The 50476-nt window shown below is 70.4% G+C and carries 19 protein-coding genes (1 of these 19 only partly in view); 11 read left to right on the forward strand and 8 right to left on the reverse strand.

The window, feature by feature from the left end; genetic code table 11:
- The 9 genes from ACZ4SF_RS31700 to ACZ4SF_RS31740 form a co-directional block, all read left to right on the forward strand.
- Positions 1–534 carry the 3' portion of an NAD(P)/FAD-dependent oxidoreductase gene (locus ACZ4SF_RS31700; RefSeq protein ID WP_468391259.1) on the forward strand. Its footprint begins 654 nt before the window's first position, so the window shows 534 of its 1188 coding nt (coding positions 655–1188); the start codon falls outside the window, past its left edge; its stop codon occupies positions 532–534.
- 43 nt (positions 535–577) lie between these two features.
- The gene (locus ACZ4SF_RS31705; RefSeq protein WP_468391262.1) at positions 578–8344 is read left to right on the forward strand and encodes an amino acid adenylation domain-containing protein; all 7767 of its coding nucleotides are present in this window, start codon (positions 578–580) and stop codon (positions 8342–8344) included.
- 11 nt (positions 8345–8355) lie between these two features.
- Positions 8356–16137 (forward strand): amino acid adenylation domain-containing protein, encoded by a 7782-nt coding sequence (locus ACZ4SF_RS31710; protein ID WP_468391265.1) that lies wholly within the window; start codon positions 8356–8358, stop codon positions 16135–16137.
- Positions 16138–16163: 26 nt separating this feature from the next.
- Complete coding sequence (locus ACZ4SF_RS31715; RefSeq protein WP_468391268.1) at positions 16164–21116, forward strand: non-ribosomal peptide synthetase; 4953 nt, start codon at positions 16164–16166, stop codon at positions 21114–21116.
- 118 nt (positions 21117–21234) lie between these two features.
- Positions 21235–21954 carry a thioesterase II family protein gene (locus tag ACZ4SF_RS31720; protein WP_468391271.1) on the forward strand — a complete coding sequence of 240 codons (720 nt, stop codon included), beginning with the start codon at positions 21235–21237 and terminating at the stop codon, positions 21952–21954.
- A gap of 79 nt (positions 21955–22033) precedes the next feature.
- A complete protein-coding gene (locus ACZ4SF_RS31725; protein ID WP_468391273.1) occupies positions 22034–23257 on the forward strand; it encodes a cytochrome P450 family protein in 1224 nt (407 codons plus the stop codon).
- 146 nt (positions 23258–23403) lie between these two features.
- Complete coding sequence (locus tag ACZ4SF_RS31730; protein ID WP_468391321.1) at positions 23404–24663, forward strand: aminotransferase-like domain-containing protein; 1260 nt, start codon at positions 23404–23406, stop codon at positions 24661–24663.
- A 30-nt stretch (positions 24664–24693) separates the two neighbouring features.
- Positions 24694–25767: a 4-hydroxyphenylpyruvate dioxygenase gene (hppD, locus tag ACZ4SF_RS31735; protein ID WP_468391276.1), complete on the forward strand. Its 1074-nt coding sequence runs from the start codon at positions 24694–24696 to the stop codon at positions 25765–25767.
- 68 nt (positions 25768–25835) lie between these two features.
- Positions 25836–26936 (forward strand): alpha-hydroxy acid oxidase, encoded by a 1101-nt coding sequence (locus tag ACZ4SF_RS31740; RefSeq protein WP_468391279.1) that lies wholly within the window; start codon positions 25836–25838, stop codon positions 26934–26936.
- Positions 26937–27078: 142 nt separating this feature from the next.
- Here ACZ4SF_RS31740 and ACZ4SF_RS31745 read toward each other — a convergent pair whose 3' ends face one another.
- Together ACZ4SF_RS31745 and ACZ4SF_RS31750 are read right to left on the reverse strand one after the other, a co-directional pair.
- Complete coding sequence (locus tag ACZ4SF_RS31745) at positions 27079–28161, reverse strand: prephenate dehydrogenase (RefSeq protein WP_468391282.1); 1083 nt, start codon at positions 28159–28161, stop codon at positions 27079–27081.
- Between the two features lie 123 nt (positions 28162–28284).
- Positions 28285–29316 (reverse strand): methyltransferase, encoded by a 1032-nt coding sequence (locus ACZ4SF_RS31750; protein ID WP_468391285.1) that lies wholly within the window; start codon positions 29314–29316, stop codon positions 28285–28287.
- A 641-nt stretch (positions 29317–29957) separates the two neighbouring features.
- On the opposite strand from ACZ4SF_RS31750, the gene ACZ4SF_RS31755 reads away from it, so the two are divergent.
- Positions 29958–30881, forward strand: a complete 924-nt coding sequence (locus tag ACZ4SF_RS31755; RefSeq protein WP_468391288.1) for a phytanoyl-CoA dioxygenase family protein — start codon at positions 29958–29960, stop codon at positions 30879–30881.
- A 322-nt stretch (positions 30882–31203) separates the two neighbouring features.
- Here ACZ4SF_RS31755 and ACZ4SF_RS31760 read toward each other — a convergent pair whose 3' ends face one another.
- The 6 genes from ACZ4SF_RS31760 to ACZ4SF_RS31785 all read right to left on the reverse strand — a co-directional run bounded on the left by ACZ4SF_RS31760 (position 31204) and on the right by ACZ4SF_RS31785 (position 48780).
- Positions 31204–34443: a non-ribosomal peptide synthetase gene (locus ACZ4SF_RS31760; RefSeq protein ID WP_468391291.1), complete on the reverse strand. Its 3240-nt coding sequence runs from the start codon at positions 34441–34443 to the stop codon at positions 31204–31206.
- Positions 34444–34539: 96 nt separating this feature from the next.
- A complete protein-coding gene (locus ACZ4SF_RS31765) occupies positions 34540–37659 on the reverse strand; it encodes a type I polyketide synthase (protein ID WP_468391294.1) in 3120 nt (1039 codons plus the stop codon).
- A 1-nt stretch (position 37660) separates the two neighbouring features.
- Positions 37661–46423: a type I polyketide synthase gene (locus ACZ4SF_RS31770; protein ID WP_468391297.1), complete on the reverse strand. Its 8763-nt coding sequence runs from the start codon at positions 46421–46423 to the stop codon at positions 37661–37663.
- Positions 46424–46577: 154 nt separating this feature from the next.
- Complete coding sequence (locus tag ACZ4SF_RS31775) at positions 46578–47315, reverse strand: thioesterase II family protein (protein WP_468391300.1); 738 nt, start codon at positions 47313–47315, stop codon at positions 46578–46580.
- Complete coding sequence (locus tag ACZ4SF_RS31780) at positions 47312–48562, reverse strand: cytochrome P450 (RefSeq protein ID WP_468391303.1); 1251 nt, start codon at positions 48560–48562, stop codon at positions 47312–47314. The genes ACZ4SF_RS31775 and ACZ4SF_RS31780 overlap by 4 nt, the downstream gene beginning before the upstream one ends.
- Positions 48559–48780 carry a phosphopantetheine-binding protein gene (locus ACZ4SF_RS31785; RefSeq protein WP_468391306.1) on the reverse strand — a complete coding sequence of 74 codons (222 nt, stop codon included), beginning with the start codon at positions 48778–48780 and terminating at the stop codon, positions 48559–48561. Before ACZ4SF_RS31785 ends, ACZ4SF_RS31780 begins: the two co-directional genes overlap by 4 nt.
- A gap of 581 nt (positions 48781–49361) precedes the next feature.
- Between ACZ4SF_RS31785 and ACZ4SF_RS31790 the strand changes: the two genes are divergently transcribed.
- Positions 49362–50192 carry a putative nonproteinogenic amino acid hydroxylase gene (locus ACZ4SF_RS31790; protein ID WP_468391309.1) on the forward strand — a complete coding sequence of 277 codons (831 nt, stop codon included), beginning with the start codon at positions 49362–49364 and terminating at the stop codon, positions 50190–50192.
- Positions 50193–50476: the final 284 nt, after the last annotated feature.

Consider the following 50476-nt stretch of genomic DNA (forward strand, 5'->3'; position numbering starts at 1 on the left):
TATTTCCCGCAGCGCGAGTTCTCGGAAGTACGCACTGCGGTGGAACGCAACTACCTCGAAGCCGTCCGCACGACCGCCCCCGAGCTGTACGAGCGGATGTCCGCGGGCAAACGCGTGGAGCAGATGTACGGCACGGGGGCTCAGGAGAACTACTTCCGCAAGGCCTTCGGCCCCGGGTGGGTACTGCTCGGCGACGCCGTGCACCACAAGGACTCCATCACCGCCCGCGGTATCACCGACGCCTTCCTCCAGGCCCAGGCGCTCACCGATTACGTCGGGGAGCAGCTGCACGACGACGCCGCGCTCACGGCGGCGCTGAAGCGCTACGAGCGCGACCTGGACAGCAGGTTCTACAGCTTCTACCAGGGCGCGCTCAACGTGGCCGAGCTCAAGCCCGAGCGGCACACGGAGATGGTGCGGAAGCTCGTCGGTAACCAGGACCTGATCGACCGTTATTTCTCGACGGTGTCGGGTGCGTATTCCTTCGACGACTTCTACAGCAACGAACTCTTGACAGTACTCGATCAGGCCTGACCGGCGGATTGCTCCCCGATAGACCTGCCGATTTGGAGACTCAATGATCCCGTTGTCGTTCGCGCAGCGCCGGCTGTGGTTCGTGGACCGGTTCGAAGGCCCGTCGCCGACCTACAACGGGGCCTTCGCCCTGCGGCTGACCGGTGAGCTGAGCGTGGGTGCGCTGGAGTCGGCGCTGCGCGATGTCATCGACAGGCACGAGATCCTCCGCACAGTGATTGTCGAGGACGGTGACGGCGTCCCGCACCAGCAGGTGCTGCCGTCCGGTCAGAAGGCCTTCGAACTGCCGGTGGTCGAGGCCGCGGGGGAGGAGGAGCGGGCGGCGGCGGTCGACGAGTTCGCCACCGGGACCTTCGACCTTGCCGCCGACATGCCGATCCGTGCCAGGCTGGTGCGGTGCGGACCGCGCGACCACACGCTGGTCCTGGTGATGCACCACATCGCCGTGGACGGGGAGTCCTTCAGCCCGCTGTTCCGTGATCTCCATGCGGCCTACACGGCCCGCACGGCGGGCCGGGCCCCTGCGTGGGAGCCGCTGCCCGTGCAGTACGCGGACTACACACTGTGGCAGCGGGATGTACTCGGTGACGAGTCCGATCCGGAGAGCCTCGCGGCCCGGCAGCTGGAGTACTGGCGGCAGACTCTGGCCGATCTGGCACAGCCGCTGGCCCTGCCCACGGATCGGCCGCGTCCGAAGGTGATGGGCCAGCACGGCGACATGGTCCGCTTCTCGATCGACCCCGACCTGCTGCGGTCGGTCGAGAAACTGGCCGCTCAGGCCGACACCACGGTGTCGATGGTCATGCACTCCGCGCTGGGCGTCCTCCTGCACCACCTCGGCTGCGGTGACGACGTGCCCATCGGGGCGCCGATCGCGGGCCGCACCGATGAGGAGCTGCGCGACCTCGTCGGGTTCTTCGTCAATACCTGGGTGCTGCGCGTCGACCTCTCCGGGAACCCGACCTTCTCGCAGCTGCTCCAGCGGGTGCGGGAGCGTGCGCTGGCCGCGTACGACAACCAGGAAATGCCCTTCGAGCGGTTGGTGGAGCTGCTCAACCCTGACCGGTCCACCGCCTACAACCCTCTTTTCCAGGTCATGCTCGCCTGGCAGCAGCCGGTGCCGCAGATGGAGTTCCCCGGCCTCGACGTCCAGGTGGAGAAGCTCGAGACCAGAACAGCCAAGTTCGACCTGTTCTTCGACCTGATCCCGAACGGCTCGGGCGGGGCGGGCTGCCGGCTGGAGTACCGCACCGACCTGTTCGACAGGAACACGGTCGAAGACTTCGCGAACCGGTTCCTCCGCGTCCTGGGTCAGCTCGTGGCCGACTCGGACCGCCCGATCGGCGGCATCGACGTGCTCGCCGCGGCCGAGCGGGACCGGCTGCTCACCCGGTTCAACGACACCGCTACGGCGGTGCCCGAGCTGACGGTCCCGGAGCTGTTCGAACGCCAGGTGGCCAGGACGCCGGACGCCCCGGCGATCGTGTGCGACGACCGCACCCTGACCTATCGGGAGCTCGAGGACCGGGCCAACAGTGTCGCGTGGGAACTGGTCCGGCGTGGCGCCGGGCCGGAGGACCTCGTGGTGCTCGCGCTGCCGCGCACCGAGGACCTGGCAGTCGGACTGCTCGGCATCCTCAAGTCCGGTGCCGGCTATGTGCCGATGGACCCGCAGTATCTGAGCGGCCGGGCGGAGAGCGTGCTGTCCGAATCGGCTCCGCGGTTCGCGGTCACCGACACCGAAACATGGCGGGACCTGCCGGAGAACGGCATCTCGACGGTCAACCTCGACCAGCGCGCGCACTGGGAGCCGTCCGAGGGGACGCTGGACAACGCGACCCGGATCGCGCCGCTGGGGCCGGACAACCTGGCGTACGTGATGTACACCTCCGGCTCCACGGGCAAGCCGAAGGGCGCGGCGATCACCCACCGCAGTGTCGTCAACGGCGTGCAGGAGCTGGTGCGCGTCCTGGACCCGCAGCCGGGATGGCGGATGCTGGCCGGCACCTCCGTGAACTTCGACGTCTCGGTCTTCGAACTGCTGTCCGCCCTGTCCACCGGCGGCACGGCCGAGGTGGTGCCCTCCGCGCTGGTGCTCGGCGAGCGGGATGGCTGGGACGGCCAGGTGATCAGCGCGGTCCCCTCGGTGCTCGGGGAACTCGTGGAGTACCTGGAGAAGACCACCGACGTGCGCACGGTCGTCTTCGCGGGCGACGTGCTCCCGGCCCGGCTGGTGCGGCAGGTGCGCGAGGCCCTGCCCGGCGTCCAGATCGTCAACTCCTACGGGCAGAGCGAGAGCTTCTACGCCACCACGTTCTCCCTCCCGGCGTCCGAGGAGTGGGCGGAGGGCGAGGTCGCGCCGATCGGCACCCCGCTGGGGAACATGCGTGCCTACGTGCTGGGTCCGGGGCTGGCCCCGGTGCCGCAGGGCGTGATCGGTGAGCTGTATGTGGTCGGGACCTGCCTGGGCCGCGGTTACCACGGCCGCCCGGGCATGACGGCCGAGCGCTATGTGGCGAACCCGTTCGGGCCGGCGGGTGAGCGGATGTACCGCACCGGCGACCTGGCCCGCTGGAACGCGCACGGCCAGCTGGAGTGCCTCGGCAGGAGCGACGGCCAGGTGAAGGTCCGCGGCTTCCGCATCGAACCGGCCGAGGTCGAAGCGGTGTGCGAGCTCTACCCCGGTATCCGCGAGGCGGTCGTGATCAGCCGGGAGGTGCCCTCGGGCGGGCGTCGGCTCGTCGCGTACGTGGTGCACGAAGGCGACGGAGCCGTCCCTGACAACGGCGCCGGCGGTGTCGGCGACGTGGATGTGCAGGCCGGTGCCTCGGCTGCCGAGCTGCGCAGGTTCGTGGCCGCACGGCTGCCCGACTACATGGTGCCGTCGGCCTTCGTGACCGTCGGCCGGATGCCGCTCGGGCCGACCGGCAAGCTCGACCGTTCGGCTCTGCCGGAGCCCGAGTTCCTGGGCGAGACCTACCGCAAGCCCCGCACCGAGGCCGAGGAGATCATCGTCGCGGCGTACGTGGACGTGCTCGGCGTGGAGCGGGTCGGCATCGACGACGACTTCTTCGCGGTGGGCGGCGACAGCCTGCGGTCGATCCAGGTGGTGGCCCGGGCACGCGCCCGGGGCCTGAAGCTGACCACGCGGGAGATCTTCGAGTGCCGTACGGCGGCCCGCCTCGCCGAGGTGGCCTCCGGCCGTCAGGACCAGGCGCCCGCGCTCGCGGAGGCGGCGGGCGGCGGCATCGGTCCCATGCCGTTGCAGCCCGTGGCGCGGCAGGTGTTCGAGCACGGCGGCGGAATGAACCGGTTCGCCATGGCGATGGCGCTGGAACTGCCCGAGGGCATCGACGAGAGCGGCCTTGCCGCGACGCTGGACGCGGTGCTCGACCGGCACGATCTGCTGCGTGCGCGCCTGGTGCGCGGCGACGAGCTCTCCCTGGACGTACGTCCGGTGGGCGCCGTGCGGGCGGCGGACCTGATCCGCCGGGTTCCCTGCGACGGCCGGTGGGACGAGCCGTCCTCGCTTCAGGCGGCGAAGGCCGAGCTGGACGAGGCGGCCGGGCGACTCGACCCGGAAGCCGGCGTGATGGCGGACTTCGTCTGGTTCGCCGCCGAGTCGGGTGCGGGCAGGCTGCTGGTGGTACTGCACCATCTGGTGGTGGACGGCGTCTCCTGGCGGATCCTCATGTCGGATCTCGCCGAGGCATGGCAGCAGGTCCGCTCCGGCAAGGCGCCCGAGCTGCCCGCGGTCGGCACCTCGGCCCGCCGCTGGGCACTGGCGCTCCAGGACGAGGCGCTCACCCCCGAGCGGGAAGCGGAACTGTCGTACTGGCAGGAGCTGCTGGAGGCGCCCAACCAGCCGCTGGGCACACGGGCGTTCGACCCGGTGGTGGACGTGATGTCCACGGTCGACACGGTGCGGGTGCAGCTGCCCGCCGAGGTCACCGAAGCGGTGCTGACCAAGCTGCCCGCGGCGTTCAAGGGCACCGGCACCGACGTGCTGCTCGCCGCGCTCGCCCTCGCGGTGAACCGGTGGAGCGGCGCGGACCGCTCGCTCCTGGTCCGCCTGGAAGGCCACGGGCGCGAGGAGGACATCGTCCCCGGCGCCGACCTCTCCCGGACCGTCGGCTGGTTCACCAGCATGCACCCGGCCCGCGTCGACGTGCGCGGGGCGGACCTGACCGACGTACTGGCCGGCGGCCCCGCGGCCGGTACGGCGATCAAGCAGGTCAAGGAGCAGCTGCGCCAGATCCCGGACAAGGGCGTGGGCTACGCACTGCTGCGCCACCTCAACCCGGAGACCGCAGCTCAGCTCGCCGAGTACCCGGCGCCGCAGATCGGCTTCAACTACCTCGGCCGGATCGCCGACACGGATGTGCCCGAGCACCTGCGCGCGCAGGGCTGGGGACCCGCGTCCTGGTCCGCCGAGCTGATCCCGGCACTCGACGAGGACCTGCCCGCGCTGTCCGCGCTCGAGGTCAACTCGGTCGCCACGGACACCGCCGACGGCACCCGGCTGCAGACCGCCTTCATGTTCCCCACCGGGGTGCTCTCCCACGAGCAGGTCCGTGAGCTGGCAGACCTGTGGGTCGAGGTGCTGCACGGTATGGCCGCGTACGCCGCACACCCGCAGGCCGGCGGGCTCACGCCTTCCGACGCCCCGCTGGTCGCGGTGAAGCAGGACGAGATCGAGGCATGGGAGGCACGCTACGGCCGGCTGGCCGAGGTGTGGCCACAGGCCCCCGGGCAGTCCGGCATCCAGTTCCAGGCCGCGCTGGCCGAGGACTCCTACGACGTCTACCACATGCAGCTGGTGCTGCACCTGTCCGGGCAGGTGGACCCGGCACGCATGCGAGCGGCCGGGCAGGCACTGCTCGACCGCTATCCCAACCTGCGCGCCGCCTTCGGCACCACGGCCGACGGCGACCCGGTGCAGGTCCTGCCGGAACACGTGGCCCTGCCGTGGCGGCACATCGCCCTGACCGGTCAGAGCGAGGCCGAGCAGGACGCGGCGCTCGACCGGTTCCTCGCCGAGGACCGGGCCGAACGCCTCGACCCCGCCCGGCCGCCACTGTTCCGCCTGGGGCTGATCACCTGCGGACCGAAGCACGCCAAGCTGGTCATCACGGCACACCACACCGTCTTCGACGGCTGGTCCTCGCCACTGGTGATCAGGGACCTGATCCGGCTGTACGCCGGGGCCGACGAGCTTCCCCCGGTACGCAGCTACGGCGACTACCTGACCTGGCTGTCCACGCACGACCGCGAGGCCTCAGCCGCCCGGTGGAAGGCCGAGCTGGCCGGCTTCGACCAGCCGACGCTCGTGGCCCCGGACGCTTCCGTCCAGGAGGGCGCCTCCGCCATCGGCAAGGTCGAGGTACCGCTGTCGATCGACAAGGGACGGGAACTCGCCCGGCGCGCCGCGGAACTCGGCGTCACGCTCAACACCCTCCTGCAAGGCGCGTGGGCGGTCCTGCTGTCGAAACTGACCGGACAGCAGGACGTGGTGTTCGGCGCCGCCGTCAACGGCCGCCCGGCGGACCTGATCGGGTCCGAGGAAATGGTCGGCCTGTTCATCAACACGCTGCCCATCAGGGTGTTCTGGCAGCTGGACCACAGCGTGGCCGACATAGTCACTGAGCTGCAGAACCGGCAGATGGCGCTGCTCGACCACCACTACTACGGCCTGGCCGACATCCAGCGCGACAGCGGGCTCCCGGCTCTGTTCGACACGTTCATCGGGTTCGAGAACTATCCGATGGACCGCGAGGGCATGGTCGACGCGAACACCTCGGCGGGGCTCACGATCGACGCCATCCGGCCGATCGCGGGCGCGCACTACGCGCTCGCCCTCGCCGCCGCCGACCCCTACCTGCGGCTCTCCCTCGACTACCAGAAGGACCTCTACGACCTCGAAGAGGCCGAGGCCATCGGCGCCCGGCTGGTCCGGGTGCTGAAGCAGGTGCTCGCTGACCCGCACGTGCCGGTCAGCGCGATCGAGGTGCTGTCGCAGGAGGAGCGGGACCGGCTGCTACGGGAGGTCAACGACACCGCGCATCCGGTGGCCGAGGACACCCTGCCGGGCGCGTTCGAGGCGCAGGCGGAGCGCACCCCGGACCGTGTCGCGGTGATCGGCGAGCAGGAGACGCTGACGTACCGGGAGTTCAACCGGCGTGCCAACCAGCTGGCCCACTGGCTGGTCGAACAGGGCGCCGGCCCCGAGCAGCCGGTCGCCGTGCGCATTGCGCGTTCGGTCGACCTGATGGTGGCGGCCTTCGCGGTGGTCAAGTCCGGTGCGGCGTACGTGCCGGTGGACCCCGAGCTGCCCGAGGACCGGGTGCGGCACATGCTCGACAGCGCGAAGCCGCTGCTGGTGCTCGAAGAAGCGCTTCCGGACGTCTCCGGGTACCCGGAGACGAACCCGGAGCGTGCGCTGCTGCCGGACAACGTCGCGTACGTCATCTTCACCTCCGGTTCCACCGGTGGCCCCAAGGGCGTCCAGGTGTCGCACCGGTCGATCATGAACCGGATCGAGTGGGGTCTGGAGCACTTCGACGTCACGGCCGAGGACCGGGTGCTGTTCAGCACGGCGCCGAGCTTCGACGCGTCGGTGCCGGAGATGTTCGGGCCCGTGCAGGTGGGGGCCGCTGTGGTGATCGCGCACCCGGACGGGCGCCGCGATCCGGCCTACCTGGCCGAGCTGATCCAGCGGGAGCGGGTGACCGGCGCGGTCTTCGTCTCCTCCCTGCTGGCGGCGTTCGTGGACGAGCCCACGGCACGCGCCTGCACCAGCCTGCGCTGGGTCGAGGTCGGGGCCGAGCCGTTCCCGGCCGCGCTGGCCAACCGGTTCACCGAGCTGCTGCCCGGCTGCGTCGCGCACAACCTCTACGGCCCCACCGAGGCATCGGTGGAGGTGACGACGTGGCAGCACGAGCCGGGCGCGGACCGGCTGCCGATCGGCGCGCCGATCTGGAACACCCAGGTGTACGTGCTGGACCCTGCACTGCGCCCGGTCGCGCCGGGGATCGCTGGCGAGCTGTACATCGCCGGCACCGCGCTGGCGAGAGGCTACCTCGGACAGCCCGTGCTGACCGCGCACCGGTTCGTCGCCTGCCCCTACGGTGAGCCCGGCGCGCGGATGTACCGCACCGGCGATGTGGTGCGGTGGACCAAGGACGGCCAGCTCGAGTACGTCGACCGGAGCGACTTCCAGGTGAAGATCCGCGGCCGTCGCATCGAGCTGGGCGAGATCGAGTCGGCGCTGACCGCCCACCCGGACGTCAGCAACGCGTTGGCCGTCGTACGGGAGGAAAGCGCCGGAGACCAGCGGCTGCTCGCGTACGTGGTGCCGGGCGGCAAGACCGACCCGGCCGAGCTGGACGTGGCGGCCCTGACGTCCCTGCTCCAGGAGCAACTGCCGGAGTACATGGTCCCCACGGCGATCGTGCCGCTGGCCGAGTTCCCCAAGACCCTGAGCGGAAAGCTCGACCGCGCCGCGCTCCCCGCACCCGACTACGCCGAAGCCGCGGCCGGACGGGGACCGCGCAACCACAAAGAGGAAGTCCTCTGCCGGCTGTTCGCCGAGTTGCTGGGTGTGGAGGAGGTCGGCATCGACGCCGGCTTCTTCGACCTCGGTGGGCATTCGCTGCTGGCCACACGGCTGATCGGCCGCATACGCAACGAACTCAACATCGACGTGAAAGTCACGATGGTCTTCGCCAATCCGACTGTCGCCCAGTTGGCAGATCGGCTCGATGAACTGGCCACGTCGAACCGGCCCCAGCTGCGTCAGATGACCGTTTAGGAGAAGCGTCGATGATCCCGTTGTCCTTTGCCCAGAGCCGGATGTGGTTCCTCCACCATCTGGAAGGCCCGTCCGCCACGTACAACGGCCCGTTCGTGCTGCGCCTGGAGGGCCCCCTGGACACCGCGGCCCTGACCGCGGCGGTGAGGGATGTCGTCACCCGGCACGAGAGTCTGCGCACCCTGGTCGTGGAGAACGCGGACGGCACGCCGGAGCAGCGGATCCTGCCGCCGGAGGAGGCTGCGGTCCCGGTGCGGCTGGTCGACGTGGCCGCGGACGCGGTGGACGCCGCGATGTACCAGGTCGCGTGCGAGACGTTCGACCTGGGCACGGCGCTCCCCCTGCGGGCAACCCTCCTCCGGGTCGCTCCGCAGGAGCACGTGCTGGTGTTCGTGTTCCACCACATCGCCGCGGACGGAGCGTCGATGGCGCCGTTCCTGCGCGATCTGGTGTCGGCGTACGCGGCCCGCCGCCAGGGGAGCGCGCCGGAGTGGACGCCGCTCCCGGTGCAGTACAAGGACTACACGCTGTGGCAGCGGCAGCTGCTGGGTGACGAAACGGACCCGGACAGCATCACCGCGGCGCAACTGGAGTACTGGCGCAAGGAACTGGCCGGGGTGCCACAGCCGGTGCAGTTGCCGCTGGACCGGCCGCGGCCGACGGTGCCCGACCACAGCGGCGGCTATGTCGACTTCGAGCTGGACCCGGAACTGTTCGCCGCGATCGGGAAGCTGGCCGCGGACCGCGGGGCCACGGCGCCGATGGTCGCTCAGGCCGTGCTCGCGGTGCTCCTGCACCACTTCGGCGCCGGCAACGACCTGACGATGGGCAGCCCGATCGAGGGGCGCGCCGATGAGCAACTCGACGACCTGGTCGGGTTCTTCGTCAACACCTGGGTGCTGCGCGTCGACCTGTCGGGGAACCCGTCGTTCGGCGATCTGCTGGAGCAGGTGCGGGTCAGGGCCCTTGCCGCGTACGACAACCAGGACCTGCCGTTCGAGCGCCTGGTGGAACTGCTGGCACCGGAGCGCGCCACCTCCTACCAACCGCTGTTCCAGGTGATGCTGGCCTGGCAGTTCCCCTGGTCGGAGATCCAGATGCCGGATCTGCGGGTAACCCCCCTTCCGGTGGGCACCGGCACCGCGAAGTTCGACCTGTTCTTCAACTTCATCCCGGACCCGACCGGGGGCGCGTACGGGCGACTCGAGTACGCGTCGGAGCTGTTCGACCACGCCACGGCCGAACGACTCATCGACCGCTACATCCGCGTGCTTCGGCAGGTGGTTGCCGATCCGGAGACCCGGCTCGGTGAGGCGGACGTGCTCACGGACGCAGAGCAGCGCCGGCTGACGCAGCTGAACGAGACGGCCGCACCGGTGCCGGGGGTGACCGTACCGGAGCTGGTCGCCGCTCAGGCGGCGCGGACACCGGATGTGACGGCCGTGGTGTCCGGGCAGACCTCGTTGTCGTACGCTGAACTGGACGCCCGCGCCGACCGCCTGGCCGCGGTCCTGCGTGAGCAGGGGGTCGGGCCGGATGTCCTGGTGGCCGTGGCACTGCCGCGGTCGGCGAACCTGGCGGTCGCACTTCTGGGCGTACTCAAGGCCGGCGGCGCCTACCTGCCGATCGACCCCGACTACCCGGCCGCGCGTGTCGATCTCCTGCTCGCCACCGCCGATCCGCTGCTGGTCCTGACCGATCACGAGACGGCGCAGACGGTGGCCAGGAGTCGGCCGCCGGTGCTTCACCTGGACGATCTGGACCTCGACGGCCCCGGTCACGAAGCCCCGGACGCCCGTATCCGGCCGGACAATCTGGCCTATGTGATGTTCACGTCCGGATCCACCGGGACTCCCAAGGGCGTCGCCATCAGTCACGCCAGCGTGGTCAACGGTGTGCGGGACCTGCGCCAGGTGGCGCAGGTCGAGGCGGGGTCCCGGATGCTCGCCGCGACCTCGGTGAACTTCGACGTCTCCGTGTTCGAGATATTCACCGCCCTCACCGCCGGAGCGACCGTCGAGATCGTCCGTGACGTACTCGAACTCGCGGAACGCGGCAGCTGGTCGGGCACCACCATCAGCGCCGTGCCGGCCGTGTTCTCCACCCTGCTCGACCAGATCGTCACCGAAGGCCCCGGCAGCCTCGACCTCGACGTGGAAACCGTCATCTTCGCCGGTGAGGCGCTCTCGGCCGATCTGGTCCGCAAGGTCCACAGCGCCCTGCCCGGGGTCCGTGTCGTCAACGCCTACGGACAGACCGAAAGCTTCTACGCCTCCACCTTCACGCTTCCGCAGCAGTGGACCGAGGCCAGTGCGGTACCGGTCGGGCAGCCCCTCGCCAACATGCGCGCCTACGTCCTGGGGCCCGAACTGGCCCCGGTTCCGCCCGGTGTGATCGGCGAACTGTACGTCGCGGGCCTGGTCGCCCGTGGCTACCACCAGAACGGCGGAGCAACCGCGGAGCGGTTCGTGGCCTGCCCCTTCGGTCCCGCCGGCACGCGGATGTACCGCACCGGTGACCTGGCCCAGTGGGACGACAACGGCCAACTGAGGTACGCCGGCCGAGCCGACGCCCAGGTCAAGGTGAACGGCATCCGTGTCGAGCCGACCGAGATCGAGACGGTTCTCGCCCAGCATCCCGCGGTCGCCCAGGCAGCGGTCACGGTGTGTGAGGACCGCACCGGCACCAAGCGGCTCGTCGGCTATGTGGCACCGGTGGGCGCCACCGACGGCGACGTGGACCTGGACGCCACCGTGTCGGTGGCGGAGCTGCGGCGGTTCGTGGCCAAGCGGCTGCCGGACTACATGGTGCCCGCCCAGCTGGTGGTGCTCGACCGGCTGCCGCTGACCGCGAGCGGAAAGCTGGACCGGGCCGCACTGCCCGAGCCGGAGTTCGCGGGTGCCACGTACCGGGCGCCGCGCAGTGCGGCGGAGCGGGTGCTGGCCGAGGTGTTCGCCGACGTGCTCAGCACCGAACACGTCGGTGTCGACGACGACTTCTTCACCAGTGGCGGGGACAGCATTCGTTCCATCCAGGTGGTCGCGCGGGCCAAGACGCGTGGCGTTGTGGTCAGTACGCGGGAGATCTTCGAGCACCGTACGGTCGCCCGGCTCGCGGAGCTGGTCGAGGGCCGGGCCGCAGAGGAGCGCGTGACGCTGGCCGAGCTGCCGGGTGGCGGTGTCGGCCGGGCTCCGCTGCCGCCGACGGCGGCGCACATGCTCGCCCTCGGCGGCGGCATCGACCGGCTCTCCATGTCCGCGATGCTGACCCTGCCCAAGGACATCGACCGTGCCGGACTGGTCGCCACGTTGCAGGCGGTGCTGGACCGGCACGACGTGCTGCGCTCCCGCCTCGACCGGGCCAACCCGGGCCTGCTGATGGAGCCGGTCGGCAGCGTGGACGCCGGTGCGCTGGTGCGGGAGGTCCCCTACGGTGACGCCGATGTGAAGGCCGAGCTGGACGCGGCGGCGGACCGGCTCGACCCAGCTGCGGGCGTGATGGCGCAGTTCGTGTGGTTCACCCCCGACACGCCCGCGGACGCGGGCCGGCTGCTGATCGTGCTGCACCACCTGGTCGTCGACGGAGTGTCGTGGCGCGTCCTGTTCCCGGACCTGGCGTCGGCCTGGCAGCGGGTCCGCGACGGCCACGCCCCGCAACCGGCGGAGACCGGTACCTCGCTGCGGCGGTGGATGCATGCCCTGGCCGACGAGTCGGCCACCGCAGGACGGGTGGCGGAACTGCCCGTGTGGCAGGAGATCCTTTCCGGGGACGACCCGGTGCTCGGTGGGCGGGAGCTGGACCCGGCGCGCGATGTCGCGGCCACCGTGGACACGGTCCGCGTCCAGGTGCCCGCGGATGTCACGGAAACCCTGCTGAACACGCTGCCGTCGGTCTTCCACGGCGGCGTCGACGACGGGCTGCTGACCGGCCTCGCGCTGGCGCTGGCCCGCTGGCGGCAGACGCGGGGCGTCTCGGGGAGCTCGGCACTCGTCCGGCTCGAAGGACACGGCCGCGAAGAGCACCTGGTGCCCGGCGCCGACCTGTCGGGCACGGTCGGATGGTTCACCGCAATGTACCCGGTACGCCTGGATGTGACCGGCATCGACGTGGCGGACGCGTTCGCCGGCGGCAACGCCGCCGGACGGGCGGTCAAGGCCGTCAAGGAGCAGCTGCGGGCGGTGCCGGACAACGGCATGGGCTACGGCCTGCTGCGCCACCTGAACACCGAGACCGCTGCCGTGCTGGCGACGGCACGGCAGCCGCAGATCGGGTTCAACTACCTCGGCAAGTCCTCCAGCGCGGACATCCCCGCAGAGCTGCGCGGGCTGGGCTGGGGCCTGGACACCACCCACGAGGACCTGATCGCCGCACCGGACGCCGACATGCCGGTGCTGTCGGCCCTGGAGATCAGTGCGGTGGCCGCCGACACGTCGGACGGCACGCAGCTGACCGCCTACTTCGGCTTCCCCACCGGTGTGCTCTCCCGCGACGAGGTGACTGAGCTGGCCGGACTGTGGGTCCAGGCGCTGACCGCCCTGGCCCGGCACACCACCGCTCCCGGCGCCGGCGGGCTGACCCCGAGCGACGCGCCCCTGGTCGAGGTGCGCCAGGACGAGATCGAGGCCTGGGAGGCCCGCTTCGGCAAGCTGGACAAGGTGTGGCCGGCGACGACGGCACAGACCGGGATCCTCTTCCAGGCGAAGCTGGCCGGGGCGTCGTTCGACCCGTACCACATTCAGCTGGTGTTCCACCTGACCGGCGAGGTCGACCCGGAGCGGATGCGCAGGGCCGGGCAGGCGCTGCTGGACCGCCATCCCGTCCTCCGCGCGGCGTTCGTCAACCGGGCGGACGGCGACGTGGTGCAGGTCGTGCCGGAGGCAGTGACCCTGCCGTGGCAGCACATCGACCTCACCGCGGCCGACGAGGCGGAACGAACCGAGGCGTTCGAGCGGTTCCTCGAGCAGGACCGGAGCACGTACTTCGACGCGGACAACCCGCCGCTGATCCGGATGGCACTCGCCGTCCTCGAACCCGATCGCCCCGAGCTCGTGCTGACCGCCCACCATGTGCTCTACGACGGCTGGTCCACACCCCTGCTCCTGCAGGACCTGCTGCTGCTCTACGGGTCCGACGGCGACCCGTCCGGGCTGCCCGCGACCCGTGACTACGGCGACTTCCTCTCCTGGCTCTCCCGGCAGGACCAGGAGGAGTCCGCACGGGTGTGGGCCGCGGAACTCGAAGGGTTCGAGGAGCCGACCCTGCTCGCTCCCGGCTTCGCGGGCGCGGACGACGAGGGCCGCGGTCAGGTCGACATCACGATCCCGCGCGACGTGGCGCAGGAACTCGACCGACTGACCACTGAGCTGGGCATCACCATGAACACGCTGGTCCAGGGAGCCTGGGCACTGGTGCTCGGCGAACTCACCGGCCGCCAGGACGTGGTGTTCGGCACCACCGTCTCCGGGCGCCCGCCCGCGGTGACGGGCGTCGAGTCGATGGTCGGGATGCTCATCAACACCGTTCCCGTGCGCGTCACCTACGCGCCCGGCGACACGCTCGCCGAGTTCCTCACCCGGCTGCAGAGCCGGCAGGGCGGCCTCGTGGAGCACCACTACTACGGGCTCTCGGAGATCCAGCGGTCCACCGGCCTGCAGTCCCTCTTCGACACACTGGTCGTCTTCGAGTCGTTCCCCGTCGACGGGGACGGCCTGAGCGCCGCTTCCGACGCCGCGGACGGGATCAGCTACGACGGCTTCCGCCCGTCCGCGGGCAACCACTATCCGCTGTGCCTGATGGCGGCGGCCGACCCGCACCTCGAGTGCATCATCCAGTACGCGCTGGGCGTCTTCGACCAGGCCACGGTGGAGGAGTACGCGGCCCGCCTCGTCCGCTTCCTGCGGCAGCTGGCCACCAACCCCGAGCTGAGGATCGCGCAGGTGGACTCCCTGGAGTCGGCCGAACGCGACCGGATGCTGGCCGTACTGAACGACACGTCCGGCCCGGCCCGGGAGGTCACCCTCACCGAGCTGTTCGAGGCGCAGGTGACGCGGACCCCGGACGCGGTCGCCGTGGTCGCCGAGGGCGAGTCGCTCACGTACGCCGAGCTGGACGCCCGCGCCGAGCGGCTCGCGTTCGCGCTCGCGGATCGCGGAGTGGGCCCGGAGACCGTGGTGAGCGTGGTCCTGCCGCGCACGGCGAACATGGTCGTGGCTCTCCTGGGTGTGCTCAAGGCGGGCGGAGCCTATCTGCCCGTCGACCCCGCCTACGCCGCCGCACGGCTCCCGCACATTCTCCCCGGCGCCCGGCCCCACCTGCTCCTCACCGACGCCGGCACCCGGGCAGTCGTCCCGCCCACGGACATCCCCGTCGTCCTTTTCGAGGACATCGACCTCCGGGCGACCACTTCGGACGCCGGGAAGGCGCCGGCACGGCGCAAGGCCCGCCCGGGCAACCTCGTCTACGTCGTCTACACCTCCGGTTCCACCGGCGTGCCCAAAGGCGTCGGTGTCGCCCACACCACCATCGTCAACGCGGTGGACACCATGGCCGCGCAGGCCGGCATGGAGTCCGGCCGGCGGGTGCTGCTCGCCGCCTCGTTCGGCTTCGACGTCGCCACCTTCGAGCTATTCTCCGCGCTCACCAGGGGCGGCAGCGTCGAGATCGTCCGGGACGTGCTGGCGCTGACCGAACGCGACACCTGGGACGTCGACGTCATCTGCTCGGTGCCGTCGGCCTTCGCGGAACTCGTCGACCAGCTCGGCGACCGCATCAAGCCCACGGCGCTGAACATCTCCGGGGAGGTGCTGACCCCGGCCCTGGCGGAGCGGGTGCGCGGACTCTGGCCGCAGGCGCGTGTCATCAACAGCTACGGTCCGAGCGAGACCTTCTACGCCACCGCCCACCTGCTGGAGTCCGACCGGACGTACGCCGACGGCGTGCCCATCGGCCGGCCCTTCCCCGGCGTGCGCGCCTACATCCTCAGCCCGCGCCTGACCCTGCTGCCCCAGGGCACACCGGGTGAGCTGTATCTGGCCGGGGCCGGACGCGGCTACCACAACCAGTCCGCCATGACTGCCGACCGCTTCGTCCCCGACCCCTACGGTCCTCCCGGCGCCCGGATGTACCGCACCGGCGACATAGCCCGCCTCACCCCGGACGGAGAGCTGCAGCACCTGGGCCGCGTCGACACCCAGGTCAAGATCCGTGGCTACCGCGTCGAACCCGGCGAGGTCGAGGCCGCCCTGACGGCCCACCCCCACATCGCCCACGCCGCCGTCGCGGTCCAGCAGAACGGGGACAGCACCCCCAACCTGGTCGCCTACCTCGTCCCTGATCACGGCAGGACCGCCCCGCCCCTGGACGAACTGCGCGAGTACTTGTCCGAGCGGCTGCCCGAGTACATGGTCCCCGCCGCCTACGTCGCGCTCGACCGGCTGCCCCTGTCCCCCAACGGCAAGCTCGACCTCAAGGCCCTGCCCGCCGCCGAACTCACCCCGACGACGTCCTTCCGGGCCCCCCGCACCACCCGCGAGGAGGTGCTGGCCAAGCTCTTCGGCGAGGTGCTCGGCCTGGAGAGGGTCGGTGTCGACGACGGCTTCTTCGAGCTCGGTGGGCATTCCCTCCTCGCCACCCGTCTGATCAACCGGGCCCGCGCCGAACTGGGGCTCGAGATACCCATTCGCAAGATCTTCGACCTGCCGACGGTATCCGCGCTCGCGGCGTGGACGGAGGAATCGGCTGTTCCCCTTCGCCCCAATCTCCGCAGGATGATCACAGAGGAGCAAAACCAGTGATTCCGCTTTCGTTTGCACAGCGCCGCATGTGGCTGACGCACCAGATGGAGGGCGGGGCAGAGACCTACAACATTTCCCCGGCGTTCCGACTGACGGGGGCACTGGACCAGGCTGCCCTCGTCGCGGCGATCCGCGACCTGGTCGAGCGCCACGAGCCCCTGCGCACCACGTTCGTCACGGACGACAAGGGTGAGCCCTACCAGCGGATCCTGTCGTCGGCGGAGGCGTCGGTGCAGGTCCCGGTGATCGAGGTGGCACCCGACGACCTGTCCGGCGCGGTCCAGGAGTTCATCACCCACCGGTTCGACCTGGCGGCCGAGATCCCCTTCCGGGCGACGCTGTACCGCTGCGCCCCCGAGGACCACCTCCTGGTGCTGCTCGTCCACCACATCGCCTCGGACGGCGTCTCGGGCGGGCTGATGGCCCGGGACATCGGCGTCGCCTACACCGCCCGCCTGGAGGGCCGGGAGCCGGCGTGGCAGCCGCTGCCCGTGCAGTACAAGGACTACGCGCTGTGGCAGCGCGAGCTGCTCGGCGACGTGTCGGACCCGGACAGTCTCGCCGCGGCGCAAGCCGAGTACTGGCGCGAGGAACTGGCCGGGGTGCCGCAGCCGCTGAACCTGCCGCTCGACCGCCCGCGGTCCGCGGAGAGGAACCCGCAGGGCGACAAGGTCAGCTTCGTGGGCGAACCGGAGGTCGGGACCGGGCTGCAGAAGCTGGCCGACGAGCGCGGGATGACCATGTCGATGGTCATGCAGGCCGCGCTGGGAGTGCTGCTGGGCAAGCTGGGCGGCGGGGACGACGTGACCATCGGCGGTCCGATGGCCGGCCGCACCGACGAAGCGCTGGCCGACCTGGTCGGGTTCTTCGTCAACACCCAGGTGCTGCGGGTGAACCTCTCCGGTGATCCGTCGTTCGACGACCTGCTCACGCAGGTGCGGGAGAAGACCCTGGCGGCCTACGAGCGGCAGGATGTGCCGTTCGAGACGCTGGTCGAGTTGATCAACCCTGACCGCTCCACGGCGTACCAGCCGCTGTTCCAGGTGATGCTCGCCTGGCAGAACTTCGAGAAGCAGGACTTCGAACTCCCTGGACTCACGGTGGAGTTCGAGCAGCACGTCACGCAGACCTCCCTGGTCGACCTCACCATGTTCTTCGACGTGAACGACTCGGGGGAGCTGCGGGGCGAGCTGCAGTACGCGACCGCGCTGTTCGACCGGGACACGGCCGAGGCCATCGCCGCTCGGTATCTGCTCGTTCTGGAGCAGCTGGTTGCCGACCCGAAGGCGCCGATCAGCCAGATCGAGATGCTGCTCGACCAAGAGCGGGACCGGCTGCTGCGGGAGGTCAACGACACCGCGCATCCGGTGGCCGAGGACACCCTGCCGGGCGCGTTCGAGGCGCAGGCGGAGCGCACCCCGGACCGTGTCGCGGTGATCGGCGAGCAGGAGACGCTGACGTACCGGGAGTTCAACCGGCGTGCCAACCAGCTGGCCCACTGGCTGGTCGAACAGGGCGCCGGCCCCGACCAGCTTGTTGCCGTGCGCATCCCCCACTCGGTCGATCTGATGACGGCGATCTACGCGGTGGTCAAGTCCGGTGCGGCGTACGTGCCGGTGGACCCCGAGCTGCCCGAGGACCGGGTGCGGCACATGCTCGACAGCGCGAAGCCGCTGCTGGTGCTCGACGATGCGTTTCCGGACGTCTCCGGGTACCCGGAGACGAACCCGGAGCGTGCGCTGCTGCCGGACAACGTCGCGTACGTCATCTTCACCTCCGGTTCCACCGGCAGTCCCAAGGGCGTGCCGGTGTCCCACCGGTCGATCATGAACCGGATGAAGTGGGGCCTGGAGCACTTCGACGTCACGGTCGAGGACCGGATGCTCTTCAGCACGCTGGCGAGCTTCGACGCGTCGGTGCAGGAGATGTTCGCCAACCTTCAGGCGGGCGGTGCCGTCGTCGTCGCGCGCCCGGACGGGCGCCGGGATCCGGCCTACCTCGCCGAGCTGATCCGCCGCGAGCGGGTGACCAGCGCGTTCTTCGTGCCCTCCCTGCTGGCGGCGTTCGTGGACGAGCCCGCTGCGCGCGAGTGCACCAGCCTGCGCTGGATCGAGTCCGGAGGGGAGGCGTTCCCGGCCGCGCTGGCCAACAAGCTCGTCGAGCTGCTGCCCGGCTGCGGAGCGCACAACCACTACGGCCCCACCGAGGCGGCGGTGGAGGCCACCGCGTGGCAGCACGAGCCGGGCGCGGACCGGCTGCCGATCGGCGTGCCGCTCTGGAACGTCCGGGTGTACGTGCTGGACACGGCGCTACGCCCGGTCGCGCCGGGCGTCGCCGGCGAGCTGTACATCGCCGGCGTCGGACTGGCCAGGGGCTACCTGGGGCAGAGCGCGCTGACCGCGCACCGGTTCGTCGCTTGCCCCTTCGGCGAGCCGGGGACCCGGATGTACCGCACCGGGGACCTGGTGCGGTGGAACACGGGCGGCCAGATCGAATACATCGGCCGCAGCGACTTCCAGGTGAAGATCCGGGGCTACCGGATCGAACTGGGCGACATTGAGCACGCACTGGCCGGACATCCCGCTGTCGCGCAGGCGGCGGTCGTGGTGCGCGAGGACCAGCCGGGCGAGAAGCGCCTGGTGGGCTATGTGGTGCCCGACCCGGATGCCGCGGTGGCCGACGCCGATGCCCAGGTGGACGAGTGGCGCCGCATCCACGACGCGAGTTATGCCGATTCCGCCGATGAGCCATGGGGCGAGGACTTCCAGCTGTGGACGTCGGTGTACGACGGCGAGCCGGTTCCGGGCAAGCAGCTGGCCGAGTGGCGGGACGCGGCGGTGGCGCAGGTGCTGCGGTTCGCACCGCGGCGCGTGCTGGAGATCGGCGTGGGCTCCGGCCTGCTCCTCGCCAAGATCGTCGGCGAGGTCGAGGAGTACTGGGGAACCGACATCTCCGCCATGGTCGTGGACCGGGTCCGCGCGCAGGCCGAACAGGCCGGCTTCGGTGACCGGGTCCGGCTGAGCGTCCAGGCGGCCGACGACGTCTCCGGGCTGCCCCGCGGCGGGTTCGACACCGTGGTGCTCAACTCGGTGGTGCAGTACTTCCCGAGCGTCGCGTACCTGGACCAGGTGCTGAGCCAGGCCATGGAACTCCTCGCGCCGGGCGGCCGCCTGATCGTCGGAGACGTCCGCAACGCCGCGACACTTCGGCTCCTGCTGACCGCGGAGAAGCGTGCGGCGCAGCCGTACGCCTCTCATGACGAGGTGCGGGCGCTGGTGGAGCAGGCGCTTCTCGCCGAGCGGGAGCTGGTGGTCGCCCCGGAGTGGTTCGCCGAGTGGGCAGCGGACCGTTCCGTCGCGGCCGACATCCGGCTGAAGGCGGGACAGGCGCACAACGCGCTGACCCGGCACCGCTACGAGGTCGTCCTGCACAAGGAGCCGTCCGACGTGCTCGACCTGACCGCAGTGCCCGCGCTGCCGTGGGGCCGGGAGGTGTCCGACCTGGGCGCCCTGGGCGGCTGTGTGGAGCGGGCCGGCGGCCCGGTCCGCGTGTCCGGGATACCCAACGCACGCCTGGTGGCGGAGGCCGCCGAGGCGACCGCCACCGGTGTGGTGAGTGCGGACGCCCCCTCCGGCGCCTCACTCGACCCCGAGGACCTTGCCGCATGGGCGCGGCAGCAGGGCCTGGACGCGGTCATCACCTGGTCGGGCCAGGACGTCCACTCCTTCGACGCGGTCCTCCTGCCCGCACAGCGGACCGGGCGGCAGACCCTCTCCGGAGGGTTCCTTCCCGGTGCCGGTGCCGGGCGGAACCAGGCGAACACCCCCGCACTGGCCCCGTCGATCGACCCGCTGCTGGCAGAGCTGCCCGAGTACCTGCGTGGGCGCCTTCCGGACTACATGGTCCCGGCCGTGGTGGTGCCGCTCTGGGAGCTTCCGCTGAATCCGGCCGGCAAGCTCGACCGGCGAGCGCTGCCGTCAGAGCACGCGACCACCAGAAGCGGCGGTGGACCGCGCAACTCCCACGAAGAGAAGCTGTGCTCCTTCTTCAGCGAGCTGCTCGGCGTGGAGCGGGTCGGCATCCATGACGACTTCTTCGCGCTCGGCGGGCACTCGTTCCTGGCCACCCGGCTCAGCGCCAGCATCCGCAAGGAGTTCGGCCTCGACATGCCGCTGAGGACGATCATCCAGTTCCCCACGGTGGCCGAGTTGGGCGCATTGGTGCTCACCGGATGCATCCCCGGCGACCACGCCGACGCGTTCGATGTCGTGCTGCCGCTGAACAGGGATCCCGGGACGGGAAAGCCGCCGGTGTGGTTCCTCCATGGAGGCGGCGGCCTCGGCTGGGCGTACTTCACCTTCGCGCCGTACCTGGACCGGCCTGCCTACGCCCTGCAGTCCCGCGGCTCCAACGGCACGGAGCCGCTGGCGGCCTCGGTGGAGGAAATGATCGAGGACTACCTCGCCCAGATCCTCAAGGTCCAGCCGGAGGGGCCCTACCACCTGATCGGCTGGTCCTTCGGCGGCCCGATCGCACACGCCCTCGCGGAGGCGCTGGACCGCAATGGGCACGAGGTCGCTCTCCTGGCCATCCTGGACGCCCAGCCCGCGAGCGACGACGCGGGGAGCGGGTTCAAGGCCATCGCCGGCCGGACCGCGGAGCTGTACCGAGGTGACCTCGAGGAGGTCTTCGGCCAGTTCATGAACACCAGCAACATGGACACCCTGCTGGACAGCATGTCGAGGGTGGGCTCCAACAACCTGAACCGGATGGCCGAGTTCGAATCCCCGGTCTTCCGCGGTGACCTGCTGTTCTTCAACGCCACGAAGGACAAGGACCACTCGTACGCGCCCGACTGGCGGCCGTTCGTCCTCGGCTCGATCGAGGAGCACTCCGTGGACGCCACGCACAACGACCTGCACATGCCGCAACCCGCGGGCCAGGTCATGCGGATCATCGCCCAGAAGCTGGCGGAGTGACCGGGAGAGGTCCGGGCAGCACGCCCCGGACCCTCCGTCTCGTGACATCGAACCGCGGAACCGGCTCGCCGAGCCGTCGCATGGACGATTGGGGTTGGTCGGGGTGACAGAACCCGGCGTGAATGAGGAAGACCGGCAGCAGAGCGCGCTGTTGTGCGTGCCGTTCGCGGGAGCAGGACCTTCGTACTTCCACCCGTGGCGGGCGCTGTCCGCCGACCGGTGGCGCGTGACGTCTGTCGAGCTGCCCGGCAGGGAGCGGCGGATTCTGGAGACGCCGTACCGGAATGTCGTCGAAGCGGCCAAGGACTCGGTGAACGACATCGTCGCGGACCTCGGCGCCGGTGCGCGGACGGTGGTGTTCGGGCACAGCCTGGGCGCGGTGCTCGCGTACGAACTGGTGCACCTGCTGAGCGAGCGCGGTGTGCGCGTCGAGCGGCTGTTCGTCAGTGGTTCGCCGGGGCCGTGGACGCAGCGGGAGAGGCGGGCGACCGGGCTCCCCGACGAGGAGTTCCTCGCCCGGGTCGAAGAGTTCGCGGGGTTCAGGCACGAGGCTCTGGACCACCCGGAGATGCGTGAACTGATTCTCCCCGTTCTGCAGGCCGACTGCGAAATGCACGAGAATTACGTTCCGAGCACCGACGTACCGGTGTCGGTGCCGATCTGCTCGATTCGGGGCGACTCCGACGGCCTGGTCAGCGCCGAACAGGCGCAGGAGTGGCGGAACGCGACCACGGGCGAATTCAGCTATGCGGAGTTCCCGGGCGACCACATGTACCTGGTGGATCGCGCCCGGGAGGTGCTCGACCTGATCGAGTCAGAATCAACCCGCACTCGCTAATGTCCTGCGCCGGATCGCCCCGGCGCAGGACCCCCGTGTGGCACAACCGTTTGATGAGGACGTTGAGGAGACGACGATTATGGCTGAGCCGATCGTTAGCCTGCTGGACCCTGAATTCACCGATGACCCCATCGGCGCCTACGCGCGCCTGCGGGAGATGTCTCCGCTCGTTCGCATCGGATTCCCCGGTGGGCCGCCGGTCTGGCTGATCACGCGGAACGAGGACATCTCGCGGGCGCTGAGCGACCCGCGACTGGTGGTGGATTACCAGAATGTTCCGGGCCATCAAGGGCCCAGCCTGGCCGACCAGGCCATCGCCGCTCTCGATCTGCCGGACGAGTTCCGGGAGTATCTGGCGGCCAACCTGATGCTCGTGGACGGCAAGTACCACTCCCGGTTGCGCCGGCTGGTGACGCCCGCGTTCAGCGCCAAGCGCATGAAGGCACTGCGGCCGCGCATCGAGGAGATTTCCACCCAGCTCATCGACGCCCTGGCCCAGAAGGGAACCGGGGACCTCATCGACGAGTACTCCTCACCGCTGACCGGCACCGTCATCTGCGAACTCATCGGCGTCGACGAGGCCGACCAGCCGCAGGTACGGAAGTGGATGAACGACTACGCCAGCGCCGACGTCGACATCGCCACGAGCATCCGCAGCCTGGTCGAGTACGTCAAGGAACTCATCGCGCGGCGCCGTGCCGAGCCCGCGGACGACATGATCTCCTTCCTGGTGCGCAAGAGCGAAGAGGACGGTGACCGGCTCACCGAAGCCGAGATCGTCTCGCTGGTGCTCGTCGTGGTGAACAACGGTCACCACTCCACGGCCCACTTCATTCCGAACGCGATCCTCACGCTCTTCGACAATCCGGACCAGCTGGCGCTGCTGCGCGCCAAGCCGGAAGCCCTGCCGCACGCCATGTACGAGCTGATGCGGGTCGCGAACCCCGTTCCGCTCGCCGGCCCCCGGTACGCGACCGAGGACATGGAGTTCGCCGGGATCCCGATCTGCAAGGGCGATGCCCTGACGGGCTCCCTTCAGTCCGCCAACTACGACCCGAGCGTCTTCGCCGCTCCCGAACGGTGCGATGTGCAGCGTGAGCTGAAGCGCAAGGAAAGCCACGTCGCCTTCGGCGCGGGCCCGCACTACTGCCTCGGCGCGATGCTTGCCTACATCGAAGGCGAGGTAGCCCTCGATCACCTGCTGATCAAGCGTGACGGCCTGAAAATCGACGGTCGCCTGAGTTACCACGAGCCCGTCGCCGGCGGCGCCCGGCCGCTCTCCGCATTCCCCGTGCGCCTGTGAGGGCGTCGGAAAAGGTGATCGTCATGAGCGAGACATATCGCGGGACGGAAGACATCGGCGGCGATCCCGTCCGGGCGGCGCCCCGGACGGGTGGCGGAGCGGTGCTGGGCGTGAAGGACCTTCACCCCGGCGTCGCGGACCCGGTGATGGACACGATGAACTTCCTCAACGAAGTCACCCTGAAGTACCCCGAGGCCATCTCCTTCGCCCCGGGAAGGCCGTACGAGGAGTTCTTCGACACCGAGCAGATCTTCACCCATCTGCGCCGTTATCTGGACCACCTGGCCGCCCAGGGGCGCTCACCGGCCGAGGTGCGCAGCGCGATGTTCCAGTACGGGCCGTCCGCCGGGCTGATCCGCGAGCTCATCGCCGACTCGCTGCGCGTGGACGAAGGCATCGACGTTCCGGCTGAGTCGGTCGTGGTCACGGTGGGCTGCCAGGAGGCGATGTTCCTGGTGCTGCGCGCGCTCATGTCCGGTCCCGACGACGTGCTGCTGGTCTCCAGCCCCTGCTATGTGGGGATCAACGGGGCGGCGCGGCTCCTCGACGCCGACGTGGTCGCCGTCGAGGAACGGCAGCACGGCTTGTCGTGCGCCGACCTGGAGGCCGCGGTCCTGGCCGAACGCATGCGGGGACGCAGGCCCCGAGCGCTGTACGTGGTCCCCGACCATTCCAACCCGTCCGGCGTCACCATGCCGCTGAAGACCAGGCACGAACTGCTCGCACTGGCCGATCGGCTCGACCTGCTCATCCTCGAGGACAGCCCCTACCGGCTGGTCAGCCCCGGCGCACAGGTGCCGACGCTGAAGTCGCTCGACCGGAGCCGGCGAGTGATCCACCTGGGCTCGTACGCCAAGTCCCTCTTCCCCGGCGCGCGCGTGGGCTATGCCGTCGCCGACCAGACGGTGCTGAGGGCGGACGGGACCAGCGGGCTGCTGGCCGACGAGCTGGCCAAGATCAAAAGTATGATCACCGTGAATACCTCCGCACTGAGCCAGGCGGTCGTCGCGGGTGCCCTGCTGGCGTCCGGCGGCCATGTCTCCGAGCTGAACGCGGAGGCTGCCGCCTACTACGGGGAGACCATGCAGGTCGCCCTGCGGGCTCTGGAACGGGAGTTCCCCGCCGAGCGCCGGTCCCGGCTCGGAGTGAGCTGGAACGCGCCCAGCGGGGGTTTCTTCCTCACTCTGCAGGTGTCCTTCCGCGCCGACGACGAAGCGCTGGGCCGGTCCGCGCAGGACTTCGGGGTCATCTGGACGCCGATGTCCTACTTCCACCCGGAGGGCGGGGGTGATCACACCATCCGGCTGTCGACCAGCTACCTGACCCACGCGGACGTGGACGAGGGGCTCCGACGGCTGGCCGATTTCATCGAGTCCGAGGTTGCCGCGGCACACCCCCGTGGCTGAGTCCGCTCAAGTGCACCCTGGAGGTGGCGCGTGGAGATCCAGTCGATTGATCACATCGAGCTTTTCGTTGAAGACGCCGAGGAAGCGGCCCTCGGGCTGTGCGACCAGTTCGGCTTCACCGTCGCCGGTCGCGGTGGAGCCCGTACCGGTCTGCGCGGAGGCGAGTCGGTGCTGTTGCGGCAGCACGACATCACCCTGCTGGTGACCTCGGCCACCAGCCCCGATCACCGTGCCGCCGAATACGTCGAGCGGCACGGCCAGGGCGTCGGCGTGATCGGCCTGCGCGTCGACGACGCACGGGCCGCGTTCGCCGAGGCGGTCGAGCGGGGAGCCTCCCCCGTCGCCCCGCCCGAGACCGTCGGCGCCGGAGACGCCCAGGTCGTCTTCGCCTCGGTGAGCGGGTTCGGCGACGTGGAGCACCGCTTCGTCTCCCGCGGCCGGCCCGACGGCCCGTTCGCGCCGCTGATCGAGGAGACCGGCTACGACCGCTCCCGCGAGGGCCTGTTCACGGAGATCGACCACCTCGCGGTGTGCGTGCCCGCCGGCACGCTGGCGGAGACGGTGCACCGCTACGAGGAGATATTCGGGCTCCGCCAGACATTCGAGGAGCAGATCATCGTCGGCTCCCAGGCCATGGACTCGAAGGTCGTCCAGAGCGAGTCCGGACGGCTGACCCTCACCATCATCGAGCCGGACGTCACCCGTTCCCCGGGCCAGATCGACAGGTTCATCGCGGCCCACGACGGCGCCGGCGTCCAGCACATCGCGTTCCTGACCGACGACATCCTGACCGCCGTGCCCAAGAGCGTCGAGCGAGGCGTCCGTTTCCTCACCACCCCGCAGAACTACTACGAGAAGCTGACGCCCCGACTCGGCCCGATCGGCGTCCCGGTCGAGGTGCTGCGCGAGCTCAACGTCCTCGCCGACCGCGACCACACAGGCGTCATGCTGCAGATCTTCACCGAGTCACAGCACGACAGGGGCACCCTCTTCTACGAACTGATCGACCGCCGGGGTGCCCACACTTTCGGCAGCAACAACATCAAGGCCCTCTATGAAGCCGTGGACCGCCAGCAGACGAGCAACCCGACCGGACAGGCCTGAGATGTGCCCGGCAGCGGCAGCAGTCCGGCGCGACCCTCGTTTGCGATGAGCGCCGTGGAGGACAGGCGATGAGACTTACACTCGGCGACTTCGCGAGGTCGGCCAGGTCCCGACTCGACCCGGCGGTCTGGGACTTCTTCGAGGGCGGCGCAGGCGAGGAGCGGACGCTCGCGGCCAATGCCGAGGCGTTCGACCGGCTGTGGCTGCGGCCGCAGGTCCTGCGCGGCGCCGCCCCTCCCGAAACCGCGACCACGATTCTCGGCCGCTCCTGGGACGCACCGGTGGCGGTCGCCCCACTGGGCTACCATACGCTGGCCCACCCGCTGGGCGAGCTCGCCACCGTACGCGGGACGGCGGCGGCCGCCCGCGTGCCGGTCGTGATCAGCACCTTCGCCGGACGCGACATCGATGAACTCGCCGCCGCCGGCGGCGGCCCGCTCTGGCTCCAGGTCTACTGCCTGCGTGACCGTTCGATGACGCGGCGCCTCATCGAGCGTGCACAGGCCGCGGGCTTCGAGGCGCTCGTCCTCACCGTCGACACACCCCACATGGGCCGGAGGCTGCGGGACCTGCGCAACGGCTTCCGTCTCCCCCCGGGGATCGTCCCGGCCAACCTCGACGGGCAGGACTTCACGGTGCCGGCCGCACACGCCAAGGCCGAGTTCGCCCCTCTCGACTGGTCAGTGGTGGACTGGCTCCGCTCGGTCAGCCCGTTGCCGGTCCTGCTCAAGGGAATCCTCACCGACGCCGACGCGGCGCGTGCCGTCGAGGCCGGGGCGGACGGCATCATCGTGTCCAACCACGGCGGGCGGCAGCTCGACGGTGTTCCCGCGACCCTCGACGTCCTGCCGGAGATCGTGACGGCGGTGGCCGGGCGCGTGCCCGTCCTGCTCGACGGGGGAGTGCGCCGTGGCCGGGACGTGCTCGCCGCGCTTGCGCTCGGCGCCGACGCGGTGCTCGTCGGCCGTCCGATCCTGCACGGCCTCGCCGTCGACGGCAGCCAGGGGGTGACGGACGTGCTGAACATCCTGCTCGGTGAACTGACCGACGCCATGGGCCTCGCCGGCCTCCGGACGCGCGCCGACATCGGCCCCGAACTCCTCCGGCCCGCTGCCGGCGCCGAGGGACGGGGCCGGCACCACCGAGCCCTCGCCGCTCTCCCGCGATGAACATGCACGCCTGAAGTGACGAATGCGGGCGCCGGCCTCGATGTGCAGGTCCGGCGCCCGAAGCCTCAGGGCACACCGGAGCCGAACGAGCGCCGCCGCAAAGGCGGCGCTCCGCGCGTGGGGCCCAGTCCTTTGGACGTGGTCAGCGGTGCCGCCAGCCGCGGTCCTGCAGGGCCGTCACCAGCACCTCGCGCAGCTCCCGGGTGACGCTGAGCTGGACCAGACCGGTCGGCTGGCCCGCCGAGTGCTCCAGGTGTACATCCTCGACGTTGACGCCGGCGCGGCAGGCGTCGGTGAAGAGCCGGGCCAGTTCGCCCGGCTGGTCACCGATCATGACCGTCACCGTCTCGTACCGTTCCGGCACGGTGCCGTGCTTGGCGGAGATCCGGGCCTGCCCGGCCTGTCCGCGGCGCAGCAGGTCCGCGACGACGCGCGCGCCGTTGCTGCGCTTGTCCTCGTCGGTGGCCCCCATGGCCCGCAGGCCCATGACGGCGTCGTCCAGGCCCTCCGACAGATCTTCGAGCAGGTCGGCCACCACCACTGCGTTGGCACCGAGTATGTCCACCCACAGGTCCGGATCGCCGGCGGCGATGCGGGTGAGGTCGCGGATGCCCGAGCCCGCGAGGCTCACCATGCGCTCCTCGGCCGGTTCCAGCAGGGCGGCGACCAGACTCGCCACGAGGTGCGGGGCGTGCGAGACGAGGCCGACCGCACGGTCGTGGGTCGCCGCCTCCATCACCACGGGCACGGCCCCGCACATCGCCACGAGCTCGAGCGTGGCGTTCAGCGTCTCGGTGTCGGTGTCGGCCGTCGGGGTGAGCACCCATTTGCACCCGTCGAAGAGGTCCGCCCGCGCGGCCAGCGGCCCGCTGCGCTCGCTGCCCGCCATCGGGTGGCCGCCGACGTAGTGAGCGTTGTCGCAGGCGAGGGCGATGGCGTCGTGCTGCGGCCGGGCCTTGACGCTGGCGACGTCGGTGTAGTGCCGCGCCACGTCCTCGGCCTGCAGGCGTACGAGGACGTCGGGCACCAGCGCCGGCGGGACGGCCACGACGGCCAGGTCCACGGTCTTGGGCGGTTCCTCCGCGGTGCCCGCGCCGAGCGAGGACGCGATCCTGGCCGCGGCGGGGTCCGAGTCCCGCAGGTAGACGTTCACACTGTGGGCTCTAAGGGCCAGCGCGACCGAGGTTCCTATCAAACCGGTGCCGACCACCAGGGCATCTTTCATCCAGACCACTGCAACTCCTGGGCCGGCAACGAGGGATACTGCGGACGCACCCGGGCGTTGCTGAATGTTTCCGATGGTGCGTACCAACGGATGGTGCTGACTGCTGCTGCCGTTCCGCGGAACCTACTCGGACGCAGTCGCCTCGATGAGGCTGAAGCTCGACTCCCCGATCGGCAGCACCCTGGACCGGGTCAGGCCCACAGCGGCGAACAGCTTGTCGAACTCCGACAACGTGCGCTCACGGCCGCCGAGAAGCACCAGCATGCCAAGGTCGCTCCAGCGTGCCGGATGGGGTTCGGCGGTCTCCGGAACGATGAGTTCGCACACCAGGATCCGGCCGCCGGGGGCAAGCGCCCTGACGCTGGCGCGCAGAATGTCGGCTGCCTTCTCGTCGTCCCAGTCGTGCAGCACGCTGCCCAGCAGGTGAACGTCCGCACCCTGGGGAAGCTCGTCGAAGAAACTGCCGGCCACGAGCGTGCATCGGTCCCGAACCGGGTCGAGCGGGGAATCGTGAGCCGCGAGCTCGATCACCGAACGGCGGTCGAACAGCACACCGCTCAGCTGAGGTTGAGCCTGCAGGATCATGGACACCACCGTGCCGGTGCCGCCGCCGATGTCCATGACCGTGTGCGCGTCGTTCCACACCGGCAGTTCGGCCAGGCCGCCGTACAGGCGTTTGGCCCGTTCCTTCATCCGGGTGTTGAAGGCGGCCTCGGTCGTGGGCTTCGTGTCCTGGTCCAGGAAGAAGGTCTCGCCGTAGGCCGCCGGAAGCGGCTGCCTTTCCGCGGCGGCGTCGGCTGCCTGCAGCCAGGCCCGGGAAGAGTCCAGGTTGGACAGCGTGGCCCGCATCGACACGGCCGAGTCGGCCTTGAGTACGGCGCCCAACGCCGTGGGGGCGAAACGCCCACGATGATCCCGGGTGAAGAAGCCCGCCCCGGTGAGGGCGTTCAACAGGCTCGCGAGCGGCTCCGTCGCGAAGCCCACGGCGGTCGCAAGTTCCTCAGGCGTCGACCCGTCCGGCGCACATGCGTCGGCCACGCCAAGACGCGCGGCTATGGCCAGCGAGTAGGGAAGCACCGCGACGATGCTATCGTCCGCCATCAGCAGGAATTCGCGCACAACCGGATCGGGCACGCCGCGCACCAGCTGCTCCAACTCAGTCAGCGTACTCGCCCCACTCTTAGTCGATGTCATCCGGGTTGCGGAACTGGATTCGCCGTTCGTTGGCAGGGATTTGCACTGCGGGTTCATGAACTCATTCCTGTCTTCATGCGCCACGAATATGAGTCTATCCAGTGGTCGCCTGCGCATCACAGAATCACATGGAGATCCGGGCGACGGCTTGTGGTTGAGGAACGGAACGACGCGGTGACCCTTGACTGGAATGGACGTACAGCCGGGGAACGCCCTAGGGTCGGCCGCGACGAGGGATCTGGAGAATAACCAGCAAACGCAGGCACCCGTACCGCTGTCCTGTCGACGGGACAGCGGAAATGCTCCAGAAGGGCAAGTTGCGCCTTCGAGTGTGCCGGTGTCACCCGTTCATCAGAATCATCGCGGTCGCCGAACGTCTCATGCTCGCTCTCGCGCTGGTCGGCGGCTTCGCCGCCATGGCCACGGCGGGCTTTTCGTGGGGTTCAGCAGCAGTGCGAGCTTGCGGCGGACGGCACGGGCTGAGCGGAGGGCGTGGTTCTGCTGCCCGAACGCCCCTCCGAGTCGCGGGCCGTATTGCTGCGGGCGACTCCACGAACCCGTAAGGCATGCAGTACCTGAAACACCTGAGAAGGAGCTGACGCATGAACACACTCGGCGATGGTGTTCTGGAGAAGGCTGCGGCGGAATACGCCGAGCAGGGCTTCTCCATCATCCGCAACGTCGTGCCAAAGGAACTCCTGGAAGAGGTGAGCACCCACGTCGACTGGCTCACCCGTAAGTACCCGGACCTTCGTCCCGAGCACTTCCACCACCCGCTGATCCGCAACGACGCCTTCTGGGCACGTCTGGTCTCGGACCCCCGCCTGGTGGACATCGCGGAATTCTTCCTCGGCCCGGATGTGGCATCCTTCACCGCCCATTACATCTGCAAGCCACCGTACGACGGACAGGCCGTGCTGTGGCACCAGGACGGCGCGTACTGGCCGCTGACGCCCATGGAGGCGCTCACGGTGTGGCTGGCCGTCGACGAGAGCACCAAGGAGAACGGCTGCCTGCAGATGATCCCCGGCAGCCACGTGCTGCCGCTGCACCAGCCGCAGTCCCGCACGGACACGGAGAACATGCTGTTCTCGTCCTCCGACGAGAACCTGGTGCGGGAGTGGATCGAGGAGCGCGGGATCGTACACATCGAGCTCCAGCCGGGCGATGTCTCGATCCACCACCCCAACCTGCTGCACTGCTCGGACCCGAACACCTCCGCCAAGCGGCGCTGCGGTCTCGACATGGGATACATCTCGACGAACACCCGGACGCACGGTGACGGGGTCTACCTCGACCCGCTGCTGGTACGCGGCACCGACACCAACGGCTTCAACAGCTACCGCCCGTTCCCCACGTACCAGGAGGGCGAGACGATTCCGTTCGCCGGCCAGGACGAGTGGGACGAGAAGGCTGCCAAGCTCAACGCGGCACTGCCGACGCGTTCCCAGGACCTTGCCGAGAGCCCGATCGAGACGACCCGGCACATGATCGACCGGCTGCGCGAGGGCACCACGAGGCGCTGAACACCGCACCATCGGCCGATGGCCCACCGCACGTAAGAGCGGTGGGCCATCGGCCTTGCCGTTTCCATGCCTTCGGTTGCCGGTGCCGTGCTCCTGCTGCCAGGCGGCGTCCAGCGCCGGCCGTACCGCCCGCGAGCGGGCGCTTTCCGGCCATGCCGAGGGGCGCGCACACGCACGGCTACAGACTGCGACCCGCGGCCGTCCGTGCCCGGACGGGCACGGGACCGTAAGCACAGGACGGCGCGGACTCCGCCTACGGGCCCGCGCCGAGCGAGGGTGCCCGCCCGCCCCTCACCGCAGCCGTCTGCGCGGCGGGCAACGCTCAGAGGACTTCGCCGTCCTTCGTCCTCCTGCGCAGAGCCGGTCGGCTGGACCGGGCGAGGTCCTTCCACATGTCGGACAGACCGGCGATGGTGCGCGCCGCGAACAGCGTGCGGATGGACACCTCTTGGTTCAGCTCGGCCCGGACCAGGCCGACCAGTCTGATCGCCCGCAGCGAGTTGCCACCGAGGTCGAAGAAGTCCTCGTCGATGCCCACCACCCGCCCCAGCTCCAGCACGTCGGCGAACGCCTCGGCCAGAACCCGCTCGGTGCGGTTGCGCGGTGCCCGGTACTGCCCGTCATCGAACGCCGGCTCCGGCAGCGACGCGTAGTCCACCCTGCCGCCGACCGCCGCCGGCAGGCGTTCCAGCACCACGAACGCCGCCGGCACCATGATCTCCGGCAATCGCCCCGCGGCGAACCGGCGCAGTTCCTCGACCGTGAGGCCGGCCCCGGGACCGCTGCCGCCCGCCGGGACCACGAAGGCCACCAGCCGCCCCTGCGCGGAGCCGTCCTTCCTCGCGACCACCACCGCCTGCGCCAGCCCGGGGTGCTCGGACAGCACCTCCTCGACCTCGGCCGGCTCGACCCGGACACCCCGTATCTCCACCTGGGCGTCGGCCCGGCCCACGTACTCCAGGCGACCGTCGGCAACCCACCGGACCCGGTCCCCGGTCCGGTACATGAGCCCGCCGGCCGGACCGAACGGACAGGGCACGAACCGCTCCGCGGTCGGCCCGGGCCGACCGGGCCAGCCACGCGCCACGCCGGGACCGGCCACGTACAATTCTCCGGCCACGCCCACGGGGACCGGCGCCAGCCCCGGCCCCAGTACGTAGAGGGCCGTGCGGTCCATCGGGCGGCCGACCGCGCGGTGCACCGGTTCGTCCGCCGTGAGGCGGTGGGACGCGGCGAACACGGTCGTTTCCGTCGGACCGTGACCGCTCACGATCGTCAGCTCGGGGCAGGCCTCCCGCACCCGTCCCACCGCGGCCGCGGCCACGCGGTCACCACCGGTCCACACCTCGCACAACCCGGCGAGGGCCCCGGGGCGTTCTGCCGCGATCGCCGAGAACAGGTTCGCGGGCAGCCACACCCTGGAGATCTCGTGCTCCGCCCGCACCTCGGTCAGCGTGTCGGCGTCCAGCTCCCCCGACGGCGCGACGACCACCCGGCCGCCGTTCAGCAAAGGAACCCACACGTCGAGGGGAAGCGCGTCGGAGGTGGGCGGCGCATGCCACAGGACCGTGCCGTGGCCGCCTTCCTGCCAGCGGCGGTCCAGGACCAGCCGCTCCATGTTCCGGTGCGTCACGGCGACTCCCGTGGCCGAACCGCTCGGTCCGGAGCCGTACATCACGGCCAGCAGGCCGTCCGGACGCGACGGGACCGGAACCTCCGCCGCAGCGTTGCCGTCGTCGGCGGGCTCCGACCGGATGTCGCCGAACAGGATCGCCGGCACGTCCAGGGCACCGGAGAGCGCCTCGGCTGTCGCCGTATCGGTGAGCAGTGCACGCACCGAGGCGTCGCCGGCCACCGAGGCGATCAGCTCCGCCGGGACCGTCGGGTCGACCGGCAGGTACGCCCCGCCCGCCTTCAGTACTGCCAGCAGGGCGACGACCAGCTCGACCGATCGGGGCAGCGCCACCGCCACGACCGTCTCGGGTCCGACGTTCCGCCGTCGCAGCGCCCCGGCCAGGCGGCTGGAGCGCTCGTCCAGTTCCCGGTACGAGACCGCCGAGTCTTCGGACACCACCGCCACGGCGTCGGGCGCCCGCTCCACCTGGCGGGCGAACAGCTCCGGAACCGTCAGCCCCGGCACCGGCGCGTCCGTGCCGTCCGGCGCCGGGAGAACCCGGCCCCGCTCCACACCGCTCAGCACGTCCAGCGCGCCGACCGGCTGTTCGCCGGCAGCCACGGCTGCGCGGATATGGGCGATCAGATCCTCGCCGATGAAGCGCAGTTCCGCGCGGGAGTACAGGTTCGCGGGGGCGTCGAGCCGGACGTACAGGTCGCTGTCGGCGGTCCCGTCGGTGTAGACGCCGATCGCCAGCTCCTCGAACGTCCCGGTCGTCCCGGCGAGGAAGCGGGCCGGGCTGTCGGCGAAGTGGAGACGCTCCGGGAACTCGACGACGTTCACGACGGCACCGAAGCTGCCGCGGTCGCTCAGGACGGTCCCACTCGCGCGCTGGATCTCCGAGTAGTGGCAGGCCGCGTGATCGAAGATCTCGTACGTCTCGTCGCCGATCGCGTCGGCGATCTCGGTGAAGGACGCACCGAGCGGAACACTCACCCGCACCGGTACCACGTTTACGGCCAGACCGGGCGTCCTGCTCGCCACCCCGACCCTGTTGCCCACGGCCAGTGAGAGGAGGAACTCCGGCTGGTCACAGCGGTGCCGGAAGTACACCGCCGCGGCCGCGGTCAGCATCGACGACAACCACACACCCATGGACTTCGCGGCCTCGGTCCACGCGTCCGCATCGGCGCGCGGAACGGTCAGCGTCCGGCTCACCATGCCGATGGGTTCGGCCAGCTCCCCCCAGCGGTCGGCGCTGCCCAGCGGTTCGCGGAGCGCGGACCGCATCGCGTCGGACAGGGCCACGCGCGGAACCTGCGCGGGAGCCGGCGCATCCGCCAGATAGTCGCGCCAGAACTGCTTGTCCTCGGCGAACTGCTCGGAGGCGCGGTACTGCGCCGCCTCCGCCGCGAACGACTCGGCGTCCCACGGGTGCGGCAACTCCGGCACGTCCGAACCCCGCGACAGCGCCGTGTACACCTCGGCGAAGCGCCGCGACAGCAGGCCGGACGCGCCGTACCCGTCCGATATCAGGTGGTGGTAGACGATCACCAGCACGGAGCGGGCCGCCGCGAGTCTGACCACACCCAGCCGGAACAGAAGATCCCGCTCCAGGTCGAACGGCTGCCGTATCACCTCGGCCAGCGCTTCGCGCGCCGCCTGCTCCGGATCGTCCTCGGCGCTGACGTCCAGGAAGAACGGCCGCCAGTCCCCCAGTTCCCTGGGGACGAGGCGCAGCCCGCTGCCGTCGTCGACGAAGTTGACGCGCAGCACCTCCGCCTCGTCCATCACGTGCAGGAACGCGGATTCCATGACTGCCGCGTCAAGCTCGCCGTCCACGTTCCACAGGGTCAGCGCATGGTTCAGTGTGTCGGGAAACATTGCCTGCGCCCGCCACAACCCTTCATGCGCAGACGACGCACCGAACGAACGCACAGAGATCATCCTTTCAGCAAAGCCGGAACGGGCCTGGTCGTCGGCGGACCTGCGGCCCGTCGGCAGGGCGGTGTGCGGAGCCCAGGCACCCCGCACACGGTGGGTTCACCGCCGGTCGGAACCGGCCATCGAGGTCACGAGGTGCCCGGCGACCCGTCTCGGTGTCGGGTGCCGTAGCACCAGGCTCGGCTTCAGCCTCAGTCCGGTCGTCGTGGCCAGGCTCTTGCTCAGCTGCACCGACAGCAGCGAGTCGAATCCGAGGTCCTTGAACTCCTGGTCGGGGTCGATGGTCTCGCCTGAGGGGTGCCCGAGCACGACGGCGACCTTCGTGAGGACGTGGTCCAGGACGAGTGCCGCCGCCTCGTCGTCGGGCAGGGCGGCGAGCACGTCCGGGAGGGCGACGGGCTCGTCGTCAGCCGCGGGCGGCTCCAGCGCGGGCACCTGCGCCGTCACCCCCGTGGGCGCGGAGTTCAGCCAGTAGCGCTGCCGCTGGAACGCGTACGTCGGCAGGTCCGCTCGCCGGCGCGTCCCGAACAGGGCGTTCCAGTCCACGGACCCGCCCCGCACATGGAGGCCGGCCAGCGAGCCGATCACTGCCTCCGCCTCATCGCGGTCCCGCCGTGAGGACGACAGGACCACCGCGTCGTCGACGTCCTCGACGATCTCCTGCACCGGGACGGTCAGCACGGGGTGCGGACTCATCTCGATGAACACCCGGAAACCGTCGTCGGTCAGCCGCCGGACGGAGCCTTCGAAGAGGACCTTCTCGCGCAGGTTGTCGTACCAGTACCCGGCGTTCAGCTTCGCGGTGTCGATGATGTCGCCGTACAGGGTCGAGCAGAAGGGCAGCGTCGACGTGCGCGGGCTCACGTCGGACAGCGGACCCACCACCTGGTCGCGGACCCGGGTCACGTGGTGCGAATGGGAGGCGTAGTCGACCGATATCCGCTTCGCCTGCACGCCGTCGGCCTTCATCTTCTCCACGAACTCGTCGAGCGCGTCCGGTTCCCCGGACACCACCACGGAGCGGGGTCCGTTGACCACGGCGATGGTCACCCGGCCCTCCCACGGCGCGAGACGTGCCTCCACGAGTTCCGCGGACTCCGCGACCGACGCCATCCCGCCGTGCCCGATCAGATCCACCAGAGCCTTGCTGCGGAGCGCCACGACCTTGGTGGCGTCGCGCAGAGACAGGGCGCCGCAGACGTACGCGGCGGCTATCTCGCCCTGGCTGTGCCCCACCACCGCGGCCGGTTCCACACCCCAGGACCGCCACAGGGCGGCCGTGGACACCATCACGGAGAACAGCGCGGGCTGCACCACATCCACCCGGTCCAGGGTCGGCGCCCCCTCCACGCCGTGCACCACGTCGAGCAGCGACCAGTCGACCCACTCGGCCAACGCGGCCGCGCACGCGTCGAGGCTCTGCGCGAAGACGGGGAAGGTGTCGTACAGTTGACGGCCCATCCCGACCCACTGCGAACCCTGTCCGGGGAACACGAAGACCGTCCCACCGAACTCCCCGGCCGTGCCGCGCACCACCGCGGCGGACTCCGCGCCGTCACCGAGCGACGTCAGGCCGCTCAGCAACTCGTCCCGGCCGCGTCCCAGGACCACCGCGCGGTGCTCGAACCGTGTCCGGCTCGACACCAACGACCAGCCGACATCGGCGACATCGAGACCCGGATCCGCGGCGGCGAAATCGCGCAGCTTGCGCGCCTGCCGTTCCACGGCCGCCGCGCTCTTCCCGGACAGCACCCACGGCACGAGGCCGCCGGCGACGCCCGCGTCCTGACCGCCGTCGTCCGCCTGCTCCTGCGGCGGAGCCTCTTCCAGGATGACATGGGCGTTGGTGCCGCTGATGCCGAACGACGACACGCCGGCCCGCCGCGGACCGTCCGCCCGGATCCACTCACGCCCCTCCACCAGCAGTTCGACCGCGCCCGACGACCAGTCCACGTGGCGGGAGGGCGCATCGACGTGCAGGGTCTTCGGCAGGTACCGGTGGCGCATGGCCATCACGGCCTTGATGATCCCGCCGACCCCGGCGGCGGCCATGGAGTGACCGATGTTCGACTTCAGGGACCCCAACCAGAGCGGCCTGCCCTCGGCCCGGCCCTGCCCGTAGGTCGCGAGCAGGGCGCCTGCCTCGATGGGATCGCCCAGCGTGGTTCCGGTGCCGTGGGCCTCGACCAGGTCCACCTCGGAGGCCGGGACGCCCGCGTTCGCCAGCGCCGTGCGGATCACCCTCTCCTGGGCGCGGCCGTTGGGAGCGGTCAGTCCGTTGCTGGCCCCGTCCTGGTTGATCGCGGAACCGCGCAGGACGGCCAGTACCGGGTGGCCGTTGCGGCGGGCGTCGGACAGCCGCTCCAGGAGCAGCACCCCCGCCCCTTCGGCCCAGCCAGTCCCGTCGGCTCCGTCCGCGAAGGACTTGCACCGGCCGTCGGCCGCCAGGCCACGCTGCCGGGAGAACTCCACGAAGATCCAGGGCGTCGACATCAGCGCCGCCCCGCCCGCCAGCGCGAGCGAGCACTCGCCCGAGCGCAGTGACTGCATCGCCAGGTGTACGGCCACCAGGGACGACGAGCACGCCGTGTCCACGGTCACCGCCGGTCCGGTCAGGCCGAGTTCGTACGCCACTCGGCCTGAGGCGACGCTCAGCGCGCTGCCTTGCAGCAGGAAGCCCTCCAGTTCGTTCCCCCTCGACTCCAGGAAACGCATCCCGTACTCGGGGAACATCACTCCGGAGAAGACACCGACGTCGGCCCCGCGCACATCGGCGGGAACGATGCCTGCCCGCTCGAAGACCTCCCACGACGTCTCCAGCAGCAAGCGCTGCTGCGGATCGATCGCCAGCGCCTCACGCGGGCTGATGCCGAAGAACCCCGCGTCGAATGCGGCCGCGTCCCTCAGGAACCCTCCGTGCCGCGCGTACGAGCTGCCGGCCGTGTCGGGATCCGGGTCGTACATGTCCGGCCACCCGCGGTCCTGTGGGAACTCCTCCACGACGTCCTTGCCGCCGCGGACCACATCCCACAGCTCCTCGGGCGAGGACACGCCTCCCGGGTAGCGGCAGGCCATGGCCACCACGGCGATCGGCTCGCCGCGGCCGGCTTTCAGGGCGTCGTTCTCCTGGCGGAGGCGGTCGCGTTCCTGCAGCAGCGCGCGGAGTGCCCGTTGGACCCGGTCCTCGCCCTCCGGCGTGCCGTCTGCGGAGTTCTGCATGTCAGTCATTCCTTCCGTCCAAGGCCAGGTCGACGAGTGCGTCCAGGTCCAGGGCGGCCAGTGCGTCCGTGCCGGTGTTCGCCGTACCGGTGTCCGGCACCCGACCGGTGGCGTCCGGCCGAGCCGGGTCGGCACATGCCAGGACCAGGTCCAGGACACCCGCGCTCCGCAGGCTGTCGATCGAGACGTTCCGCAGTACTTCCCGGATCTCCGCCTCCTCGTCCGAACTGGTGTCCGATGCCGGACCCATCAGGTCGAGGAGGTGCCGGCCCAGTTCGCGTGGGGTCGGGTAGCTGAAGACGAGGGTGGGTGCCAGCGGCAGTCCGGTCGAGGACGCCAGGCGGTTGCGCAGCTCGACCGCGGTCAGCGAGTCGAAACCGAGGTCCTTGAACGCCTTGTCGAGGTCGATGGTGTCGGAGGTCGTGTGGCCCAGGACGAGCGCGGCATGGTCGCGGACGAGGGCGGCGAGCGTGTCCTCGGCCTCCTCGGGGGACACGCGGGCCAGGCGATCGCGGAGGCCGACGGTGTCGGTCGCCGTGGCCGCGCCGGCCTTGCGGACCGGTGCGCGCACGAGGCCCTGGAGGACGGAGGGAAGAGTGCCGCTCTCCAGGTGGGGACGGAGCAGAGCTGGGGCGATCCTGGCCGGGACCAGGCAGGCGGCCCCCGTGGCACGGGCAGCGTCGAACAGCGCCACCCCTTCCTCCGCCGAGAGGGGCTTGATCCCGAGACGAGCCATCCGGGTCAGGTCCACGTCGTCCATGTGACCGGTCATGCCGCTGCTGTCGGACCACAGCCCCCAGGCCAGGGAGGTGGCGGGCAGCCCCTCGGCGCGACGGCGCTCGGCCAGCGCGTCGAGGAAGACGTTCGCCGCCGCGTAGTTGCCCTGGCCCGAAGTGCCCAGAACGCCCGCCACAGAGGAGAAGAGGACGAACTCGGTGAGGTTCGTCTCGCGGGTCAGCTCGTGCAAGTGCCAGGCGGTGTCGACCTTCGGGCGGAACACGCGCTCGACGCGCTCCGCCGTCAGGGAGGCGATGGTGCCGTCGTCGAGGACACCGGCGGTGTGCACGACGGCGGTCAGGGGGTGTTCGTCGGGGACGGACGCGAGGAGCGCGGCGAGGGCGTCGCGATCGGCGGTGTCACAGGCGACGACGGTGACCTTCACACCCAGCTCGGTCAGCTCGGCGGCGAGCTCGCGTGCGCCCGGAGCGTCCGGGCCACGCCGGCTGGTCAGCAGCAGATGACCGGCCTGCCCAGCCCTCGCGTACCGGCGGGCGAACAGCGAGCCGAGGGTGCCCGTGCCGCCGGTGATCACAACCGTGCCGCCCGCGGCGGGCTCCGGCACGGAGGCGTCCTCGGGCCACACCTCCCGTACGAGCCGGGGGACGTACAACTGCCGATCACCGTCACGGACGGCCGTCTGCGGCTCGCCGCTTGCCAGAGCCGCGCGGAACGACTCGGCGGACACGGCGTTCTCGTCCGCCAGGTCGATCAGGGCGAACCGGCCCGGGTTCTCGGCCTGAGCCGTACGGATCAGGCCCCAGACGGCGGCGTCCGCAGGGCTGGGCGTGTCGGTCTCGGCGTGGACCGCGACGGCTCGCCTGGTGACGAACACCAGCCGGCTGTCGGCCAGCCGCTCATCGGCCAGCCACGACTGGACCATGTCCAAGGCGTACCGAACGGCCTCGCGCGCGGCGCCGGGGACGTCATCGGCCGAGCCGGAGTGCCCCAGCAGGCCGGTGGCGATGACCAGGTCCGGGAGGGGGACGGTGTCGTCCGCCAGGAGCGGCGCCATCTCCGGATGGCTCGTAACCGCGATGTCCTCGGGCAGTGAGGTGACCAGTGCGTCGGGAACGGAGGTTCCCAGGAACGCCACGCGGTCGGCCTTGAGGGCTTCCGCGCCGGACACGGGGGTCCAGGCCAGGCGGAACAGGTGCCCGTCTCCTGCCGGCGCGACGGCCTTCGCCCACTGCTCGGTGGTGATGGGCCGCAGGCCCAGCGACGCCACCTCGGCGACCGGCTGCCCGGTGGGGTCGGCGAGCCGCAGGCGCAACGCCCCCGCGTCAGCGGGGGTGATCTGGACGCGCAGGGCCCGGGCCCCCACGGCGTGAAGCCGGACGTTCGACCAGGCGAACGGCAGCAGCACCTGGTCCGCGCCCTGCTGGGGAACGGTGCCGACGATCGGGTGGAGCGCGGCGTCGAAGAGCGCGGGGTGGATGCCGTAGTGGCCGGTGGCGTTGTCGGCGGGCTCGTCCGTTGGGAGGGTGACCTCGGCGTAGAGGGTGTCGCCCTGCCGCCAGGCGGCGGTCAGGCCCTGGAAGGCGGCGCCGTAGTGGTAGCCGCGGTCGGCGAGGTGGTCGTAGAGGGTGTCGACGGGTACGCGTGTGGCGCCGGTCGGCGGCCAGGACGCCGGCTCCGCCCACGCGGCCGGGTCCGGCGTGGTGGACGCCTCGGCGGTGAGGGTGCCGGTGGCGTGACGGGTCCAGGGCCGGTCGGGGGTGGCGTCGTCGGCTCGGGAGTGGATGGCAAAGGCCCGGCGGCCCTGGCCGTCGGCTGCCTCCACGTGCACTTGCAGCTGGACACCGCCTGTGGCCGGGAGGGTGAGAGGTGCTTCGAGTGTGAGGTCGTCCAGGTGCGGGGTGTCGGTGGACCGGCCCGCGTGCAGGGCGAGTTCGACGAACGCGGTGCCCGGCAGGAGCGGAGTGTCGTGGACGGCATGGTCGGCCAGCCAGGGGTGGCTGCGCAGCGACAGGTGCCCGGTGAACACGTGGCCGTCGCCGTCCGCGAGACCGACGGCGGCACGGAGCAGGCCGTGGTCGGCGGCGTGCAGGCCGAGGGCGTGGGGGTCCGTGGCGGTCGTGGTCTGCCGGAGCCAGTAGTGCTGACGCTGGAAGGGGTAGGTGGGCAGGCCGAGATGGGCGGGCCGGGTGGCGGGGAAGAAACCCGACCAGTCGGCGGTGGTGTGGGTGTGAGCGGTGGCGAGGGAGATCAGCACGCGCTGCCAGGTGTCGTCACCCCGGCGCAGCGTGCCGGTGACGGCGACCTCGCCGGTGCCCGTGTGGTCCTCGACGGTCTCCTGGAGCGGGTGGATGAGCACCGGATGGGGGCTGACCTCGATGAACAGGGTGTGCCCGTCGTCCAGCAGGGCGCGGGTGGTCGCCTCGAAGGCCACGGTCGTCCGCAGGTTCTCGTACCAGTACGCCGCGCCCATCGTCGTCGTGTCGCTCATCGCGCCCTTGGCGTGGTCGCCCACCGTCGAGTAGAACGCCACCTCCGCATCCCGCGGGCGCACCGGAGCGAGCAGCTCCAGCAGTTCGTCGTGGAGCGCCTCCACGTGCGGGGAGTGGGAGGCGTAGTCCACCGGGATCCGCCGGGCCCGGATGTTCTCGCCCTCGCAGTGGGCGACGATCTCTGCCAGCGCGTCGGCGTCGCCGGCGACCACGGTGACCGAGGGCCCGTTGGCCGTGGCGACGACCACCCGTCCCTCCCACCGGGCGATGAGCTTCTCGGCGTCCGCAACGGCAAGGGGCAGGGAGACCATTCCGCCGCCGCCCGCGATGCGGGTGATGGCCCGGGAGCGCAAGGCCACGATGCGGGCGGAGTCCTCCAGCGACAGCACGCCGGCGATGTGTGCGGCGGCGATCTCGCCCTGCGAGTGGCCCACCACCGCGTCCGGGATGACCCCCAGGTGCTGCCACAGCCGTGCCAGGGAGATCATCACCGCCCACAGCGCGGGCTGCACGACGTCGACGCGGTCGAGGGCGGGGGCGCCCTGCGTCTGGTTGAGGACGTCGACGAGGTTCCAGCCGGTGTACGGCTCCAGCGCCGCCGCGCAGGCGGTGAGGTGCTCGGCGAACACGGGCGAGGTGCGCATCAGCTCCACGCCCATACCGGTCCACTGCGAGCCCTGGCCGGGGAACACGAAGACCGTTCCGCCCGGCTGGGCCGCCGCCGTGCCGGTGACCACCCGAGGCGAGCCTTCACCGTCGGCCAGCGCGCTCAACGCCGTCCGGAAATCGGCCGGTTCACGGCCGACCAGCACCGCCCGGTGATCGAACACCGACCGGCTCGCCGCCAGCGCATGACCGACCTCGGCGGGCGTCACCCGCGGGTGCCGGTCCAGATGGTCGAGGAGCCGCCGCGCCTGCTCCTTCAGCGCGGCTTCCGACTTCGCCGACACCAGCCACGGCAGCGACCCGTCCGTCACCACCACCGGCTCCGGCGCACCCTGATCGGTGGCGCTGTCGTCCTCCGGGGCCTGCTCGACGATGAGGTGGGCGTTGGTGCCGCTGATACCGAAGGACGAGACGCCGGCCCGGCGGGGGTGATCGCTGTCCGGCCAGGCCCGGTTCTCGGTCAGGAGCTCCATCGCTCCTGCGGCCCAGTCCACGTGCGAGGACGGCCGGTCCACGTGCAGCGTCTTCGGCAGCAGGCCGTGGCGCATGGCCATGACCATCTTGATGACGCCGCCCACGCCCGCCGCGGCCTGGGAGTGGCCGATGTTGGACTTCAGCGAACCCAGCCACAGCGGCCGGTCCTCCGGCCGGCCCTGACCGTACGTGGCGAGCAGCGCCTGCGCCTCGATCGGGTCGCCGAGGGTGGTGCCGGTCCCGTGGGCCTCGACGACGTCGACTTCGTGTGCCGACAGGCCCGCGCTGGCCAGCGCCTGCCGGATGACGCGCTCCTGGGAAGGCCCGTTGGGGGCGGTGAGGCCGTTGCTGGCGCCGTCCTGGTTGATGGCCGAGCCGCGTACGACGGCCAGCACCCGGTGGCCGTTCTTCCGCGCGTCGGAGAGGCGTTCCAGGAGCAGCAGGCCCACGCCCTCCGCCCAGGCCGTGCCGTCCGCCGCCTCGGCGAACGCCTTGCACCGACCGTCCGCCGCAAGCCCGCGCTGCCGGCTGAACTCCACGAACATGCCCGGCGTGGCCATGACGGCGACACCGCCCGCCAGGGCCAGCGAGCACTCGCCGTTGCGCAGTGCCTGGGCCGCCATGTGCATCGAGACGAGGGAGGAGGAGCAGGCGGTGTCCACCGTCACGGCGGGGCCCTGCAGGCCGAGGGCGTACGAGATCCGGCCCGAGGCGACGCTCGCGGTGTTGCCGGTCAGCAGGTACCCGTCGAATCCGGTGACTCCGTCGTGCAGGTGAGGGCCGTATTCCTGGGTCATGGCGCCGACGAACACGCCCGTCTGGCTGCCGCGCAGCGCGGTCGGGTCGATGCCCGCCCGCTCGATCGCCTCCCAGGAGGTCTCCAGCAGCAGCCGCTGCTGCGGGTCCATAGCCGTCGCCTCGCGCGGGCTGATCCCGAAGAACGCGGGGTCGAACGCCGCCGCGTGGGAGAGGAACCCGCCCTTGGCGACGTACGACGTACCGGGCCGGTCCGGATCGGGGTCGAGGAGCTTGTCGGTGTCCCAGCCGCGGTCGGTGGGGAAGTCGGTGATGGCGTCGACGCCTTCGCTGACGAGACGCCACAGGTCCTCGGGGGCGCGGATGTCTCCGGGGTAGCGGCAGGCCATGCCCACGATCGCGATGGGTTCGTCCGCGCTGACGGTGGTGAGCGGGGAGCCGTGGGCGGCACTGCCGGACTGCTCGGCGCCCAGGAGTTCGGTCTGGAGATAGCGGGCGACGGCGGTGGGGGTCGGGTGGTTGAAGAGCAGCGTCGTCGGCAGCTTCAGGCCGGTGAGGGCACTGAGACGGTTCCGCAGTTCGACGGAGGCGAAGGAGTCGAAACCGAAGTCCTTGAACGTGCGGTCACCGTCCACCGCCTGCGAGGTGACATGTCCGGTGATCGCCGCGACCTCGGCACGGACCCGGTCGGTGAGGATCTGCTTCCGCTGGGCCGGCGACGCCTTCCTGAGGCGGTCCAGGAGCGGCGACGACGCATCGGACCGGGCAGGAGCAGCGGTGTCCTCGGGCTGATCGGCGACCACGTCGGCGGCCACATCGACCGATGCGTCGACGGACGCGTCGGAACCGGCGTCGGCAAGGCCGTCCGTCGGCAGGTCGATCCAGTGACGCTGCCGTTGGAAGGGGTAGGTGGGCAGGCCGAGATGGGTGGGCCGGGCGGCGGGGAAGAAGCCCGACCAGTCAACGGAGGCGGGGGCGTGGGTGTGGGCCGTGGCGAGGGAGGTCAGCACGCGCTGCCAGGTGTCGTCGTTCCGGCGCAGGGTGCCGGTGACGACGGCCTCGCCACCGCTCGCGTGGTCCTCGACGGTCTCCTGGAGAGGGTGGGTGAGGACGGGGTGGGGGCTGGCCTCGACGAAGAGGGTGTGCCCGTCGTCCAGCAGAGCGCTGGTGGCAGCCTGGAAGTGCACAGCAGTGGCCAGATTGTCGTACCAGTACGCGGCGTCCATCACCGTGGTGTCGGCCATCGGCCCACCCAGATGACCGGCAACGGTGGAATAGAACGCGATGCTCGCCTCGCGCGGCTGAACCGGCGCCAGGACATCCAGCAACTGGTCGCGAAGAGGGTGCACGTGAGACGTGTGCGAGGCGTAGTCGATCGGGACCCGACGAGCGCGCAAGCCCTCGCCCTCGCAATGAGCGCGCAGCTGCGCCACCGCGTCCGTGTCACCGGCCACCACAGTGGCCGACGGCCCGTTGACCGTGGCGACGACCAGCCGCCCCTCCCACCGTCCGATCAGCTCCGCGGCATCAGCCAGAGGCAGCGGCAGGGAAACCATGGCGCCGTGCCCCGCGATCCGAGCGAGAGCCTGGGAGCGCAAGGCCACGATGCGGGCGGAGTCCTCCAGCGACAGCACGCCGGCGATGTGTGCGGCGGCGATCTCGCCCTGCGAGTGGCCCACCACCGCGTCCGGCGTGACCCCCAGGTGCTGCCACAGCCGTGCCAGGGAGATCATCACCGCCCACAGCGCGGGCTGGATGACATCGTCACCCTCCAGGGCAGGGGCACCCTGCGCCTGGGCCAGGACATCGACGAGGTTCCAGCCGGTGTACGGCTCGAGCGCCGCCGCACAGGCAGACAGGTGCTCGGCGAAGACGGGGCTGGAGGCCATGAGCTGCACGCCCATACCGACCCACTGCGACCCCTGCCCCGGGAAGACGAACACCGTCTTGCCGGGTCGGGCCGCCACGGTACCTGTGACCACCTGCGCGGAAGGCTCACCGTCGGCCAGCGCGCTCAGCGCACCGCGGAAATCGGCAAGTTCACGGCCGACCAGCACCGCCCGGTGATCGAACACCGACCGGCTCGCCGCCAGCGCATGACCGACCTCGGCGGGCGTCACCCGCGGGTGCCGGTCCAGATGGTCGAGGAGCCGCCGCGCCTGCTCCTCCAGCGCCGCCCGCGACTTCGCCGACATCAGCCATGGCAACGTCCCGTCCGTCACGACGGCCGGTCCGTCCTGCACGGCCGCGACGTCGTCAGCCGTCCACTCACGCAGGACGACGTGACAGTTGGTACCGCCCATGCCGAAGGAGCTGGTCCCCGCGATCAGGGGGCGCTCGGGCCTGGGCCAGGGGGTGAGGTCCTGCTGGACGCGCAGGCGCAGTTCGTCGAAGGCGATGTCGGGGTTGGGCGTCTCGAAGTTGAGGCTGGGCGGCAGCTCGCGGTGCCAGATGCTGAGGACCGTCTTGAGCAGGCCGACGATGCCCGCCGCGCCCTCCAGATGGCCGACGTTGGTCTTCGCGGAGCCCACGTGCAGCGGGGCGTCGGCGGATCGACCGGTGCCGAGCGCGGCGCCCAGGGCGGCCGCCTCGATGGGGTCGCCCACGCGCGTTCCGGTGCCATGGAGCTCGACGTACTGGACGTCCTCGGGGCGGGTGCCGGCGCGTTCGTGCGCGCGGCGGATGACCTCTTCCTGGGCACGTGCGCTGGGCACCGTGAGACCGGGCGTGGAGCCGTCGTTGTTGACGGCGCTGCCCTCGATCACGCAGTAGATCCGGTCGCCGTCCGCCACCGCCCGGGACAGGGTCTTGAGGGCCAGGTAGGCGCCGCCCTCGCCGCGGACGTACCCGTTGGCCCGGGCGTCGAAGGTCTTGCACAGCCCATCCGGGGACAGGCCTCCGAACTTGGTCGAGCCGATGGTGCTCTCGGGGACGATCGCGAGGTTGACCCCGCCTGCGAGGGCGAGCGTGCAGTCCCCGGCGCGCAGGCTCTCCGCGGCCAGGTGCACCGCCACCAGCGACGAGGATTGGGCCGCGTCGACGGTGAGGCTGGGGCCGTTGAGTCCGAGCGTGTAGGAGAGGCGGTTGGCGATGATGCTGCGGTGCACTCCGGTGACGGAGTGGCGGTTGATGCGCTGGGTGCCATGTTTGTAGAGCCGGATCGCGTAGTCGTCCCAGATGGCTCCCACGAAGACACCTGTGCGGGTCCCTGGGAGGTCTGCGGGGACGATGCCGGCGTCCTCCAGCGCCTCCCAGCCCAGTTCCAGCATCAGACGCTGCTGGGGGTCCATCATCGCGGCTTCGTTCGGGGCGATCCCGAAGAAGTCGGCGTCAAAACCGGCGATGTCGTCCAGGAAGCCGCCGCGCGTGGTGGTGATCCTGCCGGGGGCCGTGACGTCCGGATCCAGCAGCCGGCGCGCGTCCCAGCGGTCGGCCGGCACGTCGGTGATGCCGCTTCTGCCCTCCCGCAGCAGTTCCCAGAAGGCGAGCGGGTTTTGGGCCTCGGGCAGGCGGCATGACATGCCTACGACGGCGATGGGTTCGCGAGCGGATGCCTCCGCCTCGTGCCCCCCCTCGCGCAGTGTCTCCGCGTCACCGACGACGCGTGGCGAGTAGGACCGGTAGCCGTCGGCGTCCTGCACCAGGGCCTCCCCAACAGTTGCTAGAAGAACGGGTGTGGCTGCGAGTCATCCGCCGTCGATCGACTCGTGAAAGCCGTTGTCACTGCGACCTTCCGCGCTCGTTCCCGCCACGGTCTCCCGGGTACGGCACCGGGCGCCGCGAGCCGCACACGCGTCAGCGCCAAGAAGTCAGCAGCTTCAGCAGGTCGTCCGGCGCGTTCATGAAGTCGTGGTGTCCGCCGGCGACAAACCGGAACTCGACCCCGTCCGCGTACTGACGCCACCCCTCGAGCTGGTCGAGACTCACCTCGGGGTCGTCCAGCCAGTGCAGGACGACGATGGGGCATCCCACCGCGACCGGCTCAGACCGCCGGTACTCACTCGCGGCGGCAAGATCACGCAGCAGCACGGCCATGCCCACGTCGATCATGTCCGACCGCGGTTCGATCCCCCGGCCGCGGACGACCGACTCCAGCTCGGCGCGCAGCTCGGACTCGGTCATGGTGAGCATCCGGTCGCGCGAGGCGTCGTGCGGTGCGGGCTGGCCCGACACGAAGAGGCAGTCCGGCTGGGGCAGACCCCGTTCGGCGAGCCGGACCGCGGTCTCGTACGCGGCCAGCGCGCCCGCGCAATGCCCGAAGAGCGCGAACGGCCGGTCGAGGCGCGGCAGCAGTTGTTCGGCCAGGCTGGCGGCGAGGTTTTCGTAGGTGCCGTAGTGGGGTGCGGCCAGCCGGTTCTCGCGGCCGGGGAACTGCACCGGGCTGACCTCGACGTCGTCGATCGCGGCCGGCCAGGCGCTGAAGGCCGAAGCCCCGGACCCGGAGTAGGGGAAACAGAAGAGCTGCGCGCGGTGGTCGGCGGACTGCGGCCGGACGAACCACGGCGACGTGGCGGTGGTGGAGCCGGATGTCATGGCGTCTTTCGTTTCTGGGCGACGATGGGGAGGTGGGTCATCCCGGCGATGAAGTACGACCGCAGGTGCTGCGGTTCGCCGGCGAGGTCGATCGACCCGAACCGCTGGGTCAGCTCCTCGAAGAAGATGCGCAGGGTCATCCGGGCCAGGGGCGCCCCGATGCAGAAGTGCGCCCCGAACCCGAACGCGACCTGGCGCTTCGCACCGCTGCGCGTGATGTCGAACCGGTGGGGGTCGGGGAACTGGGACTCGTCCCGGTTGGCCGACCCGATCCAGGCGACGACCGCCCCACGCGCCGGGATGGTGCCTCCGGCGATCTGAACGTCGTCCACCGCGTACCGCATGAAGTTACAGGCGGCCGATGTCCAGCGCAGCCCTTCCTCGACCAGGTTGGGGATCAGCGACGGGTCGGCCTGCGCCTTCTCGAACTGCTCGGGTCGCTCGATGAGCGCCTGTACCGTGCCCGAGACGGTGTGCGGCGTCGTCACGTTGGCGCCCAGGAGAATGCTGTAGCCGTCGAGGGCGATCTCCTCGTCGGTCAGCGGCACGCCTCCCGGACGGACGCTCATGAGGTGGTGCAGCAGACTGTCGTCCTCGCGTCCGTCCGCCCGCCGCGTCCTGACCCACTCCTTGACGTACGTGACCAGCTCGTGGTGGGAGATGGCCAGCGTCGCGGCTTCGCTGCCCTGCAGGAAGTGCGGGTCCGAGGGAGCCGTCACCATCGCGGTCAGCTGGACGAGTTCCTCCCAGTCCTTCTCGGGGATGCCGAGCAGCGGGCCGGTGACCATCGCCGGCAGGAGCAGCGCCCGCTCGGCCAGGTCGAAGGTCTCCCCGTCGAGTGCCGGTTCGAGGAAGCGCACGATCGTCCCGCGGATCTTGTCTTCCCATGACTTCACCGCCCGCGCGGTGAGCTTCGCGCCGAGCGGCCTGCGGACTTCGGTGTGCCGGGGCGGGTCGGTGGACGTCATCAGCGTGCCCGCCGCGACGTCGTCCGCCCCGAGGTGGGTGACCACGGTGCCGCGCTCCGAGGTGAACTCCCGGTGGTTTCCGAGTACGCGACAGACGTCCTCGTAGCGCGTGACGGACCAGAACTCCCGTCCGTCGGGGAGGACTTGGTGGTGCAGGGGAGCCTTCGCCCGCATCACGTCCCAGATCGGGTGCGGATCGCCCGAGGTGTAGAGGTTCAGGTCGAACAGGTCGACGCGATCGAGGTCGATGTCGCGCGCGGCGCCCGGCGTCAACCTCACGTCCGTGCCCTCCCCTGCTCTATCAGCTCAGCGACCCGCGCCGGGGTCTGGGCCAGGTAGAAGCCGCGCACGGACAGCTCGACGCCGTAGTCCTGGGCGACCCGGTCGATGATCTTGATCCCGACCAGTGAGTTGCCGCCGAGCGCGAAGAAGTTGTCGTCCGCCCCGACTTCGCGGGAGTCCAGGTACTCTCCCCACAGCGCCGAGACCTCCTGCACGAGTGACTCCGGCGCACTCGAAGGCGCGGCTTGTCGTTCCGAACCCTCGTCCTTCCCACCTCGCTGATGGACCTGCGACGACGATTCCATTGCCAATCCTTCCTTCCTCCGTCGAACGGGAGCGCCCGTCCACGCCATTACGGCCACTGGGGCCCTTTCCGTTGCCCCGCCGGCGAGAGAGATCCTTTGAATGGCTGAAAGGAGTCGGGGAAATTCGGCTGGTGAATTTTGCACGGCCATCGCGACGCCAAGGTAATTGACGGGCGAAGCTCCGCACAAGAGATGACAGGGCGAACACCATACCGGGGCACCGGTTGTCCCGCCGACAGGACAGCTCCTCCATCCTGCCAGGCCCGGTTGACGGGTCAACGGTCAGCTGCGCCTCTGCCGGACAGCGGCGGAGCGGTCCGAAACGGATCACCGCCCGAGCATGACTCGAGAAATGCTCGTTGCCGACGAATTCGCAGCGGACACCACGTCATTGCCGCAGCACCTTCGAAGAGTTACGGTGACGCACGGGAAAAATGCCCAGCAGCTTCCGGGCATGTCGGTCAATCAAACTGCTGAAGGGGAGGGGCACCTTGCTCAAGTCGCAAAGGCTCGCGGTGCTGCCCATCGACTCGTACGAGCTGGATTCCGAGTTCTCTATCGTGGACGGCCACGAGTACGGAGGCGAATACGACGCCTTCAGCTTCGGGTCGTGGTCGTCTCATGTGCTGGCCAATGGTAGCGGCGCCGATGCCGACACCTCATTCCGCCCCCACGACGGCCGTATGGCTCTCACCGAACTGGGCAAGCGGCTGCCCGGCATCATGTCCCTGGTGACCGAGCATTTTCCGCTCGACCGGTTGCAGTGGGTGCGTATCTTCAGGGCCCGTGACGCAATTCTCGCGCCGCACGTGGACTTTCTCGAATGGTCGGAACCGGGCACCAGGCTGCAGATTCCGCTGCGCACCAGTGAGGATTCCCTCCATTCCGAGAACGACGTCGTCTATCACCTCCGTCGCGGTGAGGTGTGGAAGATCCACACGACTGATCCTCACTCGACACGCAGCTCCGCCCACACGGCCCGGCTCTCCCTCTGCCTCGACTTCTCGGACGCCGACGAGCCCATCGAGATCCGCAACGAAATCGCCGCGACCGAGCCGGTCTGCATCGTCGAGCGGCCTGAGGCGGCCGAAGCGGAACTCGAGGAACTCCTCGGCGCCGGGCTGACGCCGGCGTCCATGCGGTCGGACTTCCGTCGATTCGCCGAGTTCCACTTCGAGCGGCGCTCGCATGCCGCCACGACGTACGACTGGTACGAAGAGGCCGCGCGGCGTACCGGCGATGCCGACATCATCGCGAAGGCCCGTGCCTTCCGCACGTACTGCATCGAGAAGCGGGCCGACGGGGAGGCCTTCCACTGGTGAGGGGGGTGTGGTCACGGCCGGCCACCGGGCCGCGGGGCCCGGTCGGGCCCTGTGAACCCGCGGTCCCTCTGGGTGGGCCCCTGATCGGCCTGTCGGACGAACTGCCCGATCAGTACGGCGAGTTGCCGATGGGCGGCGCCGTCACCGAAGGCGCCGCACCGGGCTGAACCTCGGCGTTCTGGGCCGCTGCGCCTCCGCTACTCCGTCTTGCTATGTACCGGTAGTCAGTGTTACGGTGTACCGGTAGTCAACAGCGCTGACTAGCGCAGGGAGGAGGTGTTCCA

Source organism: Streptomyces sp. NPDC027663, assembly GCF_055566415.1.

Excerpts from the sequence above, each read along its gene's own strand:
- ACZ4SF_RS31705 (WP_468391262.1), top strand. The coding sequence starts at position 578 with ATGATCCCGTTGTCGTTCGCGCAGCGCCGGCTGTGGTTCGTGGACCGG.
- ACZ4SF_RS31710 (WP_468391265.1), top strand. The coding sequence starts at position 8,356 with ATGATCCCGTTGTCCTTTGCCCAGAGCCGGATGTGGTTCCTCCACCAT.
- ACZ4SF_RS31715 (WP_468391268.1), top strand. The coding sequence starts at position 16,164 with ATGTGGCTGACGCACCAGATGGAGGGCGGGGCAGAGACCTACAACATT.
- ACZ4SF_RS31725 (WP_468391273.1), top strand. The coding sequence starts at position 22,034 with ATGGCTGAGCCGATCGTTAGCCTGCTGGACCCTGAATTCACCGATGAC.
- ACZ4SF_RS31730 (WP_468391321.1), top strand. The coding sequence starts at position 23,404 with ATGGACACGATGAACTTCCTCAACGAAGTCACCCTGAAGTACCCCGAG.
- ACZ4SF_RS31740 (WP_468391279.1), top strand. The coding sequence starts at position 25,836 with ATGAGACTTACACTCGGCGACTTCGCGAGGTCGGCCAGGTCCCGACTC.
- ACZ4SF_RS31745 (WP_468391282.1), bottom strand. The coding sequence starts at position 28,161 with ATGAAAGATGCCCTGGTGGTCGGCACCGGTTTGATAGGAACCTCGGTC.
- ACZ4SF_RS31755 (WP_468391288.1), top strand. The coding sequence starts at position 29,958 with ATGAACACACTCGGCGATGGTGTTCTGGAGAAGGCTGCGGCGGAATAC.
- ACZ4SF_RS31760 (WP_468391291.1), bottom strand. The coding sequence starts at position 34,443 with ATGATCTCTGTGCGTTCGTTCGGTGCGTCGTCTGCGCATGAAGGGTTG.
- ACZ4SF_RS31765 (WP_468391294.1), bottom strand. The coding sequence starts at position 37,659 with ATGCAGAACTCCGCAGACGGCACGCCGGAGGGCGAGGACCGGGTCCAA.
- ACZ4SF_RS31775 (WP_468391300.1), bottom strand. The coding sequence starts at position 47,315 with ATGACATCCGGCTCCACCACCGCCACGTCGCCGTGGTTCGTCCGGCCG.